At 73.1% G+C, this 56,810-nt stretch carries 47 protein-coding genes and 2 riboswitches (2 of these 49 cut by a window edge); of the genes, 28 read left to right on the top strand and 19 right to left on the bottom strand.

Annotated features, from left to right (window positions below; genetic code table 11):
- Both AB0D93_RS11795 and AB0D93_RS11790 read right to left on the bottom strand, forming a co-directional pair.
- On the bottom strand, positions 1-108 hold the 5' end (the start) of the coding sequence (locus tag AB0D93_RS11795) for a tellurite resistance/C4-dicarboxylate transporter family protein (protein WP_362116994.1). Its footprint begins 858 nt before the window's first position; only the first 108 of its 966 coding nucleotides appear in the window; its start codon is at positions 106-108; the stop codon falls past the left edge of the window.
- 89 nt (positions 109-197) lie between these two features.
- Entirely contained in the window at positions 198-1,376 is a 1,179-nt protein-coding gene (locus tag AB0D93_RS11790; protein WP_362116991.1) for an NlpC/P60 family protein, read from the bottom strand.
- 7 nt (positions 1,377-1,383) lie between these two features.
- A riboswitch (cyclic di-AMP (ydaO/yuaA leader) is annotated at positions 1,384-1,552 on the bottom strand.
- A gap of 327 nt (positions 1,553-1,879) precedes the next feature.
- Between AB0D93_RS11790 and pcrA the strand changes: the two genes are divergently transcribed.
- A complete protein-coding gene (gene pcrA / locus AB0D93_RS11785) occupies positions 1,880-4,360 on the top strand; it encodes a DNA helicase PcrA (protein WP_362116988.1) in 2,481 nt (826 codons plus the stop codon).
- Positions 4,361-4,402: 42 nt separating this feature from the next.
- Here the strand turns inward: pcrA and AB0D93_RS11780 are convergent, their stop codons facing one another.
- Together AB0D93_RS11780 and AB0D93_RS11775 are read right to left on the bottom strand one after the other, a co-directional pair.
- Positions 4,403-5,929, bottom strand: a complete 1,527-nt coding sequence (locus AB0D93_RS11780) for a peptidoglycan DD-metalloendopeptidase family protein (RefSeq protein WP_362116985.1) — start codon at positions 5,927-5,929, stop codon at positions 4,403-4,405.
- 201 nt (positions 5,930-6,130) lie between these two features.
- The gene (locus tag AB0D93_RS11775; RefSeq protein ID WP_362116982.1) at positions 6,131-6,982 is read right to left on the bottom strand and encodes an alpha/beta fold hydrolase; all 852 of its coding nucleotides are present in this window, start codon (positions 6,980-6,982) and stop codon (positions 6,131-6,133) included.
- Positions 6,983-7,206: 224 nt separating this feature from the next.
- Here AB0D93_RS11775 and AB0D93_RS11770 point away from each other — a divergent pair, with 224 nt between their 5' ends.
- Entirely contained in the window at positions 7,207-7,638 is a 432-nt protein-coding gene (locus tag AB0D93_RS11770) for a cobalamin B12-binding domain-containing protein (protein ID WP_362117263.1), read from the top strand.
- A gap of 68 nt (positions 7,639-7,706) precedes the next feature.
- Here AB0D93_RS11770 and AB0D93_RS11765 read toward each other — a convergent pair whose 3' ends face one another.
- Together AB0D93_RS11765 and AB0D93_RS11760 are read right to left on the bottom strand one after the other, a co-directional pair.
- Positions 7,707-9,356 carry a DUF5691 domain-containing protein gene (locus AB0D93_RS11765; RefSeq protein WP_362116979.1) on the bottom strand — a complete coding sequence of 550 codons (1,650 nt, stop codon included), beginning with the start codon at positions 9,354-9,356 and terminating at the stop codon, positions 7,707-7,709.
- Positions 9,357-9,436: 80 nt separating this feature from the next.
- Positions 9,437-10,792 (bottom strand): SWIM zinc finger family protein, encoded by a 1,356-nt coding sequence (locus AB0D93_RS11760; RefSeq protein ID WP_362116976.1) that lies wholly within the window; start codon positions 10,790-10,792, stop codon positions 9,437-9,439.
- Positions 10,793-10,933: 141 nt separating this feature from the next.
- Here AB0D93_RS11760 and AB0D93_RS11755 point away from each other — a divergent pair, with 141 nt between their 5' ends.
- The 7 genes from AB0D93_RS11755 to sucD all read left to right on the top strand — a co-directional run bounded on the left by AB0D93_RS11755 (position 10,934) and on the right by sucD (position 21,712).
- The gene (locus AB0D93_RS11755; RefSeq protein WP_362116973.1) at positions 10,934-12,079 is read left to right on the top strand and encodes an AAA family ATPase; all 1,146 of its coding nucleotides are present in this window, start codon (positions 10,934-10,936) and stop codon (positions 12,077-12,079) included.
- Complete coding sequence (locus AB0D93_RS11750; protein WP_362116970.1) at positions 12,076-14,748, top strand: DUF5682 family protein; 2,673 nt, start codon at positions 12,076-12,078, stop codon at positions 14,746-14,748. Before AB0D93_RS11755 ends, AB0D93_RS11750 begins: the two co-directional genes overlap by 4 nt.
- A gap of 11 nt (positions 14,749-14,759) precedes the next feature.
- Entirely contained in the window at positions 14,760-15,923 is a 1,164-nt protein-coding gene (locus AB0D93_RS11745; RefSeq protein ID WP_362117260.1) for a VWA domain-containing protein, read from the top strand.
- Positions 15,924-16,054: 131 nt separating this feature from the next.
- Positions 16,055-16,978: a hypothetical protein gene (locus AB0D93_RS11740; protein WP_362116967.1), complete on the top strand. Its 924-nt coding sequence runs from the start codon at positions 16,055-16,057 to the stop codon at positions 16,976-16,978.
- A 186-nt stretch (positions 16,979-17,164) separates the two neighbouring features.
- Positions 17,165-19,183 (top strand): hypothetical protein, encoded by a 2,019-nt coding sequence (locus tag AB0D93_RS11735; RefSeq protein WP_362116964.1) that lies wholly within the window; start codon positions 17,165-17,167, stop codon positions 19,181-19,183.
- Between the two features lie 437 nt (positions 19,184-19,620).
- A complete protein-coding gene (gene sucC, locus AB0D93_RS11730) occupies positions 19,621-20,799 on the top strand; it encodes an ADP-forming succinate--CoA ligase subunit beta (RefSeq protein ID WP_362116961.1) in 1,179 nt (392 codons plus the stop codon).
- Between the two features lie 28 nt (positions 20,800-20,827).
- Positions 20,828-21,712 carry a succinate--CoA ligase subunit alpha gene (gene sucD, locus AB0D93_RS11725; protein WP_208899208.1) on the top strand — a complete coding sequence of 295 codons (885 nt, stop codon included), beginning with the start codon at positions 20,828-20,830 and terminating at the stop codon, positions 21,710-21,712.
- 91 nt (positions 21,713-21,803) lie between these two features.
- Here the strand turns inward: sucD and AB0D93_RS11720 are convergent, their stop codons facing one another.
- Entirely contained in the window at positions 21,804-22,895 is a 1,092-nt protein-coding gene (locus AB0D93_RS11720) for a sigma factor-like helix-turn-helix DNA-binding protein (RefSeq protein ID WP_362116956.1), read from the bottom strand.
- A gap of 96 nt (positions 22,896-22,991) precedes the next feature.
- On the opposite strand from AB0D93_RS11720, the gene AB0D93_RS11715 reads away from it, so the two are divergent.
- Positions 22,992-24,701 carry a DUF6350 family protein gene (locus tag AB0D93_RS11715; RefSeq protein ID WP_362116953.1) on the top strand — a complete coding sequence of 570 codons (1,710 nt, stop codon included), beginning with the start codon at positions 22,992-22,994 and terminating at the stop codon, positions 24,699-24,701.
- Positions 24,702-24,763: 62 nt separating this feature from the next.
- On the opposite strand, the gene AB0D93_RS11710 is transcribed toward AB0D93_RS11715, so the two are convergent.
- Positions 24,764-25,669, bottom strand: coding sequence for a hypothetical protein (locus AB0D93_RS11710; protein WP_362116950.1), 906 nt, complete (start codon positions 25,667-25,669; stop codon positions 24,764-24,766).
- Between the two features lie 243 nt (positions 25,670-25,912).
- Here AB0D93_RS11710 and purN point away from each other — a divergent pair, with 243 nt between their 5' ends.
- Entirely contained in the window at positions 25,913-26,602 is a 690-nt protein-coding gene (purN, locus tag AB0D93_RS11705; protein WP_362116947.1) for a phosphoribosylglycinamide formyltransferase, read from the top strand.
- The gene (gene purH, locus AB0D93_RS11700) at positions 26,599-28,167 is read left to right on the top strand and encodes a bifunctional phosphoribosylaminoimidazolecarboxamide formyltransferase/IMP cyclohydrolase (RefSeq protein WP_362116944.1); all 1,569 of its coding nucleotides are present in this window, start codon (positions 26,599-26,601) and stop codon (positions 28,165-28,167) included. The genes purN and purH overlap by 4 nt, the downstream gene beginning before the upstream one ends.
- Before the next feature lie 70 nt (positions 28,168-28,237).
- Here the strand turns inward: purH and AB0D93_RS11695 are convergent, their stop codons facing one another.
- The 4 genes from AB0D93_RS11695 to AB0D93_RS11680 all read right to left on the bottom strand — a co-directional run bounded on the left by AB0D93_RS11695 (position 28,238) and on the right by AB0D93_RS11680 (position 31,858).
- On the bottom strand, positions 28,238-28,708 hold the full coding sequence (locus tag AB0D93_RS11695) for a hypothetical protein (RefSeq protein ID WP_362116941.1): 471 nt from the start codon (positions 28,706-28,708) through the stop codon (positions 28,238-28,240).
- A 101-nt stretch (positions 28,709-28,809) separates the two neighbouring features.
- On the bottom strand, positions 28,810-30,351 hold the full coding sequence (locus tag AB0D93_RS11690; RefSeq protein ID WP_362116937.1) for a protein kinase: 1,542 nt from the start codon (positions 30,349-30,351) through the stop codon (positions 28,810-28,812).
- Positions 30,348-31,097 carry an FHA domain-containing protein gene (locus AB0D93_RS11685; protein ID WP_362116934.1) on the bottom strand — a complete coding sequence of 250 codons (750 nt, stop codon included), beginning with the start codon at positions 31,095-31,097 and terminating at the stop codon, positions 30,348-30,350. The genes AB0D93_RS11690 and AB0D93_RS11685 overlap by 4 nt, the downstream gene beginning before the upstream one ends.
- A gap of 152 nt (positions 31,098-31,249) precedes the next feature.
- On the bottom strand, positions 31,250-31,858 hold the full coding sequence (locus AB0D93_RS11680) for a hypothetical protein (protein ID WP_362116930.1): 609 nt from the start codon (positions 31,856-31,858) through the stop codon (positions 31,250-31,252).
- A gap of 260 nt (positions 31,859-32,118) precedes the next feature.
- Between AB0D93_RS11680 and AB0D93_RS11675 the strand changes: the two genes are divergently transcribed.
- The 6 genes from AB0D93_RS11675 (at position 32,119) to AB0D93_RS11650 (ending at position 38,450) form a co-directional block, all read left to right on the top strand.
- On the top strand, positions 32,119-32,973 hold the full coding sequence (locus tag AB0D93_RS11675; RefSeq protein ID WP_362116927.1) for a bifunctional methylenetetrahydrofolate dehydrogenase/methenyltetrahydrofolate cyclohydrolase: 855 nt from the start codon (positions 32,119-32,121) through the stop codon (positions 32,971-32,973).
- Positions 32,963-33,424 carry a DUF3017 domain-containing protein gene (locus tag AB0D93_RS11670; RefSeq protein ID WP_362116924.1) on the top strand — a complete coding sequence of 154 codons (462 nt, stop codon included), beginning with the start codon at positions 32,963-32,965 and terminating at the stop codon, positions 33,422-33,424. The genes AB0D93_RS11675 and AB0D93_RS11670 overlap by 11 nt, the downstream gene beginning before the upstream one ends.
- Before the next feature lie 225 nt (positions 33,425-33,649).
- Positions 33,650-34,855 carry a sensor histidine kinase gene (locus AB0D93_RS11665; RefSeq protein ID WP_362116920.1) on the top strand — a complete coding sequence of 402 codons (1,206 nt, stop codon included), beginning with the start codon at positions 33,650-33,652 and terminating at the stop codon, positions 34,853-34,855.
- A 43-nt stretch (positions 34,856-34,898) separates the two neighbouring features.
- Positions 34,899-35,567, top strand: coding sequence for a response regulator transcription factor (locus AB0D93_RS11660; RefSeq protein ID WP_362116917.1), 669 nt, complete (start codon positions 34,899-34,901; stop codon positions 35,565-35,567).
- Positions 35,568-35,894: 327 nt separating this feature from the next.
- Complete coding sequence (locus AB0D93_RS11655; RefSeq protein ID WP_362116914.1) at positions 35,895-37,124, top strand: DUF2690 domain-containing protein; 1,230 nt, start codon at positions 35,895-35,897, stop codon at positions 37,122-37,124.
- Positions 37,125-37,460: 336 nt separating this feature from the next.
- Positions 37,461-38,450, top strand: a complete 990-nt coding sequence (locus AB0D93_RS11650) for a malate dehydrogenase (protein WP_362116911.1) — start codon at positions 37,461-37,463, stop codon at positions 38,448-38,450.
- A gap of 62 nt (positions 38,451-38,512) precedes the next feature.
- Here AB0D93_RS11650 and AB0D93_RS11645 read toward each other — a convergent pair whose 3' ends face one another.
- Positions 38,513-39,961, bottom strand: a complete 1,449-nt coding sequence (locus AB0D93_RS11645; RefSeq protein ID WP_362116908.1) for an MFS transporter — start codon at positions 39,959-39,961, stop codon at positions 38,513-38,515.
- A 102-nt stretch (positions 39,962-40,063) separates the two neighbouring features.
- Here AB0D93_RS11645 and AB0D93_RS11640 point away from each other — a divergent pair, with 102 nt between their 5' ends.
- Complete coding sequence (locus AB0D93_RS11640) at positions 40,064-40,990, top strand: LysR family transcriptional regulator (protein WP_362116905.1); 927 nt, start codon at positions 40,064-40,066, stop codon at positions 40,988-40,990.
- Here the strand turns inward: AB0D93_RS11640 and AB0D93_RS11635 are convergent.
- The gene (locus tag AB0D93_RS11635) at positions 40,967-41,890 is read right to left on the bottom strand and encodes a MarR family winged helix-turn-helix transcriptional regulator (RefSeq protein ID WP_362116902.1); all 924 of its coding nucleotides are present in this window, start codon (positions 41,888-41,890) and stop codon (positions 40,967-40,969) included. The genes AB0D93_RS11640 and AB0D93_RS11635 overlap by 24 nt on opposite strands.
- 209 nt (positions 41,891-42,099) lie before the next feature.
- Here AB0D93_RS11635 and AB0D93_RS11630 point away from each other — a divergent pair, with 209 nt between their 5' ends.
- Genes AB0D93_RS11630 through AB0D93_RS11610 form a run of 5 tightly spaced genes read left to right on the top strand, consistent with a single transcriptional unit; the run spans position 42,100 to position 49,209 of the window.
- Positions 42,100-43,620, top strand: coding sequence for an aldehyde dehydrogenase family protein (locus tag AB0D93_RS11630; RefSeq protein ID WP_362116899.1), 1,521 nt, complete (start codon positions 42,100-42,102; stop codon positions 43,618-43,620).
- A 55-nt stretch (positions 43,621-43,675) separates the two neighbouring features.
- Positions 43,676-45,208 (top strand): GMC oxidoreductase, encoded by a 1,533-nt coding sequence (locus AB0D93_RS11625; protein ID WP_362116896.1) that lies wholly within the window; start codon positions 43,676-43,678, stop codon positions 45,206-45,208.
- Positions 45,208-46,308, top strand: a complete 1,101-nt coding sequence (locus tag AB0D93_RS11620) for a glycine betaine/L-proline ABC transporter ATP-binding protein (protein WP_362116893.1) — start codon at positions 45,208-45,210, stop codon at positions 46,306-46,308. Before AB0D93_RS11625 ends, AB0D93_RS11620 begins: the two co-directional genes overlap by 1 nt.
- On the top strand, positions 46,308-48,242 hold the full coding sequence (locus tag AB0D93_RS11615) for an ABC transporter permease subunit (RefSeq protein WP_362116890.1): 1,935 nt from the start codon (positions 46,308-46,310) through the stop codon (positions 48,240-48,242). The genes AB0D93_RS11620 and AB0D93_RS11615 overlap by 1 nt, the downstream gene beginning before the upstream one ends.
- A gap of 1 nt (position 48,243) precedes the next feature.
- Entirely contained in the window at positions 48,244-49,209 is a 966-nt protein-coding gene (locus tag AB0D93_RS11610; RefSeq protein ID WP_362116887.1) for an ABC transporter substrate-binding protein, read from the top strand.
- Positions 49,210-49,218: 9 nt separating this feature from the next.
- Here the strand turns inward: AB0D93_RS11610 and AB0D93_RS11605 are convergent, their stop codons facing one another.
- Genes AB0D93_RS11605 through AB0D93_RS11595 form a run of 3 tightly spaced genes read right to left on the bottom strand, consistent with a single transcriptional unit; the run spans position 49,219 to position 50,875 of the window.
- Positions 49,219-49,938, bottom strand: a complete 720-nt coding sequence (locus AB0D93_RS11605; RefSeq protein WP_362116884.1) for an isocitrate lyase/phosphoenolpyruvate mutase family protein — start codon at positions 49,936-49,938, stop codon at positions 49,219-49,221.
- Positions 49,935-50,378 carry a carboxymuconolactone decarboxylase family protein gene (locus tag AB0D93_RS11600; RefSeq protein ID WP_362116881.1) on the bottom strand — a complete coding sequence of 148 codons (444 nt, stop codon included), beginning with the start codon at positions 50,376-50,378 and terminating at the stop codon, positions 49,935-49,937. The genes AB0D93_RS11605 and AB0D93_RS11600 overlap by 4 nt, the downstream gene beginning before the upstream one ends.
- The gene (locus AB0D93_RS11595) at positions 50,375-50,875 is read right to left on the bottom strand and encodes a carboxymuconolactone decarboxylase family protein (RefSeq protein ID WP_362116878.1); all 501 of its coding nucleotides are present in this window, start codon (positions 50,873-50,875) and stop codon (positions 50,375-50,377) included. The genes AB0D93_RS11600 and AB0D93_RS11595 overlap by 4 nt, the downstream gene beginning before the upstream one ends.
- 47 nt (positions 50,876-50,922) lie before the next feature.
- On the opposite strand from AB0D93_RS11595, the gene AB0D93_RS11590 reads away from it, so the two are divergent.
- A complete protein-coding gene (locus AB0D93_RS11590) occupies positions 50,923-52,317 on the top strand; it encodes a PLP-dependent aminotransferase family protein (protein WP_362116875.1) in 1,395 nt (464 codons plus the stop codon).
- Between the two features lie 22 nt (positions 52,318-52,339).
- On the opposite strand, the gene AB0D93_RS11585 is transcribed toward AB0D93_RS11590, so the two are convergent.
- Positions 52,340-53,170, bottom strand: a complete 831-nt coding sequence (locus tag AB0D93_RS11585) for a DMT family transporter (protein ID WP_362117257.1) — start codon at positions 53,168-53,170, stop codon at positions 52,340-52,342.
- A 126-nt stretch (positions 53,171-53,296) separates the two neighbouring features.
- Between AB0D93_RS11585 and AB0D93_RS11580 the strand changes: the two genes are divergently transcribed.
- Both AB0D93_RS11580 and AB0D93_RS11575 read left to right on the top strand, forming a co-directional pair.
- Entirely contained in the window at positions 53,297-53,644 is a 348-nt protein-coding gene (locus AB0D93_RS11580) for a hypothetical protein (RefSeq protein ID WP_362116872.1), read from the top strand.
- 12 nt (positions 53,645-53,656) lie between these two features.
- Entirely contained in the window at positions 53,657-54,841 is a 1,185-nt protein-coding gene (locus tag AB0D93_RS11575) for a glutathionylspermidine synthase family protein (RefSeq protein WP_362116869.1), read from the top strand.
- A gap of 81 nt (positions 54,842-54,922) precedes the next feature.
- Here AB0D93_RS11575 and rocD read toward each other — a convergent pair whose 3' ends face one another.
- A complete protein-coding gene (gene rocD / locus AB0D93_RS11570) occupies positions 54,923-56,128 on the bottom strand; it encodes an ornithine--oxo-acid transaminase (protein ID WP_362116866.1) in 1,206 nt (401 codons plus the stop codon).
- Positions 56,129-56,220: 92 nt separating this feature from the next.
- A riboswitch (ZMP/ZTP riboswitch) is annotated at positions 56,221-56,309 on the top strand.
- A 32-nt stretch (positions 56,310-56,341) separates the two neighbouring features.
- Between rocD and AB0D93_RS11565 the strand changes: the two genes are divergently transcribed.
- Positions 56,342-56,810, top strand: partial view of a glycine hydroxymethyltransferase gene (locus AB0D93_RS11565; protein WP_362116863.1) — the beginning only. The gene runs 983 nt beyond the window's last position; only the first 469 of its 1,452 coding nucleotides appear in the window; the start codon lies at positions 56,342-56,344; its stop codon lies beyond the right edge, outside the window.

The following is a 56,810-nucleotide window of genomic DNA, read 5'->3' as shown; positions in this document are numbered from 1 at the left end:
GCCGGTCAGATGCAGTCCCACCGACAGGATGCCGGTCGCCATCACGGCGGCCCCGGCCGCGGGGGGCCGCTCCGCCCACCACACACGCAGAGCTGAGATGCCGGGCATGCGCCCGATGCTAGGGAGCGGCACGGCCCCCGGCCGTGAAGGGCACGCAGGCGTCCGGCGTAAAGCGCCGGCACGCGTGCGTGGCCCGGTCAGCCCGGGCGGACCACGCTGTGAATGATCGACTCTCCGCCGTAGTAGATCGACTCCTCGCGGACGTACGCGCCCGGCTTCGGGGCGTGGATCATCATGCCGTTGCCTATGTAGATGCCGACGTGGCTGATGTCGTCGTAGAAGAAGACCAGGTCGCCGGGGCGGGCGTCGGCCAGGGAGACCGTGGTGCCCGCGTCGACCTGGTCGTACGTGGTGCGCGGCAGTGTGACGCCTGCGGCCCTCCAGGCGGCCTGGGTGAGGCCCGAGCAGTCGTAGGAGTCCGGGCCGGTGGCGCCCCACACATACGGCTTGCCGATCTGCGCGCGGGCGAAGGCGAGCGCCTTCTCGGCCTTCGTGTCGTAGGAACTGGACGTAGTGGACCCGGACGAGCCGGAGTCCGTCGAGCCGGAGCCGGAGCCCGACCCCGTGGACGAGGACGAGGACGAGGACGACGCGGCCTGCTGCCGCGCTGCCTGTTGCTTCGCCAGCTCGGCCGCCTTGCGGGCCGCCTCCTGCTGCTTCTCCCGCTCGATGGCGGCCAGCCGCGCCTTCTCCTGGGCCGTCAGCTGCGACAGCAGTTCGCGCGCGGTGGCCAGTTTCTTCTGGACGGTGGACTTCGCGGACTGCAGGTCGTGCTGTGAGTCGGTCAGCGTCTGCAGGCTCTGCGCGGCCTCCCGCCGCTTCTTCATGGTCGCGGCCTGCTCGCCGATGAAGTCGTCGACCGCGCTCTTCTCCCGCGAGGTCAGCCGGTTCATCAACTGGGTCTGGTCGAAGTAGTCCTGCGGGTCGTTCGCCAGCAGGAAGGTGGCCGTGTCGGGGGCGGCGGCGCCGGTGCGGTACTGAGCCGCGGCGAAGGAGCCCAGCTCCTCACGGGCCTTGTTGAGGCGTTGGGTGCGCCGGGCGACATCGTCGCGCAGGGCGTCGACGCGTCCCCGCTGTTTGCCGGTGCGCTCCTTGGCGGCGTCGTACTTCTCGGTCGCCGACTCCGCCTGGCGATAGAGGTCGTCGACCTTCTTCTCGACCTCTTCCAGGCTCGGCTTGGCGTGATCGGTGCTCGGGGCGGCCTCGGCGGTCTGTGAGAAGACGGCCATGGAGGTGAGGGCGGCGGTGGCGAGGGCGGGGGTGCGCATGCCCGATCCGAGGGTCCCGCCGGGGCGCGGCTTGCGATGCGACGCCAAGGGAGGCGACTCCTTCCAATGGGCCGCCTACCGGGTTAGCTGTCGGGTTCGGGCGGTGGTTCGGAAGGGTTGCCCTACGGCGTCGTCCCTGGCGGGAGTCGGCCGATTCACCCCAAAGTCGGTGGGTCCCCGGCTCCGGGCACCCGCAGGCGCGCCGGACTCGGCGGGGGCCGCGCGGTCCGGCGAGGTTCGCCGGTAGGGGTCGTACGGCCCGGACGCACGCTAGCCAACTCGTGTGACTCCTGTGAAGGTTGGTGCGTGATATGTCCGATACATTTTCGTGACCTGGGGCCGGTTTCGCGCCTGCGTCACTGCACGCTTCCCCTGCGTGAGTGGGCCTGTCATTGGGCGGTTCCGCTGCGTGAGCAGGGCTGTCACCGGGCGGTTCCGCTGTGTGAGCGGGTCCACGCCCGTTCGGCGGTGAAGATCAACTCTCTTGCGGACCGGCCATGTTCCGGGGACGGCGACCGGTTGTCGGTGGGGCACCCTAGACTCGTAGAGCGATGAGCAGCCTCTTTGACGACAGCTTCCTGGCGGACCTCCAGCCCCCTCGCGGGCACGGGGAGGAGCCCCCGCCGCCGCCCGAGGACGACCACGCTCCGGAGCCGCTTCCGGACGATCTGTTCGGCGGGAAGTTCGACGTGCCGCCGGACCGGGACGCCTACTACCGCGACGGCGCCCCCCGTCCCGCGATCGACACGGCGGCCCTCCTGCACGGGCTGAACGACAACCAGCGCGCCGCGGTCGTGCACGCCGGCTCCCCGCTGCTCATCGTCGCCGGCGCCGGCTCCGGCAAGACCCGCGTGCTCACCCACCGCATCGCCCACCTGCTCGCCGAGCGGAACGTGCACCCGGGCCAGATCCTCGCGATCACCTTCACCAACAAGGCCGCGGGCGAGATGAAGGAGCGCGTCGAGCAGCTCGTCGGCCCGCGCGCGAACGCGATGTGGGTGATGACCTTCCACAGCGCGTGCGTGCGCATCCTGCGCCGGGAGAGCAAGAAGCTCGGCTTCACGTCGTCGTTCTCCATCTACGACGCCGCCGACAGCAAGCGCCTGATGGCCCTGGTCTGCCGCGACCTGGACCTCGACCCCAAGCGCTTCCCGCCCAAGTCCTTCAGCGCCAAGATCAGCAACCTGAAGAACGAGCTGATCGACGAGGAGGACTTCGCCGCCCAGGCGGCCGACGGCTTCGAGAAGACCCTCGCCCAGGCCTACGCCCTCTACCAGTCGCGGCTGCGCGAGGCGAACGCCCTCGACTTCGACGACCTGATCATGACGACGGTCAACCTGCTGCGCGCCTTCCCGGACGTCGCCGAGCACTACCGCCGCCGCTTCCGGCACGTCCTCGTCGACGAGTACCAGGACACCAACCACGCCCAGTACGCGCTCGTCCGTGAACTCGTCGGCACCGGCGCGCACGACGAGGACACCCCGCCGGGCGAGTACGACCTCCCGCCCGCCGAGCTGTGCGTCGTCGGTGACGCGGACCAGTCGATCTACGCCTTCCGGGGCGCGACGATCCGCAACATCCTCCAGTTCGAGGAGGACTACCCGAACGCGACGACGATCCTGCTGGAGCAGAACTACCGCTCCACGCAGACCATCCTGAGCGCGGCCAACGCGGTCATCGAGCGCAACGAGTCGCGCCGCCCCAAGAACCTGTGGACCAACGCGGGTGCGGGCGCCCGGATCACCGGCTATGTCGCCGACACCGAGCACGACGAGGCGCAGTTCGTCGCCGACGAGATAGACCGCCTGGTCGACGCGGGCGAGGCCAAGGCCGGCGACGTCGCCGTCTTCTACCGCACCAACGCGCAGTCCCGTGTCTTCGAAGAGGTCTTCATCCGCGTCGGCCTGCCCTACAAGGTCGTCGGCGGCGTCCGCTTCTACGAGCGCAAGGAGGTCCGGGACGTCCTCGCCTACCTGCGCGTCCTCGCCAACCCGGAGGACTCGGTGCCGCTGCGCCGCATCCTCAACGTGCCCAAGCGGGGCATCGGCGAGCGCGCGGAGGCGATGATCGACGCCCTCGCCCAGCGCGAGAGGATCAGCTTCCCGCAGGCGCTCGGGCGCGTGGACGAGGCGTACGGCATGGCCGCGCGCTCCACCAACGCGGTCAAGCGGTTCAACACGCTGATGGAGGACCTGCGGACGATCGTGGAGTCCGGAGCCGGACCGGCGACCGTCCTGGAGGCCGTGCTCGAACGCACCGGTTACCTGGCCGAGTTGCAGGCGTCCACCGACCCGCAGGACGAGACCCGCATCGAGAACCTCCAGGAACTCGCCGCCGTGGCCCTGGAGTTCGAGCAGGAGCGCGGTGAGGGCGAGGCGGTGGGGCTGGCCGACTTCCTCGAGCAGGTCGCCCTGGTCGCCGACTCCGACCAGATCCCGGACGAGGAGGACGGCGACGGCGTCATCACTCTGATGACCCTGCACACCGCCAAGGGCCTGGAGTTCCCGGTCGTCTTCCTCACCGGTATGGAGGACGGCGTGTTCCCGCACATGCGCGCCCTCGGCCAGACCAAGGAACTGGAGGAGGAGCGGCGCCTGGCGTACGTCGGCATCACACGTGCGCGCGAGCGGCTGTACCTCACGCGGTCGGCGATGCGCAGCGCCTGGGGCCAGCCGTCGTACAACCCGCCCTCCCGATTCCTGGAGGAGATCCCGCCCGCCCATGTGGAGTGGAAGCGGACGGGAGCGGCGGCACCGGTGTCCTCCGGCCCGGCCTCCGGGATCGCGGCCTCGCTGTCCTCGTCCCGCTCACGTTCCTCGGCGGCGGGTGCCTCCGGGTTCGCCACACGGCGGGCCTCCGACAAGCCGGTGGTGTCCCTCGCGGTCGGCGACCGGGTCAACCACGACCAGTTCGGGCTCGGCACGGTCGTCGCGGTGTCGGGCGCGGACGACAAGGCCCAGGCGACGATCGACTTCGGCGACGGCAAGCCGAAGCGCCTGCTGCTGCGGTACGCGCCGGTGGAGAAGCTGTAAGTCAAAGGGCCCCTCACCGAACGGCGAGGGCCCACGGGATGCTCAGGTCGGGTCCAGCCCGTGGCTCCGCAGCCACGGCAGCGGATCTATGGCCGCCCCGCCCGCGGGCCGTACCTCGAAGTGCAGGTGCGGGCCGGTGGAGTTGCCCGAGTTTCCGGAGTAGGCGATCGGCTGGCCGGCCTTGACGCTCGTCCCGGAGGCGACGCGGTAGCTGGACAGATGGCAGTACCAGGTCTGCGTGCCGTCCTTCGCCGTCACGATCATCATGTTGCCGTACGCGCTGTTCCACTTGGTGGAGACGACGCCGTCGGTCGCGGCCATCACTGTGGTGCCGTAGGAGACCGGGAAGTCGATGCCGGTGTGCACGGACATCCAGTTCACGCCGGCCTGGCCGAAGTAGGCGCTGAGCCCCTTCTGCGTGACCGGAAGGACGAACTTGGGACGCAGTCGCTCCTTGAGCGCGGCCTCCGCGGCGGCCTTCTTCTTCTCCAGCTCCTGCTGGTTCTTGAGGTCGATCCGTTCCTGCGTGCGGCTCGCCCGGTCGGCGAAGTCGTCGGCGCCGGCGGAGAGGGTCTTGAGCTGGGTGTCCAGCTTGCTGTTGGCGACCGACGGCTTGACCGCGTGCGCGTCCGAGGCGGAGGCCGTGGTGTCCTTGCCGCCGTCGGACAGCGCGCCGACCGAGGCGGCGGCGATCCCGGCGACCCCCATCACACAGGCCGACGGGACGGCGACGGTCAGCAGCGCGGAGCGCTTGGCGGGCGTACGGCGGCGGGAACGCGCGGCGCTGCGTGAGCCGGCGCGGGGCGTCGGCACCGGAGCGACCTCTTCCTGGTCGTCCAGCAGACCGGTCGCCGCGGGCAGTTCGCCCGTGGCGACCGGCTCGTCGTCGCCGGGGTGCTGGTCGGCGAAAGCGGTGTCCCCGTACGGGACCTCGTCCGCGTACGCCGGCTGGTGCTCGTACGGCGCCTGCGGGAAGGCCGCGGTCGCCTGCGCGTCGCCGGCCTGGTCGAAGACGGCGGTGGCCGACTGGTCGAACGGTTCGGCAGCCTGCTCGGGCACCATCGGACCGGCCTGTCCGCCGGAGTTCCACTGCGTGGCGTCGTACGCGCCCGTGTCGAAGGCGTGGGTGCCCCACTCCCACTGCTGTGCCGGGTCGGCGCCGGACCCGCCGGGCTGCAGCCAGGCGCTCGCGTCCCACTGGCCGCTGATGTCGTTGCCCGTGGCCTGGGCGGGGACCGTCCAGGCGGTGGTGGGGTAGGCGCCGGTGTCGTACGCGGCGTGGTGCTGGGGCGGGTACGGGTCGTAGTGCGGACTCTGGCCGGTCTGCCAGTGCGTGCTGTCGTACGTTCCGGTGTTCTGCCCGCCGGGCATGCTGCCGAAGAGCGGGTCGGTGGAGAAGGAGCCGGTGCCGCCGCTGCTGTCCGGAAAACCGGTGGTGCCGTAGTCGCCGTACGTGGTGAGGTCGCCGTAGGAGGCTTCCTGGGTCCCGTACGGCGCATAGTGCGCGGTGGAGGCGTCGGAAGCCGGAGCCGGGGTGGTCATGGTCCCCGACGGGTGACGGTCGTTCACCAACTTCTCTTTCGCCTCGACAACAGGGGCTGCCAGAGCAGTGCGGCGACTGTACCCGCCGGTACCTGGGCGCGACAATCTTCGGCCTGTTTCGCGTGGGCGGTAAACGGGCATTCGGCGGTGTTTCGGGGGCGCCGGGCACGAGTTTGGCCGAGAGTTCGATTGTTGTTCGAGGTTTGACGACTGTTCGTCACCCGGATGTCACGCCACCGTCAGACCGCCGGCGATCCGGTCGCCGGGTTGCGCGGCGTCGAGGGCCTCGCGTATCCCGGTCGCGACGGCGGGGTGCACGGGAAGGGCGAGATGCCCGATACCGGTCACCCGGACGTTCTGCACGTCGAGGTCCGGGTGTTCCAGGCAGGCCGTCTCCAGCGGCACCATCACGGAGTCCAGATCGCTCCAGAAGCTGACGAACCGCGTGCGGCAGCCGGGTGCCGGGCGGGCCAGCTCCTCGATGACCACCGAACCGGGCCGCATCTGGCGCACGATCGGGTGGGCGTTGGCCAACGGTGCCGCGCTGGTGCCCGCGTGCGGTGTACCGAGCGTGACGAGCGTGCGTACCCGCAGGTCACCACCCAGGCACTGGGCGTAGTAACGGGCGATCAGGCCGCCGAGGCTGTGCCCCACGATGTCGACCTGGTCGCTGCCGGTGCGCTCGCAGATCTCCTCCACGTGCCGGCCCAGCAGTTCGGCGGCCGCCCGGATGTCGCAGGTCAGCGGCGAGTAGTTGAGGGACACGACGCGCTGCCCGCCGTGCTGCGCGAGGTTGCGGCGCAGCAGGAGGAACACCGAGCGGTTGTCGATGAAGCCGTGCAGCAGCACCACCGGCGGACCGGACCGGACCGGCAACTGGGCCGTGCCGTCCTGGGCGGGCACGGCGGTGCAGCGGCGTTCCTGGATGAGGCCGGTCGGATAGAGCAGGAGATGGCCGGCCAGGATGGCGGCCTCGAGGGCGGTCGCCTTCAGCAGGGCCACGGAGATTCCGGCGAGTCCGCCGGGCCACAGCCGGCGGCAGAGCGGGAGGAAGAGTGGCAATACCCCGGTGACCTTCATTGGCCGACCTCCTGTCGGCACACCGGAGGACGGCTCGATCCCCCGTGTGCCCTGATGTCCCACCATGTGATTTCCCCCTCGCCGCGCACCGTAAAACTGCCGGTTGCGGGATGCTGGAGATAACGTTCGTTCACTTCGCGACAGTGGCGGAACGCGCCAAAAGTGCGGTACTTGTCGTTACGAACGGAAGCGATCGCTTCCGTGGTCGTTTGATGGAGGCAGTGATGGGTGTGGCAGCCGGTCCGATCCGCGTGGTGGTCGCCAAGCCGGGGCTCGACGGCCACGATCGGGGGGCCAAGGTCATCGCGCGTGCCCTGCGCGACGCCGGTATGGAGGTCATCTACACCGGGCTCCACCAGACGCCGGAACAAATCGTCGACACCGCCATCCAGGAGGACGCCGACGCGATCGGCCTGTCCATCCTCTCCGGCGCGCACAACACGCTGTTCGCCGCGGTGATCGACCTGCTCGAGGAGCGCGACGCCGCGGACATCCTCGTCTTCGGCGGCGGCATCATCCCGGAGGAGGACATCCCGCCGCTGAAGGAGAAGGGTGTCGCGGAGATCTTCACTCCGGGCGCGACGACCACGTCGATCGTGGAATGGGTGCGGGAGAACGCACGGGTGCCTCCGGCGGTCGAGCCGACAGTCCGGTGAGGCGGGGGCCGGTGCCCCCGGGGGGCTGCCGCCTCCGGACCCGGGCTCCGGCCTGAACGGCCCCGTCCTCACGTGCCGGACGGGCCGTTCGTGCCGAGCGAGGCCAGTTCGCGGGCCATCTCCGCCCTGAGCCGCAGTGTGGTGACCAGGCGCTGGAAGGCCTCCGCCCAGTAGCCGCCGGCCCCCGGTGCCGCGTCCTCCCGTTCGTCGGGTATCGCCAGCAGCGCCTCCAGCCGGGCGGTCTCCGCGGGGTCCAGACAGCGTTCGGCCAGGCCCATCACCCCGCTGAAACTCCACGGGTAACTGCCCGCGTCCCGGGCGATGTTGAGCGCGTCCACGACCGCACGGCCCAGGGGTACGGCCCAGGGCACCGCACACACGCCGAGCAACTGGAACGCCTCCGACAAGCCGTGGGTCGCGATGAAACCGGCCACCCACGCGGCCCGTTCCGCCGGCTCCAGCGTGGCCAGCAGCTTCGCCCGCTCCGCCAGCGACACGGCGCCCGGCCCGCCGGCCTCCGGCGCCGACGGTGAGCCGAGCAGCGCCCTCGACCACTCGGCGTCCCGCTGCCGCACCGCGGCCCGGCACCAGGCCGCGTGCAGTTCGCCCTGCCAGCCGTCCGTCACCGGCAGCGCCACGATCTCCCGCGGTGTCCGCCCGCCGAGCCGCCCGGGCCAGGTGCCGAGCGGGGCAGCCTCCACCAACTGCCCCAGCCACCACGACCGTTCTCCTCTGCCTGCGGGCGGCGTGGCCACCACACCGTCCCGTTCCATACCGGAGTCGCACGTGTGCGGCGCCTCCACCGTGATCGCCGGCGAGTTCCCCGTACGGTCCAGGGCCACACATGCCGCGGCCCGTACGGCCATGCGTGCGGCCAGCGCCGACGCGGGCAGCGCCGACAGCAGTTCCGCCGCCGTCGCCCGCACGTTGCGGCTGCGGTCGCCCAGGGCCTGCTCCAGGAACGGCTCGTCCGCGGCGGACAGACCCGCGCGCAGCGAGTCGAGGAACATCAGCCGGTCCTCCGCCCGCTCCGTCGCCCAGGTCGACGCGAGCAACTCGCGCGCCAGTGCGGGCGTACCCGAGCGCAGCGCGCCCAGCAGGGCCACCCGCTCGGCGAACAGCCCCTCCTGCCACAGCCGGCGCACCGCCTCGGTGTCCCCGGGGTCGGGCAGTGTGGCACCGCCGCCGGGGGTCGCGCGCAGGGCGAAGCGCCAGTCCGCGTTCAGCCGGGCCAGCCACAGTGCCCTCGGGCCCGCGAAGGCCAGCGCCGCCGGGCGCAGGTCCGTACGGCCCCGGGCCGCGTCCAGCAGGGCGGGAAGCGCTTGCGGGGGCGCCGCGTACCCGTGCGCGTTGGCCGCGGCGAGCCACTGCGGGAGCAGCTCCATGAGGTCCGGTGAGCTGCCCCGGCGGCCACCGGTGCCGGCGCCGGAGCGGTCGGCCAGCAGCGTGGTGAGCCTGCGGGCCGCCGCGACGGGCAGGGCCGGGCGCGGGTCCCCGGGCGCCGGGTCCGGCCGGCGCGCCGCCCGCGCGGGCCGCAGCCCCGCCCGTCGCCGAACGGTCGCCACGGCGGCCTCGTCGAGCAGTGCCAGCGGCGCCTGCCGGCCCGGTCCGCCGTACGCCCCGGGGCGCCGGTCGGTGCCGAGGAGAGCGCTGGTGACCAGGTCCTCCCAGGAGCTTGTGGCGGGTGCGGTGTCCCGGTCGCCCGACGTCCCGTTCATCGCGTTGCCTTCCGTCCCCGTGCCTGATGGGTGCTCACGTGTGGTGCCCCTGCGCTGCGGGCGTTTCTCCGGCGCTCCGGTCAGCACAGGGGTACCGCCTCGCCCGTGCCCTCCGGCCAGGCCGTGAGCGGGGTGAAGCCGTGGTGGCCGCACTCGCCGAAGACCTTGACCGGGGCGCCGCCGGAGAGTGCGACCAGTCGCCACAGGCCGGGTCGGGAGCGGGCCGCCCGGGTCAGCGGCAGGGCGCAGTCCGCGTCGGCGTCGGCCAGCTGCCACAGATCGCCGTCCGGGACCGGTATCACCCGGTCCAGGGTCACCGGGACCGACTCCAGCCAGGGGTCCTCGCACAGCGCTTCGCCGTACCGCGCCGCCGCCTCGGCCGTGCTCGTGCCCGGTGGGCGGAACGCGGCCGGTGCCGGCGGGGCGAACCGCTCGCCCAGGGACGACCGGGACTGGCCGGCCCCTGGATGGGCGGACAGCTCCGCGTCCAGGACGAGCCCGACCGGCAGGGAGAGCTCCGGTGCCCGGCCAGCCGCGCCGTAGGACAGCAGCAGCCGGGTGCGGCCCGACGCCGCGCCGTGCAGCCAGGTCCGGCGGGTCGTCACTTTCGGGTCCGCCGTGTCGTACTGGGCGAGGACCAGCCAGTGGTCGCGGACCGGCGTGCCGTCCGCCGGGGCGGGCAGTCCCAGCCGTGCACGGACCGTGGCCGCGAGGGTGTCCGGCAGCCGGTCGCGGCGCAGCCAGCCCTCGTTGAGCAGGTGCAGCAGCGCGCACTCCTCCAGCAGCCGCGCCGGCCAGCCCGCGCCGGACGCCGGGATCGCCCCCAACTCCCGCACCCGCGCGGCGAGTCCGGGCGCCTGCGCGTCGACCATGCGGGCCGCCGTCTCGTCCCACAGGCCGTACCCCGCCTGCTCGGCCGCGGCCAGGCCGCCGCGCAGCAGGTCCGCGAGACGCTGCTCCAGCTCCGTCGCGCCCGCGGTGACCCGCTCGGCCCGCCGCTCGGCCCGCCGCCGCGCCGCCACCGGATCGGCGGGCCCCGCCCCCGAACCGCCCGCCCCGCGCGGCGGCTTGCCCTCGGTCCGCTCCCGTCTGTTCGCGAGCCACTGCCCTGCCCAGTCCGGCGGCTCGGCGCGAGCCGGCACCGAGCCGTCGCCGCCCGCCCACAGCAGGAGCAGCCCGAGCGCGTGCTTGCACGGGAACTTACGGCTCGGACAACTGCACCTGTACGCCGGACCGGCCGCGTCGGCGAGATCCACCACCGTCTGATACGGCCGGCTGCCGCTGCCCTTGCACAGCCCCCACACCGTCCCCTCTCCGCTCCCCGCCTCGGACCACGGACCGGCCGTGCCGAGCTTGCCTCCCGCTGTGCGTGACGCGGCGTCAGGCGCCAGTGACAGCACCTGTTCCGCGGTCCAGTGCGCCCCCTGCTCAGTCATGTCCCCGACGGTAGGTCCCGCCACTGACAATCGGTCCGTAGCGGGCATTTGTGCAGGTCAGAGCGATTGTCAGTGGCGTGGTGCACGGTGGATGCCAGATCCGAACCGGCCGAGCTGGAGGGGGCCTCAGCCATGTCCGCCATGTCTGCCACGTCTGCATCCGCGTCCGTGCGACCGAGCGTCGCCGAACCGAGCCACAGCGACAGCGCACCCGCGCTCCGACCGCACGCCGAGCATGCCTTCGCCGCCGAACTCACCGCTCTCGCCGCGCAGGACGACCGCCCGCGCCCGGAGCGCTGGAAGCTGTCGCCGTGGGCGGTGGCGACGTACCTGCTCGGCGGCGCCCTGCCGGACGGCACGGTGATCACGCCCAAGTACGTGGGCCCGCGCAGGATCGTCGAGGTAGCCGTCACCACGCTCGCCACCGACCGCGCCCTGCTTCTGCTCGGTGTCCCGGGCACCGCCAAGACCTGGGTGTCGGAGCACCTGGCCGCGGCGATCAGCGGTGACTCCACCCTGCTGGTGCAGGGCACCGCCGGCACGCCGGAGGAGGCGATCCGGTACGGCTGGAACTACGCGCAGCTGCTCGCGCACGGACCGAGCCGCGACGCGCTCGTGCCCAGCCCCGTCATGCGCGCCATGGCCGAGGGCATGACGGCCCGGGTGGAGGAGCTGACCCGGATCCCCGCCGATGTGCAGGACACGTTGATCACGATCCTCTCCGAGAAGACCCTGCCCGTCCCGGAGCTGGGCCAGGAGGTCCAGGCGGTCCGCGGGTTCAACCTCATCGCCACCGCCAACGACCGGGACAGAGGGGTCAACGACCTCTCCAGCGCGCTGCGCCGCCGCTTCAACACCGTGGTGCTGCCGCTGCCGGAGAGCGCCGACGCCGAGGTCGGCATCGTCACCCGCCGGGTCGAGCAGATCGGCCGCTCCCTCGACCTGCCGGCCGCGCCCGACGGCATCGACGAGATCCGCCGGGTCGTGACCGTCTTCCGTGAACTGCGCGACGGCATCACGGCGGACGGCCGCACCAAGCTGAAGTCGCCCAGCGGCACGCTGTCCACGGCCGAGGCGATCTCCGTCGTCACCAACGGCCTCGCTCTGTCCGCGCACTTCGGTGACGGCGTGCTGCGCCCGGGCGACATCGCCGCCGGCCTCCTCGGCGCCGTCGTGCGGGATCCGGCGGCCGACCGGGTCGTCTGGCAGGAGTACCTGGAGACGGTCGTCCGCGAGCGCGAGGGCTGGACGGACTTCTACCGCGCGTGCCGGGAGGTGAGCGCATGACCGACGACACCCGCTGGCCCAAGGCCGCCGACCTCGGACCGCTCCTGCTGGGTGTGCGGCACCACGGCCCCGGGTCCGCCCGCGCCGTGCGCGCCGCCCTGGACGCCGCCCGGCCCGCCGCCGTCCTGATCGAGGGTCCCCCCGAGGCCGACCCGCTGATCCCGCTGGCCGCCGACCCGGACCTGCGGCCTCCCGTCGCCCTGCTCGCCCATGCCGTGGACGAGCCAGGCCGCTCGGCGTTCTGGCCGTTCGCCGAGTTCAGTCCCGAATGGGTGGCGATCCGCTGGGCCCTGGAGCAGGACGTCCCGGCCCACTTCATCGACCTGCCGGCCGCGCACTCACTCGCATGGGAGAAGGAGGTGGAGAGCGACGGGGAGAACGAGGGGGAGACGGAACCCGCCGAGTCGCGGGCGCCTGCCGGACCCGGCGCCGAGGGGACCGCCGCGCCTCCGCCGGACGCCGAGGAGACAGGGGAGACCGACGCCCCGGGGGACACCGGGGAGCAGGTCCGTGTCGACCCGCTCGCCGTGCTCGCCGAGGCCGCCGGGTACGACGATCCCGAACGCTGGTGGGAGGACGTCGTCGAGCACCGGGGCCCGGGGGAGCGGGACCCCTTCGCCCCGTTCGCCGCGCTGGAGGAGGCCATGGGCGCACTCCGTGAGCGGTACGGCGCCGGTGGGCACTCCCGCGACCTCGTCCGCGAGGCGCACATGCGGCTCCGGGTGCGCGCGGCACGCAAGGAGTTCGGCGACTCGGTGGCCGTGGTCTGCGGGGCCTGGCACGTGCCCGCGCTGCGCGAGAGGGCCACCGTCGCTGCCGACCGAGCCCGGCTGAAGGGGCTGCCCAAGGTCAAGGCCGACCTGACGTGGGTGCCCTGGACACACCGCCGGCTGGCCCGGTCCAGCGGGTACGGCGCGGGCATCGACTCGCCCGGCTGGTACGGCCATCTGTTCCACGCCCGCGACCGGCCGGTCGAGCGGTGGCTGACCAAGGTGGCGCGGCTGCTGCGGGAGGAGGACCGGATCGTGTCCTCCGCCCATGTCATCGAGGCGGTCCGGCTCGCGGAGACCCTGGCCGCCCTGCGCGGCCGCCCGCTGCCCGGGCTGAGCGAGACCACCGACGCCGTGCGCGCGGTGATGGGCGACGGCTCGGACGTGCCGCTGGCGCTGGTGCACGACCGGCTGGTCGTCGGGGACGTCCTCGGCGAGGTCCCGGAGTCAGCGCCGGCGGTGCCGCTCCAGCGCGACCTGGCACGGCAGCAGCGCTCGCTGCGGCTCAAGCCGGAGGCGCTGGAGCGCGAACTGGAGCTGGACCTGCGGGGCGACACCGACGCCGGCCGCAGCAGGCTGCTGCACCGGCTGCGGCTGCTCGGCGTCGGCTGGGGCGAGCCCGCGCGGTCACGGGGGAGCACGGGCACGTTCCGGGAGACCTGGCGGCTGCGCTGGGAGCCGGAGTTGTCGGTGCGGGTCGCCGAGGCGGGCGTGTGGGGGACGACCGTACTGGCCGCGGCACAGGCCAAGGCCGAGGCGGACGCGACGGCCGCGCGCTCCCTCGCCGACGTCACCGCGCTCGCCGAGCAGTGTCTGCTCGCCGGTCTGCCGGACGCCCTGCCCGTGGTCATGCGGGTGCTCGCCGACCGGGCCGCGCTCGACGCGGACGTCGGCCATCTCGCCCAGGCCCTGCCCGCCCTGGTCCGCTCCCTGCGCTACGGCGACGTGCGCGGCACCGACACCGGCGCGCTCGCCGGAGTCGCCGCGGGCCTGGCCGAACGCGTCTTCGTCGGCCTGCCCCCGGCGTGCGCGGCGCTCGGCACGGACGCCGCGGAGGAGATGCGGGGCCATCTGGACGCCGTGCACACGGCGGTGGGGCTGCTGACGGAGACGCCGGCCGGTGCTGGTGCCGGCGGCATGGGGGCAGGTGTCGGCGGCCAAGGGGCGGCAGGCGTCGGCGCGGGTGCGAGCGAGCACGGTGGCACGGGCCGCCGGGCCACCCCCGGTGCCGGGCCCGGCGATCTGCGGGACCGCTGGCGGACCGTGCTGCGGACCCTGTCGTCGCGTGACACCGTGCCCGGGGTGCTCCAGGGGCGGGCGGTGCGGCTGCTGCTGGACGACGGGGAGTTGGGGGCCGAGGAGGCGGCGCGACTGATGGGCCTCGCGCTGTCACCGGGGACACCGCCCGCCGACGCGGCCGCCTGGATCGAGGGCTTCGTCGGGGGCGGGGGCGGGCTGCTGCTGGTGCACGACGAGCGGCTGCTCGGCCTGGTGGACGGCTGGCTGACCGGGGTGTCCGCGGAGGCGTTCACCGACGTACTGCCACTGCTGCGCCGCACGTTCGCCGGTTATGAGCCCGGGGTGCGCAGGACGCTCGGTGAACTGGTCCGGCGCGGCCCCGGAGCCATGGCCGGCCGCGCGGCCCACGAAGCCGTGACACCCGGTTTCGCCCCCGAGCCGGACACCGAACGCGCCGACGCCGTACTGCCGGTACTGCGCCTGCTGCTCGGCCTGGAGAACCCGGCCGGCCGCGGCCCGACCCGACGAGAACCCCCCGACCGCGCCCCGGCCACCCGTGCCCCGGAGTGGAGCGGCCTGGTCGAGGTGGGGACGGGGAAGGCGGGCGCGGTCGGGGGCGGCACCGATGACGACGACAGTTGTGCGGGGGTGGGGGTATGACGACCGAGTCGATGCGGGGGGACATCGCGGATCCGGCGCGGGAGCGGCTGCGGCGCTGGCGGCTGGTGCTCGGTGGGGAGCAGGCCGACGGCACCGGATGCACCCTGTCCGGGCGGGACGCGGCGATGGACGGCACGCTGGCCGCGCTCTACGGCAAGGGGGACAAACCGCAGGCGGGACGGGAGCGTTCGGCGGGACTCGGGGCCTCGGCACCGTCGGTGGCGCGCTGGCTGGGGGACATCCGCACGTATTTCCCGTCCTCCGTCGTCCAGGTCATGCAGCGCGACGCCATCGACCGGCTCGGCCTCGCAAATCTGCTGCTGGAGCCGGAGATGCTGGAAGCGGTGGAGGCGGACGTCCACCTGGTCGGCACGCTGCTCTCGCTGAACAAGGCGATGCCGGAGACCACGAAGGAGACGGCACGCGCGGTCGTGCGCAAAGTCGTCGAGGACCTGGAGAAGCGGCTGGCGAACCGCACCCGGGCCACCCTCACCGGCGCCCTCGACCGCAGCGCGCGGATCAGCCGCCCGCGCCACCACGACATCGACTGGAACCGCACCATCGCGGCCAACCTCAAGCACTACCTGCCCGAGTACCGCACGGTGGTACCGGAACGGCTCGTCGGATACGGGCGTGCCGCACGGTCGGTGAAGAAGGAGGTCGTGCTCTGCATCGACCAGTCCGGGTCGATGGCGGCGTCCGTGGTCTACGCGTCCGTGTTCGGCGCGGTCCTCGCCTCCATGCGGTCGATCAGCACCCGGCTGGTCGTCTTCGACACGGCGGTGGTCGACCTCACCGACCAGCTGGACGACCCCGTCGACGTCCTCTTCGGCACCCAGCTCGGCGGGGGCACGGACATCAACCGGGCGCTCGCCCACTGCCAGTCGCAGATCACCCGGCCCGCGGAGACCGTGGTCGTGCTGATCAGCGACCTCTACGAGGGCGGTATCCGCGACGAGATGCTCAAGCGGGTGGCGGCGATGAAGGCGTCCGGGGTGCAGTTCGTGGCGCTGCTCGCGCTGTCGGACGAGGGCGCGCCCGCGTACGACCGGGAGCACGCGGCGGCCCTCGCCGCGCTCGGCGCACCGGCCTTCGCCTGCACGCCCGATCTGTTCCCCGAGGTCATGGCGGCGGCGCTGGAGAAGCGGCCGTTGCCGATACCGGACACCGTGTGATGCCGGACACGAAAGAGGTGGGAAAAGGGACATGACTACCCATCGGTAACAGGGGGCTTGCGCGGCCGCGGGCGAGGCGTGCAAGGATCGGCGGAGCCCGTGTCGTTGCCGAGCCGAGGATGTCCAGCTCCTTGACCTTCCCAGCAGCCCCCCTTGGTACCACCGTGCGCGTGCTGCGTACGGCGGCCGGGCGGCGTGCGCTCCAACTGGTGCTGCTGGTGGGCGGACTGTTCGTGCTGGGCTTCCTCTGCGGCGAGCAGGCACACGCGGCCGACGGAACCACGGTGCCGGCGAAGGCGACTTCGGTGCGGTCCGCGGTGACCGGGCACGAGGATCCGGCGCGGCCCGTACAGGCGGTCGGCACGGCCACCGAGCGGGTTGCCGCCGACCTCCACACCGCCGACCTCCACGCCGCCGACCTCCACACCGTCGGCGCCCGCACCCTCGGCGAACAGGCCGTCACCCCCGTACGCGACGTGCTCACCACCGTCACCCGGACCGTCACGGCCACCGTCACCCGGACCGTCACGGCCACCGCCGCGCAGGCCGTCGGTGAAGAGCCCCGAGCCGCGCCCCCCTCCCTGCCGCTGCCCGGCCTCACCCCCGTGAAGGACGCGCCCGTCCCTCCGATGCCGGAACCGGCGTCCACGGCGCCCGGGTCACAGCGGCACGGCGGTGCTGCGGCGACGTCCGCTGCGGTGGCGCAGAAGCAACGGCACGCCCGGGCCCACCCCCGTGCCGCGACCGTCCACGCGCCGGCGCCGACGGCCGCGTACGGCCCCGTGGCGATCCCCGCTCCGCAGTCCGTGGCGCGTGCCTTCGCCACCCACGGCGGCGCCGCCGTGGGTGCCCCCGGCCGCCCGGCGCCGACTCCGGACCCGGACGGTGTGCTCGGCAAGCAGGCGGCCGACGCCGGCGCGTCCCGGCACGGCGACGCACACGCCGTCACCCTCGACGGCCGGGCGCCCCTGCGGCTCACGCTCGGCGCCGCCGCGCGCGTCGACGCGCCCCGCACCCGGGAACGGCACCGGGACATCCCCGTCTTCCCCGGCTAGCCAGCAGGGCGACCTCCCCGCCACGGACCTGTCGCGCGGGGGCGGAACAGGTCTGCCCGCCCGTCCGGACCAGCCCGGCGGTCAGCGCTGCCGACAGTCGAAGCGCTCACCGCGACCGGTGCTCAGCGGTCTCCGGACGGCACCCCTAGCCGATTCCAGCCGTTACCGAAGGACTTGACGCACGCAATGAACAAGAACATCCGTCGTTCGATCGTGATAGCCGCCGGTGTCACCGGCGCCTGGGCGCTCGGCTCGGCCGTCGCCAGCGCCGACGAGCTCTCCTCGGCCTCCGTCTCCGCACCGGACGCGGGCGGCGAGGCCGGCGGCGCCACCGAGAGCGTCGCCGGGACCGTCGACGGCGTCCTCACCGGCGTCCACGACACCGTCTCCGGCGTGCAGAACGCCGTCGGACACACCGTCTCCGGCCTGACCGGCACGGCCGTCTCGACCACCTCGACCGTCTCGGGCACCGCCACCGCGGCCACCGGGTCCACGCAGGTGACGCGGACCGCCACCACCGCCCTCACCGGCACCGCCGACCAGACCCGCCGCTACGTCGACGCCCAGGTCCCGGCCGCCGCGAAGATCCGGGGTGCCGAGGCCGTCAGGGGCGCTCAGGCGGCCCGTCGGACGCAGACCCACGTCCAGGCCCACGTCCGGGCCGACGGCACGCACGCCGCCGCCCACGCCACCCACGCGGCCGCGCACGCCGCCCCGACCGCTGCTCGTGCCGTCCCCCACGACACTCCGCAGAACGAGATCGACTACCTCTTCGGACCGCTCTCCTCCTTCGCCCCCGAGGTCGAGGAGGCCCTGGCCGCCGCCCAGACCAAGCTCCAGGCCACCCAGGCGGCCGCCCGTGCGAAGGCGCAGGGTGTCGAGGGCGTCGTGCGGACGACGGCTCTGCAGACCGTCGCCGGAGCGCAGGGGCGGACGGCGGGTGCCGCGGCCGGCGCGCGCGGCACGGCCACCGCGGCGACCGGCGCCGCCCAGGCCTCCGTCGCGGGTGTGCCCGCGCATGTCACCGGTACGGCCACGGGTGCCGGGCAGCGGGTCGTCGGCACGGTCCGGGCCGTGCCCGGCGCGGTCACCCCGGTGGTGGACGAGACGGCCGCCGGCGTCGTCCCGCCGGTGGCTTCCGCGGCGGTGCACGGGGCGGTGCCGTTCGCCGGTCGGGCGGTGACGGGCGCGCAGGGCACGGCCGGGCACGTGGTGGCGGGCGGGTACGGGACCGCCCAGGGCACCGTCTCCGCCGCGCACGCGGTCGCCGGGGGCACGGTCTCCGGCGCGCTGGGCGTCGCCGAGGGCACCGCGTCGGGTGTGTACGGGACGGCGCGGGCGGCGGTGTCGGGGGCGTACGGAACCGTCGCGGACACCGTCCCCGGTGCGTACGGGACGGCCGGATCCGCAGCGTCGGGCGTGTACGGGACCGCGGGCGGTGCCGTACCCGCGGTGCACGGGGTCGCGACGGGTGCCGTCGACGACGTGCGGCCGGTGGCCGCGGGCGCGACGGCCTACGCCGGGGCGCCGGCCGGTCAGGTCGCGCAGGACGCCACGGACGCGGTGCTGCCGCCGGTGGCCTCCGGTGCCGTGCGCGGGATCGTGCCGGTGGCCGGGCAGGCCGTCGCCGACGCGGGCGCCCTCGGTCACGGCGTGGCCGGTGACGTCCAGCCCTTCGCGGGCGGTGCCGTGGACGCCGTACCGCCGCTCGCGCACGGTGTGACCGCGCAGACCGGGGCCTTCGCCCAGGGCGTGGCCGCGCAGGTGCCGCCGTTCGCGTCGGGGGTCACCGGCGCGACCGCACCGCTCACCCACACCGTCACCGGCGCGGTCGCGCAGACCACGTACACCGCAGCGGGAGCCGTGCAGCAGGCCGCCGGCACCGTCGCGCCCGTGGCCGGGCAGGCCACCGGGACCGTGCTGCCGGTGGCGGACGGGGCGGGCGGGAGCACGGCCGGTCTGGTCCACGGCGTCGCGGGCGGGACCGGGCCGTTCGCGGGCGGGGTCACCGGCGCCGCCGCGCCGCTCGCCCAGCAGGCGGCGGCCTTCGGGTACGACCTCGGGGGCACGGCCCGGGACGGCGGCGCCCCGCTCGCCGGTCACGCCGTCGGCGGGGCGGAGGGGGTCACCCGTACGGCCGTACCGGCGTACCTCCAGGGCTACGGCGTGCACGGGGGTCCGCAGGGCATGCGATACCAGGGCTGAGCGCCCCGAACCGCTCCGCGGGGTGCCGGTACCCGGGCGGCCGAATGCCGTCGGCCCGTCCGGACGGCGCTCCGCGGCCCGGGCGGGTGGTCCCCATTGGGGTGGGGATCAACCGCCCCGGCCCCGGCACCACCGGGGCCGTCCCAGAGGCCTCACCGGGTCAACCCCAGCCCGGTGAGGCCTCGCACCATGCCCGTACGACACCCATATCGCGGCACGCGGTGCCACCGGACCCGGCATCATGTGACAGGTATCACCGCTCGTGTGTGACCCTCGATTTAGGGAGCCCCCGCAAGCGGCGATAACCTGCGAGACGGACATGCCGCGCGCTCGGACACCGTGTGCGCCTCCCTTGTGACAAGCGGACGTCACGTTGCCCTTCGCGGCACGCCCACGCATCCAACGAACCGCGAGATCACTGATAGGGACGGAAGCGCGTGGACCTGTTCGAGTACCAGGCGAGGGACCTCTTCGCCAAGCACGATGTACCGGTGCTGGCCGGTGAAGTCATCGACACGCCTGAGGCGGCGCGCGAGATCACCGAGCGGCTGGGCGGCAAGTCCGTCGTCAAGGCGCAGGTGAAGGTCGGTGGTCGCGGCAAGGCCGGTGGCGTCAAGCTGGCCGCCTCCGCGGACGAGGCCGTCGCCCGTGCGACGGACATCCTCGGCATGGACATCAAGGGCCACACGGTCCACAAGGTGATGATCGCCGAGACCGCCCCGGAGATCCTCGAGGAGTACTACGTCTCCTTCCTCCTCGACCGTGCCAACCGCACCTTCCTCTCCATCGCCTCCGTCGAGGGCGGCATGGAGATCGAGGAGGTGGCGGCCACCCGCCCCGAGGCCGTCGCCCAGACGCCGATCAACGCGATCGACGGTGTGGACCTGGCCAAGGCCAAGGAGATCGTCGCCGCGGCGAAGTTCCCGGCCGAGGTCGCCGACAAGGTCGCGGACGTCCTGGTCAAGCTGTGGGACACCTTCATCAAGGAGGACGCCCTCCTGGTCGAGGTCAACCCGCTGGCCAAGGTGGCCTCCGGCGACGTCATCGCCCTCGACGGCAAGGTGTCGCTCGACGACAACGCCGAGTTCCGTCACCCCGACTTCGAGGAGCTCCACGACAAGGCCGCGGCCAACCCGCTCGAGGCCGCCGCCAAGGAGAAGAACCTCAACTACGTCAAGCTCGACGGCGAGGTCGGCATCATCGGCAACGGCGCGGGTCTCGTCATGAGCACCCTGGACGTCGTCGCGTACGCCGGTGAGAAGCACGGTGGCGTCAAGCCCGCCAACTTCCTGGACATCGGCGGCGGCGCCTCCGCCCAGGTCATGGCGAACGGCCTGGAGATCATCCTGGGCGACCCGGACGTCAAGTCCGTCTTCGTGAACGTCTTCGGTGGCATCACCGCCTGCGACGAGGTCGCCAACGGCATCGTGCAGGCCCTGAAGCTCCTTGAGGACCGCGGCGAGAAGGTCGAGAAGCCGCTCGTCGTCCGCCTCGACGGCAACAACGCCGAGCTGGGCCGGAAGATCCTCACCGACGCCGACCACCCGCTGGTGCAGCGCGTCGACACCATGGACGGCGCGGCCGACAAGGCCGCCGAGCTGGCCGCCGCCAAGTAAGCACTCAGGACGAGGACACCAACACACCATGGCTATCTGGCTCAACAAGGACAGCAAGGTCATCGTCCAGGGCATGACCGGCGCCACCGGCATGAAGCACACCAAGCTCATGCTCGGTGACGGCACGAACGTCGTGGGCGGCGTGAACCCGCGCAAGGCGGGCACCACCGTGGACTTCGACGGCACCGAGGTACCCGTCTTCGGCACCGTCAAGGAGGCCATCGAGAAGACCGGCGCCAACGTCTCCGTCATCTTCGTGCCGGAGAAGTTCACCAAGGACGCGGTCGTCGAGGCCATCGACGCCGAGATCCCGCTGGCCGTCGTGATCACCGAGGGCATCGCCGTGCACGACTCGGCGTCCTTCTGGGCGTACGCCGGCAAGAAGGGCAACAAGACCCGCATCATCGGCCCGAACTGCCCCGGCATCATCACCCCGGGCCAGTCGAACGTCGGCATCATCCCGGGCGACATCACCAAGCCGGGCCGCATCGGCCTGGTCTCGAAGTCCGGCACGCTGACCTACCAGATGATGTACGAGCTGCGTGACATCGGCTTCTCGACGGCCGTCGGCATCGGTGGCGACCCGATCATCGGCTCCACCCACATCGACGCCCTGGCCGCGTTCCAGGACGACCCGGAGACCGAGCTCATCGTGATGATCGGTGAGATCGGCGGTGACGCCGAGGAGCGTGCCGCGGCGTTCATCAAGGAGAACGTGACCAAGCCGGTCGTCGGTTACGTCGCGGGCTTCACCGCGCCCGAGGGCAAGACCATGGGCCACGCCGGCGCCATCGTCTCCGGCTCCTCCGGCACCGCCCAGGCGAAGAAGGAGGCCCTGGAGGCCGCAGGCGTCAAGGTCGGCAAGACCCCGACCGAGACGGCGAAGCTGGCTCGGGAGATCCTGAGCGCCTGAGCCCCTCGGCTCCACGTGGCAGGCCCGTCCCGTTCGTCGGGGCGGGCCTCCCGGCGTTCAGGCCGGGCTCCGCGGCGCGTTCCCGCACCGCTCACCGGAGTTCCGGTACCAGCCTTCCCGGCCCGCCCGTGGCCGACTTCCGCAAGCTGTCCCGCAGGGCCCGCGCCTCCCGCGACAGCGGGCCCGCCACGCCGAGCGGGCCCAGCACGCCGGGCGCCGGAACCCCCTCCACGGCCTGCGCCGGAGCGAGGGGTGCCTCGTAGTGCGTCGGCGCCGTCCGGAGCATCAGCGTCGTCGCGCCGACGACCGTTGCCGTGAACGCGATCGCCGCCCGGGTCCAGAACACGTTCCGCCGTTCACTGCGGGTCCGCACCACCGTCTGCCGGGCCGTGTGCAACCGCTCGGCCGAGGCCAGCTCCCGCAGCCGGCGATGCAACTCGGCGGGGCCGGCCAGGTCCGGCAGCCGCGCGGCCAGCGCCTGGCGGGCGTGCGTCAGCCGGTTGGCGGCGGCCGGCGTGCTGGCCTCCGTCTCCGCCGCCGTCTCCGGCAGGTCGAGGCCCACACCGTCGTAGAGGACGAGCGTGCGCCGGTACACCGGCGGAAGCCGCAGCAGCGCGTGCAGCAGCGCCCGGTCCGCCGGGTCGGCCGGCGGCGGCTCGGGGGACCGGTGCCGGGGCCGGAGACGGTGCCAGGGCGAGAGCGCGCAGTCGTGCGTCGCCGCCCGCACCCAGCTGCCCGGATCCCGGTCCCGGGCCACCTCGGGCCAGTGCTGCCAGGCCAGCTGGAAGGCCCGCTCGACGGACTCGCGGGCGAGCTCCCGGCGCCCGGTGAGCAGATAGGCCTGCCGTGCGAGGGCGGGGGCGCAGAACGCGTACAGCGCGTCGAAGGCCTGAGCCGGCGTCAGCGGTTCGGGGCCGGCGGCGGGCGCCGGTTCCTTCCGGCGTGCACCGGCCGTCCTGCCGCCCTCGGCCGTCTCCTGGAGGATGAGCGTCGTCAGCAGCCGGGCGTACGCCTCCCCCTCGCTTCCGTGCGGCACGAGGCGGCCGGACTCCCAGGCGCGCAAGGTCGCGCAGCTGACGCCGACCTGCTCGGCGACCTGAGCGGCCGTCAGCGCACGGGCCACGCGCAGGCGTCGGCGTTCCCCCGGCGGTGGCAGCGCATGGCCGGGCGTCGGCGGTGTCACCGTGCACCCTTTCGCACCAAAAAGAACATAAACATATATTGGGCGACACATCGGAGGTTGGCCTGTTACGGCGGGAACGCGCGTGTCGTTGGGAGCATGGCGGGCGTGATTCTGATGACCGCTCGCCGACCGTCGCTGTCACCCCTGTTGGCCCGGATGCGGGACCGCGAACCCGGACTGGCCGCGAGCCTCCTGGCCGGCGCCGTCGCCGCCGGACTCGGATGCGGCTCGTTCGCCGTGCCGGTGATGGCGCTGTGGGTCAGCTCGCCCTACCCCGACAGCGGTCCGGGCGGCGCGCTGCACGTCGCGGCCGCGCTGTGGCTGCTGGCGCACGGCGTCGAACTGGTCCGCACCGAGACGCTCTCCGGTGCGCACCTGCCGGTCGGCGTGACCCCGCTGCTGCTGCTCGCGCTACCGGTGTGGCTGGTGTACCGGGCGGCCAGGGACGCGGTGGACGCGCCCGCCGACGCCGACGGCCCGCCGCCCGTGCCGGCGTGGACGGTGGGTACGGGCGTCGTCCTCGGCTATCTCGGCGTCGGCGTGGCGGTCGCGCTGTACTGCTCGGGCGGTGAACTGCGGCCCTCCTGGTCCTGGGTGACGGTGTGTCTGCCGCTGGTCGCGACGGGCTCGGCGGCGGCCGGGGTGTGGGCGGCGTACGGCCGTCCCCGCGAACCGGTGCTGAGCGCGCTGGTGGTGCTGCCGGGACCGGTGCGGCGGCTGGTGTTCGGTGCGGACGCGCGCGCCCGGCTGGGTACGGCCGTACGCGCCACCGGCGCCGCCACGACGGTGCTCTTCGGCGGCGGGGCGCTGCTGGTCGGGGTGTCGCTGGTGTGGCACGGCGGCCTGGCACGGGCGTCCTTCCTCCAGCTGACGGAGGGGTGGTCGGGGCGGTTCGCGGTGCTGCTGCTCGGTGTCGCGCTGATCCCCAACGCGGCGGTGTGGGCCGCGTCCTACGCCCTCGGCCCCGGGTTCCTGCTCGGGGCCGGGCATCCGGTGCACCCGTTCGCCTCGGATCCGGCTCCGCTGCTGCCGCCCTTCCCGTTGCTGGCGGCGGTGCCGGACGCGGGCGCCGGGACGGCGCCGAACTGGGCGGCGGGGCTGGTGCCGGTGGCGGCCGGGGTGACGGCGGGGTGGTTCGTGGCGCGGGGGGCCGTGCGCCGGCCGGAGCCGGACGGACCGGTGTCGGCCCGCTGGTCGGCCGCCCGTACCTGCGGAGTGGTGCTGCTGACGGCGACGCTCTGCGCGGCGGCCTTCGCCCTGCTCGCCGACCTGTCCGGCGGTCGTCTCGGGCTGTCCGCGCTGGCCCGGTTCGGCCCGGCGTGGTGGCAGGCCGGGGGAGCGGCGTGGGCGTGGACCGTGCTGTTCGGGACGCCGGTGGCGCTGATCGCGCGGGCGTGGCGGCTGCGGGTCCGGCGGCACACCGGGGGAGGCGGGATCCCGGCGCAGGGAACCGAGGCGGTGAGGGAGGGCAAGGAGCCCGGGAGGGCCGGGGCGAAGGACCGGGCCGAGCCCGGGGACGCGGCCAAGGGCGAGGAGGCCGGGAGGACCCCGGCCGAGGACGAGAAGGCCGACAAGGACAGGGGCGGCGTCCCGGCCCGGCCGGAGACGGTGCCCGGTACGACCGGCGCCGCCGAGGAGGAGCCGTACGAGGTCCTTCCGGCCGACGACCCCTTGGACTGGCACGACGACCTGGCGCGCGCCTCCCGCTGGGCGGCCCTGAGGGACGCCGCCGCGCCCGGCGAGCTCCGGCCCGACGTCGCGGACCCGGTGCCGGACCCGCCGGACCCCTCCGAGCCGCCCCACTGACCCTCCGCCGGGCACGCGTCGCGCCTCACCGGGTCGACGGCGTCAGCGCCGACCCGGACGGTTCAGCTGTTCCCCACTCCGAGAACTCCCCGCAGCTCCGGCGGAAGCAGCTTGTCGCAGGACTGTTTGGCCTCGTGGGTGAGGGCGTCGTTGACGCACGTGTAGTAGTCGCGGTAGACGAACTGGACCGTGAAGGTCGAGGCCACCAGGACCAGGGCCAGGGACGCGGTGACCAGGCCGCCGATGGCCGCCGTCGCCTGGGGACGGGCCGCTCCCTGCGGGGCCGGAGTGTCCGGGTCCGCCCTGCGCGGCTTGGCCCGCAGGGCGCTGACTCCCCAGTACAGGGCCAGCACACCCAGCAGCAGGGACACGTAGGGCCAGCTGAACAGGGCGAAGAAGACGGCCCACATGCCGGACAGCAGGGCGTAGCGCGCGCGGCGCTGGGCGGGGTCGGTCGGGTCCCAGCGCATTCCACCGGGGCCGGCCGGTCCGCCGGGGCCCTGGGGGCCGCCGCCGGGCCGCTCGCCGAAGCCGCCGGGGGAGCGGCCGGGCTGGCGGTCGCTCCACTGGTCGCCCCACGGGGAGCCACCCCCGTGACCCGGGCCGTGGCCGTGACCGGAGCCCTGCGAACCCTGGGGGTGGCGTGGCTGCCAGGGGCGGTCCGGGGTGCCCTCGGGCGGCGGTGCGAAGGGATTGTCGTCCTGACCCGCATGGCCACCCTGACCCGCGTGGCCACCCTGACCGGCATGGCCGTCCTGACCCGCGTGGCCACCTTGACCCGCGTGGCCACCCTGACCGGCATGGCCGTCCTGACCCGCGTGGCCACCTTGACCCGCGCCGCCGGCCTGCCCGTCCCGAGGCGCCTCCGGCGGCGAGGCGGGCCGCTCTCGCAGCAGCACGACGCCGCGCTCGCCTCCCTGCTCCGGGCTCGGAGGGAACGTGAGGAGTCGCAGGCTGCGATCGGGCATCAAAAGAGCGTCTTCCCCTAGGCGAATACGGCTGTGCGCACGGCTGTCCGATTTGGGCTTCCTCCCCGACAACGCACCGTACGACGACCGCGTTCCCGAGGCTGCCCTTCGTGATTCCCTGCGAACGCTACCTTCCGGCCCCGCCCCCGTCCCGTGGGGGCCTTCCCGAGTGCCGGTATCGTTGCTGACGGTCGCCCGGTTCGTAGACTTCCCTGTATCGCGAGGGGCAAAGCATTCGTACGAATGTACAAACCGGCGGCCGTGACAGTCGCCACCCCGAGAAAGGGCCCCACAGTGGCCGCCACCCCCGCCGGCCCGCCGGTCAAGCGCCTCGTCGTGCTGGTCTCCGGATCCGGCACCAATCTGCAGGCGCTCCTGGACGAGATCGAGCGCACCGGAGCCGAGCGGTACGGCGCACGGATCGTCGCCGTAGGGGCCGACCGCGCCGGCATCGAGGGGCTCGCCCGCGCCGAGCGGGCCGGGCTGCCGACCTTCGTGCGCAGGGTCAAGGACTTCGCGAACCGCGAGGAGTGGGACGCCGCCCTCGCCGACGCCGTGGCCGCGTACGAACCGGACCTCGTGGTCTCCGCCGGGTTCATGAAGATCGTCGGCAAGGAGTTCCTCGCGCGGTTCGGCGGGCGGTTCGTGAACACCCATCCCGCCCTCCTCCCCAGTTTTCCGGGAGCCCACGGCGTGCGTGACGCGCTCGCGTACGGCGCCAAGGTCACCGGCTGCACCGTCCACTTCGTCGACGACGGCGTCGACACCGGTCCGATCATCGCCCAGGGCGTGGTCGAGGTCCGGGACGAGGACGACGAGAGCGCGCTGCACGAGCGCATCAAGGAAGTCGAGCGAAGGCTGCTCGTCGAGGTCGTGGGGCGGATCGCCCGCAACGGCCATCGCATTGAGGGACGAAAGGTAGTTATCCAGTGACCGCCACCGCCGAGAGCACCAAGCGGCCCATTCGCCGGGCGCTCGTCAGCGTCTACGACAAGACCGGCCTTGAAGACCTCGCGCGCGGGCTGCACACCGCCGGTGTCGAGCTGGTCTCCACCGGGTCGACGGCGGGCCGCATCGCCGCCGCCGGCGTCCCCGTCACCAAGGTCGAGGAGCTGACCGGCTTCCCCGAGTGCCTGGACGGCCGGGTCAAGACCCTGCACCCGAAGGTGCACGCGGGCATCCTCGCCGACCTGCGGCTGGACAGCCACCGGCAGCAGCTCGCCGAGCTGGGCGTCGAGCCGTTCGACCTCGTCGTCGTCAACCTCTACCCGTTCCGCGAGACCGTCGCCTCCGGCGCGAGCGACGACGAGTGCGTCGAGCAGATCGACATCGGCGGCCCGTCGATGGTCCGCGCCGCCGCCAAGAACCACCCGTCGGTCGCCGTGGTCACCAGCCCGGAGCGGTACGCCGACGTCCTCGCGGCCGTGCAGGACGGCGGCTTCGACCTCGCCGCCCGCAGGCGCCTGGCCGCCGAGGCGTTCCAGCACACCGCCTCCTACGACGTGGCCGTCGCCTCCTGGTTCGCCTCCTCCTACGCCCCCGTGGACGAGTCCGGTTTCCCGGACTTCCTGGGCGCCACCTACGAGCGCAAGAACACCCTGCGCTACGGCGAGAACCCGCACCAGGGCGCCGCCCTGTACGTCGACGGGACCGGTGGCCTCGCCGAGGCCGAGCAGCTGCACGGCAAGGAGATGTCGTACAACAACTACACGGACACGGACGCCGCCCGCCGTGCCGCGTACGACCACGACGAGCCCTGCGTCGCGATCATCAAGCACGCCAACCCCTGCGGCATCGCGGTCGGTTCGGACGTCGCCGAGGCGCACCGCAAGGCGCACGCCTGCGACCCGGTCTCCGCGTACGGCGGTGTCATCGCCGTCAACCGGCCGGTCAGCAAGGAGATGGCCGAGCAGGTCGCGGAGATCTTCACCGAGGTCATCGTCGCCCCGGACTACGAGGAGGGGGCGCTGGAGGCCCTCACCAAGAAGAAGAACATCCGGGTCCTGAAGGCGCCGGGCGCGCCCTGCAACCGGGTCGAGGCCAAGCAGGTCGACGGCGGTGTCCTGCTGCAGGTCACCGACCGCCTCCAGGCCGACGGCGACGACCCCGCGGGCTGGACGCTGGCCAGCGGCGAGGCCCTGGGCGAGGACGAGCTGAAGGAGCTGGCCTTCGCGTGGAAGGCCTGCCGCGCCGTGAAGTCCAACGCGATCCTGCTCGCCAAGGACGGCGCCTCGGTCGGCGTCGGCATGGGCCAGGTCAACCGCGTCGACTCCTGCAAGCTCGCCGTCGAGCGGGCCGGCGAGGAGCGCGCCCGGGGTTCCTACGCGGCCTCCGACGCGTTCTTCCCCTTCCCGGACGGCCCGCAGATCCTGATCGACGCCGGTGTCCGGGCGATCGTCCAGCCGGGCGGCTCGATCCGTGACGAGCAGGTCGTGGAGGCCGCGAAGAAGGCGGGCGTGACGATGTACTTCACGGGCACGCGCCACTTCTTCCACTGATCTCCGGTCATCCCGTACCGACGGCCTCCGGCCCTCCCCCGAGGGAGCCGGAGGCCGTCGGCGTCCGTGGTCAGCAGGGGCGCAGCGACCAGATCGGGTCCCAGGTCGCGGTGCCCGCCTGGTAGGCCGTCGAGGTCCAGCGGACGCTGCCGTCCCGGTTGAAGAACCTGGCGACCGTGCCCGGCGTCTGGTTGTTGGTGAACGGCCCGTCCCCGGTCCAGTTCGTGACGTTCCAGGTCTGGCACTTGTAGAAGTCGAACTTGGTGCCCTTGACGATCATGCACAGGTGACCGTAGGCGCAGGCGAGGTCCTTCGCGGCGACCTTGCCCTGCGGGGCCTTGGTGAGGGTCAGGCCGTCGTAGCGGACCCGGTCGGCGGAGGCCGAGAGGGGCTTCGGGTGGCCCGCGAGGACCTGGTCGGCCACCTGCTGGACACCGGTGACCCGGGTGCCGTCCGGTGCGGCCGCGGTGGCCGCCACCGTGGAGCCGGCGAGCAGGGCGGTGGCCGCGACGAGCAGTGCGGCGGGCTTGGCGATGTTCACGGTTCCCCCATGTGAACGGATGGTGTCGGTCGCTCCGCCGTGGCGGAGTGCTACCACCGTGCCGCCCCGGTCCGTCCGCCGGTACCTCGGAAGTCTCAGGGTCACTTCTTCCCCGCGGGGGCGTACTCCTTGAGGTAGTGGGCGACACGGGCGCAGTAGTCGCGGTACTTCGGGGGAACTCCGCCCGTGTCGTTCACCTTCTTGTACGACGTCCGGTAGGCGGCGGCGAGCAGCACCCGTTCGTCGCCGGGCAGGCCGGCCTTCAGGTTGGGCGCCATGAAGCAGAGGTAGCGGCCCATGGCCGGGATGGAGACGGAGGGGGTGAGGGGCGGGGTGGGCGTGGCCGACGCGGGGACGCCGTCGTCGCGCATGTACCAGCGCAGCACGGCGGGGGTCCAGCGGGCGATGCCGAACTCGTGCTTGGCCGGGTCGGACAGGTTCGGGTCGAAGTCGCTCTCGGCCTTCAGCATGGCCGCGATGAGCGCGGGGGTGACGTCGGGCTCGGGGCAGGCGTGGGCGGAGTCCACGATGAGCCGGCGGTAGACGACCGGGACGCCCCGGTCGGTGCGCAGTTCCGAGGCGCCGTAGCGGGCCGAGGAGGCGTCGCGGGCGTCGCCCGGCCGGTCGTCCGTGGCCCTGGTGCTGATGCCGTAGCCGAGGGCCGCGACGGCGGCGGTGGCGGCCGCGGCACCGGCGATCAGGATCCGCCGGCGTCCGCGCCGCGGCAGCAGCCGGGGCAGGCGCGGCGAGCGGCCGGTGCCGGCGGCCGTCTCGACGCGGCGCAGCAGCGCCTCGGTGCTGATCCGGGCCTCGTGCGTACGGGCCAGACAGTCGCGGACGATCTCCCGCCAGGCGTCCGGGAGTTCGGGCGACAGACGCAGTTCGTCGGTGCCGCGGGCGTAGGCGGCGGCCGCGTCGCGGCGGGCCGTGGGGGTGGCGCCGGACAGCGGGAAGGAGTCGGTGAGCACGAGATGGGCGAGCACACCGAAGGCCCAGACGTCGGCGGACGGGCGGATCCGCCGGCCGCGTTCGCCGATCTCCGCCCACAGCAGTTCGGGCGGGGTGTAGTCGGGGGTGGAGAAGGCCGGGGTATAGGCGTGGGTGCCCTCCAGTTCGGCGGCCATGTTGAAGTCGGCGAGCCGCGCCGAACCGTCCGCCATCAGCAGCACATTGGCCGGTTTCAGATCCCCGTGCACCCAGCCCGCCCGGTGCAGCTGGGCCAGCCCCTCGCAGACCTGCGCGAGCAGGGCGGGCCCGGCGTCCGGGCGGGGCGAGACGGCGAGCAGGGCCGACAGGGACCCCTCGGCCCGCTCCAGGACGAGCACGGTGGCGCCGTCGAGTTCCGGGCGGCCGGGGTCGTCGACGACGAGGGTCTCGTACATCCGGATCAGCCGCGGCCGGCGCAGCCTGCGGTGCAGGTCCACCTCGCGTTCGATGAGTTCGCGCAGGTGGGTCAGCTGACGCGGGGTGCCGGTGCCGGTGGGCAGGAACTTCAGCGCGGCGGTCGCGGGCAGTTCCGCGGAGCCCGCCGTGCGCCGGCCCGCGTACACGCTGCCGAAGGCCCCGGTCGCGATCGGCTCCCGCACCTCCCAGCCGCCGACCCGGTAGCCCCGGGGCACGGGCACCGCGTACGGCTCGGTCACCGGGCCGCCCGGCTGGTGGAGACGGCCCCGGACAGGACCACCAGGTCGTCCTCCCGTACGAGGTCGAAGCGGAGCGCCAGGGAGACCAGGGACTCCTTCTTGCCGTTGAGGCGGGGGCCGGTGTCCGCGGTCTCCGGGCCCGGCTTGAGCCGCAGCTTCACCGCCAGGTAGTCGATGTTCCACTGCACCGAGGTGCGCGAGGCGGCCGGCCAGGCGGGGCGCAGCCGGTCGACGACCTGGTCGACGGTGGGCAGCGGGGCGTGCGGGTCGCCGCGCAGCCGCGGCTCGCACAGGGCGGCCAGGACGGCGAAGTAGCGCTTGGTGCGGTCGACGGAGAAGGCGGGGGCGGTGGTGTCGCCGTCGGGCCCGCCGCCGTCGCGCAGGTAGTCGTGGCGCGGCGCCCACACCTCGATCGTCAGCAGGTCCCCGGCGGCGGGCAGTACGATCCGCGAGAACTCGAACGGGACGGGCGCGTCGAGCCGGCCCGGACCGACCTTGATGTGCTCGCCGGCGCCCTCCGGGTTCTCCACGACGTACGTCTGCCGCGCGGACAGGTTGCTCACTATCCAGAACGCGCCCTGCGCGCAGAGCTCGCCGGCCCGGCGGGAGACCCCGTCGTGAGGGATCGTCAGGTCGTTCTCGGGTGCCCGTCCGAAGGTGAGGCGCTCACCGGGCGCGAGCCGGATCCGGGTGCGGTGCTGCCGGTCCTCCGGGGTCGGCGGAGGTACGACGATGATGCTGTACAAGGTGCGTCTCCCCAGTGCCTGACGGCTGCCCCGGCCGGAACGGCCACCTCGGCCAGATTAGGGGGACACACCAGGGCCGTGCCTCCCCCTGGACGGGTGAGACACGGCCCTTGGCGTCGAATGGCGCGAACTGTTCCGTCGCGCGGGCGGGTTCAGTAGCGCGGACGGTTGAACCAGGCCGAGGCCTGGCCGTTGACCATCGCGGCCAGGATGATGCCGGCGATGGCGAGCGAGATGAGCCCGCCGAAGGTGGCGGAGCCGCCCCCGCCGCGCACCATGTTGCTGACGCCGCCGAGGATCATCAGCGACGCGTAGACGATCGTGGTGACGCGGATACCGCCGCCGCCGCTCTTGAACTTGACGCCCAGGAAGATCGACAGCGCGCCGAAGGCCAGCAGGATCACCGCGACGAGGATGCCGATACCGGTCGCGGCGCTGGTGTCGTCACCGCTGCCGGTGCTGTTGGAGACGTCCTGCAGGGCACCGATGGCGATGCCCGCGATGAGGCCGAACAGGATCTGCAGACCGGCCAGGATGAACAGCAGCACACGCGCGGTCTTCATCAGGCCCGGCATCTCCATCGGCATGCCGTAGCCGGGCTGCCCGAGCGGCGGGGCGGCCGGGTAGCCGTATCCGGGCTGGCCCTGGGGCGCGGCCGGGTAGCCGTATCCCGGCTGCTGGCCCTGCTGCGGCGGGGGCGGGTAGCCGGGCTGCTGGCCCTGCGGAGGGCCGTAGGGGTTGTTCGGGTCGCCAAAGCTCATGGCGGTCTTCCTCCGTTGTTCCAAGTGCGGGGACGACGCGCGGCACGGTTCGGAGGAGAGTTCTACAGATGCGGTCCGTCCCCCCGGCACTGCCCGCGGCACTGTCCGCTCATCGTTCTTTAGCCCGGTCTTACTTGTCCAGCCGGAATCGTGAGGTGTTGTGCAAGTGCAACATCGCTGATCATGCTGTGACAGATCGACAGCGTGCCGTGGGGCACCCGGATTGGAACCGGGGCCGGGTCATCCGCGAGGATGGGGGCATGACCGCCCAGATTCTCGATGGCAAGGCCACCGCAGCCGCGATCAAGTCCGATCTGACCGCCCGCGTGGCGGCGCTGAAGGAGAAGGGCGTCACGCCCGGCCTCGGCACGATCCTGGTCGGGGACGACCCCGGCAGTCAGAAGTACGTCGCCGGCAAGCACCGCGACTGTGCGCAGGTCGGCCTCGCCTCCATCCAGCGCGAGCTGCCGGGCACCGCCACCCAGGAGGAGATCGAGGCGGTCGTCCGGGAGCTGAACGAGGACCCGGCCTGCACCGGCTACATCGTCCAGCTGCCGTTGCCCAAGGGCATCGACGAGAACCGCATCCTGGAGCTGATGGACCCGGCCAAGGACGCCGACGGCCTGCACCCGATGAACCTGGGCCGGCTGGTGCTGAACGAGCCCGCGCCGCTGCCCTGCACCCCGAACGGCATCCTGTCGCTGCTGCGCGCCCACGGCGTGGAGATCAAGGGCGCCGAGGTCGTGGTCGTCGGCCGCGGTGTCACCATCGGGCGGCCGATGCCGCTGCTGCTCACCCGGCGCAGCGAGAACGCCACCGTCACCCAGTGCCACACCGGCACCCGCGATCTGTCCGCCCACCTGAAGCGGGCCGACATCATCATCGCGGCGGCCGGCTCCCCGCACCTGATCCGCGCCGAGGACGTCAAGCCGGGCGCCGCCGTCCTGGACGTCGGTGTCTCCCGCAACGCCGAGGGCAAGATCCTCGGCGACGTGCACCCGGACGTGACCGAGGTGGCCGGCTGGATCTCTCCGAACCCCGGCGGTGTCGGCCCGATGACGCGGGCGCAGCTGCTGGTCAACGTGGTCGAGGCGGCGGAGCGCAGTGCCGGCTGAGGACGCCCGCGCGGGGGCGGTCACCCGCGCCACGCACAGCGCCGGGGAAGCCCCCCGGCGGACCACCCGCCGTTTCCCGCGGATCACCAGGGACACCGCGCGACCGGAGGGCGGGGGCCGCGCCGCGCCCGGTGACGCCCCGGCCCCCGCGCGGCAGTGGCCCCTGCTCGTGGTGCTCGGCGGGGTCGCGCTCGGCCTGCTGCTGACCGCGCTCGACGTGTTCCGCTTCGGCACCCTGCTGATCGGAGCGGCCCTGCTGGCCGGGGCGGTCATGCGCTGGATACTGCCGGGCGTCGGCATGCTCGCCGTACGCTCCCGCTTCACGGACATCGCCACCTACGGCGTCCTCGGCCTGGCCATCGTCCTGCTGGCGATGATGGCCCAGCCGGATCCGTGGCTGCAGATACCGTTCCTGAAGGACCTGCTGCACGTCACGCTCAGCAACAAGTAGCGCCGGGGCGCCCGGTGCGCCGCCGGTGGCCCGCGCCTCCCCCGGGGACGCGGGCCACCGGCGCATCCCCCTCCCCCCGACGTTACGGCCGCCCCGCCGGCCCCGCCTCCGCCCAGGGGCCGAACTCCCGTACCACCCCGGGCGGTAGCCGGCCGGGGTCTGCAACTTCCGCGGTACCGCGCGGGGTTGACTTCCGGGTCCGGCCGCGGGCGTTACCCTGCGGCGATGCGACCGACGCCCCTCCGCCCGATCATCGTGGACACGCTGATCGCGGTCGCCATGGCCGTGGTCGCCGTCCTGCTCGGGCGGGAGTCGCGGTCACAGGGCTGGCCGGACCTCGACGGCCGCGCCTATGTCCTGGTCGCCCTCGCCCACCTGCCGGTCGCCCTGCGCGGCCGGTGGCCCCTCGCGGTCTTCGCCGTCGTCCAGGCCGCCGCGCTCGTGTACGTCACCCTCGGCTACTGGCCGGTGGTGTGCACCTTCGGCTCCATGCTCGCGCTGTACACCGTGGCCTCCGTCCGCCGGGTGCGCACCGCCCTGGTCTGCGCGGCCTGCATGACCGGGATGTGGGCGTACGCCGGGGTGGTCAGCCACACCCCGTCCATGGCCTCCGTGCTCGGCCAGGCGCTGTTGTACTGCTCGGTGCTGGTGTGGTTCGGGCATCTGGCCCAGCGCTCGGCCGAACTGACCCGGCGGCTGCGCGCCGAGCAGACCGAGCGGGCCCGGCGCGCGGTCGCGGAGGAACGCGGCCGGATCGCCCGGGAGTTGCACGACGTGGTCGCCCACCACATGTCGGTGATCTCGGTGCAGGCCGGTCTCGCCCGGTTCGTCTTCGACTCCCGCCCGGACCGGGCGCGCGGCGCGCTCGGCACCATCGCGGACACCAGCGGCGAGGCCCTGGAGGAGCTGCGCCGCATGCTGCGGGTGCTGCGCGAGGAGGACCCCGAGGCGCCCGGGCGGGCTCCCATGCCCACGCTCGCCCGGCTCGGCGACCTCCTGGACCGGGTCCGGGCCGGCGGGCTGCCCGCGGACCTCGCCGTGGCGGGTACCGAGCGCCCGCTCCCGCCCGGCGTCGAACTGTGCGCCTACCGCGTCGTCCAGGAGGCCCTCACAAACGCCCTCAAGCACGCGGGCCCGGCCCACGCGCGCGTGGAACTGCACTACGGCACCCACGAACTGACGGTCCGGGTCACCGACGACGGACGGGGGGTGAATCAGGCCAGAGTGCCCGCGGGAGGTGGACACGGCTTGATCGGCATGCGCGAGAGGGCCAAGCTCTACGGCGGGACGATCACGGTCGGCCCACGCTCCGAGGGCGGCTACGAGGTCCTGCTGACCCTGCCCACGTCGGCCGCCGGACGCGGCCGCAACGACCCGCCGGAGGACCTGCCGGGGGGTTCGCCGGAGGACCGTCCGGAGGCGGAGCGGTAGGCAGGAGCGGTAGGCGGCATACGACGGGGGGCGACCGTTCGACATGATCAGAGTGCTCGTCGTCGACGACCAGTTCCTCATCCGTGCCGGGCTCGTCGGCCTGCTGGAGGCCGCGCCCGGCTTCGAGGTGGCCGGCGAGGCGGCGGACGGCGAGGAGGCCGTACGGCTCGCCGCCGAGACCCGCGCCGACGTGATCCTCATGGACATCCGGATGCCCGGGGTCAACGGCATCGAGGCCACCGAACGGATCCTCGCCGAGGCCGACGGGCGCCCGCCCCGGGTCCTGGTGCTGACCACCTTCGACCTCGACGAGTACGTGTACGGGGCGCTGCGTGCCGGGGCCTGCGGGTTCCTGCTGAAGGACTCGGGGCCCGAGCGGCTGCTCGCCGCCGTCACCGCGGTGGAGGGCGGCGACGCGCTGTTCGCGCCCAGCGTCACCCGCCGTCTGGTGGAGGCCTTCGCCCGGCGGCAGGCCCCCGCCTCCGCCGACGCGGCCCCGCCCGACCTCGGGGTGCTCACCTCCCGTGAGACGGAGGTCCTCAGGCTCACCGCCCGCGGGCTGTCCAACCTGGAGATCGCCGACCGCCTGTACATCAGCGAGGCGACCGTCAAGACCCATCTCAACCGCACGATGAGCAAGCTCGACCTCGGCAGCCGCGCCCAGGCGGTCGTGCTGGCCTACGAGACGGGGCTGGTGACCCCGGGCGGCTGACCGCGCGCACGGCGCGACGGCGGCCCGCCCCCTCCCCCGATGAGGGGCGGGCCGCCGTCGCAACTCAGCCTGTCCCGCCGGGAACTGCCTGTTCAACGCCTGTCCGTGCGCTGTGGCACGGAAGTGACGGTTCCGCTACCGTGTCCACGCAGTGCCACATGTGTCCCCACCGTGTCGATGTCTCGACAGTTCGGGATAAGTTGGCGCATGACCGACGGGAGCGGTGCTCCCGTGCGCCCCCACTCCGGGAACTGGGATCCGGCGGCAGCGCATCCTTGTGGGTAGCCAGGACGGGGACATGTCGGGGCGAAGGCAAGGGGGGAAGCGATGCCTCGTTGGAAGGATCTGCCGGAGGAGCTGGATCCGCAGATCAAGGAGTTCACCAGCCAGGTGCGGCGGCTGGTGGACCGCAGCGGCCTGAGTGTCGCGGCGCTCGCCGACCGCACGGGCTACAGCAAGACGTCCTGGGAGCGTTACCTGGGCGGCCGGCTCCTCGCGCCCAAGGGCGCGGTCGTCGCGCTCGCCGAGGTCACCGGCACCAACCCGGTGCACCTCACCACGATGTGGGAGCTGGCCGAACGCGCCTGGAGCCGGGCGGAGATGCGGCACGACCGCACCATGGAGGCCATCCGCATCTCCCAGGCGCGCGCCGCTCTCGGGGAGTTCGGGGCGGCGGAGGCGACCGGGGGACCGTCCGGCGCCTCGTCCGGCAGCAGGGTCAACGGCGTCGGCGCGGCCACGGGGATCGCCGGTCCGGCCGGCGTCTCCCCGACGATTCCGCCCCAGCCGACGGCTCCCGACGCCGACGCCCGCGAGGGAGCGGGCAGCGGCCCGGCCGACCCTGACGGTGCCGGACGCGAGGGGACCCCGGACGTCAACTCCTGGGGCGTGGCCGGGTACCAGGGGCCGTCCCGGGCGAGCGCCCGCCCCGGCACGGCGGCAGGCGCGGGTGCCGGCGCCGCGGACGGCGCGGGGCCCGAGGCCGCTGCCGGCGGCCCGGCGCGGACGCCGGGCACCCCGAACCCGTACGACGGGCAGCCATCGGTGACCCGCCCGGCGCGGGGAAGTGCCGGACGGCAGCGGGTGATCATGTTCCTGTCGGGGCTGGTCGGCGTGCTCGTCGTCATCGCGGTCGTCTTCTTCCTCACCGACCGGGGCCGCGCGAAGCACGAGGGCAGCGCCCGGCCGTCCCCCTCCGCGACGAGGCACGCGAGCCCGCCGCCCGGGGTCAAGTGCACCGGTTCCGCCTGCGACGGCAAGGACGCCGAGGCCATGGGGTGCAGCGGTGACCTGGTGACCACGGCCAGGAGCGCCACCGTCGGCACCACCACCCTGGAGGTCCGTTACAGCAAGGCCTGCGGCACCGCCTGGGGCCGGATCACCGGCGCCGCCCAGGGCGACCGGGTCGAGGTCTCCGCCGGGACGGCACGGCAGAGCGGCGAGACCAGCGGCGCCGGCGACACCATCGCCTACACCCCGATGGTCTCCGTGAAGGACGTGGCACAGGCCAAGGCCTGCGCGACGCTGGCGTCCGGCCGCACGGGGTGCACAAAGTAGCCCGCGGTACCGGGCCCGGAAAAACGGCAGAAGGAAATTCCGGGGCGGCGCGCATGCCCCCGCGGATCCTGGGCACGCGTCGAATACCCCCACGGGAGTCCGGCAAACCGGTACCCCCACATGGCGGCCGCCTCCGTCCTCTCCCCCTCTCCCGGACGGGCGGCCGCCCCTTCTTTCGACATGTGTCCGACTTGTGGGGTGAGCCACACGGCCCCGAGCGTCTCGCATGCCGGATGCGCGATAGCCTGACCGCTGGATCGATCTCTTGACGCCAAGAGATCGATCATCCGCCCGGGGCAGGGACGCCCCACCGCCAGCTGTCATACGGAGAACGCCATGACCCGCACTCCCGTGAACGTCACCGTCACCGGCGCGGCCGGCCAGATCGGTTACGCCCTGCTCTTCCGCATCGCCTCCGGCCAGCTGCTCGGCGCGGACGTGCCGGTCAAGCTGCGCCTCCTGGAGATCACCCCCGCGCTCAAGGCCGCCGAGGGCACGGCGATGGAGCTGGACGACTGCGCCTTCCCGCTGCTGCAGGGCATCGACATCACGGACGACCCGAACGTCGCCTTCGACGGCGCCAACGTAGCCCTGCTGGTGGGCGCCCGCCCGCGCACCAAGGGCATGGAGCGCGGCGACCTGCTGGAGGCCAACGGCGGCATCTTCAAGCCGCAGGGCAAGGCCATCAACGACCATGCCGCGGACGACATCAAGGTCCTGGTCGTGGGCAACCCGGCCAACACCAACGCGCTCATCGCGCAGGCCGCCGCGCCGGACGTCCCGGCCGAGCGCTTCACCGCGATGACCCGCCTGGACCACAACCGCGCGCTGACCCAGCTCGCCAAGAAGACGGGTTCGACGGTCGCCGACATCAAGCGCCTGACGATCTGGGGCAACCACTCCGCCACCCAGTACCCGGACATCTTCCACGCCACGGTCGCCGGCAAGAACGCCGCCGAGGTCGTGAACGACGAGAAGTGGCTGGCCGAGGACTTCATCCCGACCGTCGCCAAGCGCGGTGCCGCGATCATCGAGGCCCGTGGCGCCTCGTCGGCCGCCTCCGCCGCCAACGCCGCCATCGACCACGTGTACACCTGGGTCAACGGCACGGCCGAGGGCGACTGGACGTCCATGGGCATCCCGTCGGACGGCTCCTACGGCGTCCCGGAGGGCCTGATCTCCTCCTTCCCGGTCACCACCAGGGACGGCAAGTACGAGATCGTCCAGGGCCTGGACATCAACGAGTTCTCGCGCGCTCGCATCGACGCGTCGGTGAAGGAGCTGGCGGAGGAGCGCGAGGCGGTTCGCGGCCTCGGCCTGATCTGAACCGCTCGGGCCCCGCTCCGGTCTCTTTCGGAGCGGGGCCCACGTGTGTCTTCGGCCAGGCCCTAACCGCCGTGGCGCTGCGGCGCCGTTGCCGGGTGCCGGTCCGTCGGGGTCGCTCGCGCCCGCGCGGCGGTAACCGCACATCCAGCGGAGTCCCGCGCCCCCTTGGGGCGCCTTCCGTTCCCGGCGGTCACCAGCGCCGTGGCCACCAGCACCACCACCCCTACCGTCCGCAGCGCCGGGCCCATGCCGTGGAGCAGGTCGGTGTGGGAGGACAGGACGGTACCGGTGACGGCGACGCCCAGGGCCGCCCCCGTCTCCCGCGCGGTCGTGCCGAGGCCGGAGCCCAGGCCCGCCTGGTGGGCCGGGAGTGAGGTGACCACGCCGAGGGTCAGGGCCGGCATGGACAGCCCGGCGCCGGCCGAGATGACCAGCAGCCAGCAGGCGAACACCGCGTAGGGAGTGCCCGCGTCGGCCGTGGACGCGCCGAGCAGGCCGAGGCCGATGAGGGCCAGACCGGACCCGATGACCGCGCGCGGATGACCGGCCCAGCGGGTGGCCAGCTTCTGGGCCAGGGCCATACCGAAGACCAGGGGCATGATCGCCACCCCTGTGATGGCGGGGCCGAACCCCTTTACGCCCTGCAGGTACTGCGAGTTGACGAAGAACAGGGAGAACAGGCCGAAGAACGCGGTGGCCGTGCCGAGCGAGGCCGACCGCAACCGGGACGAGGCGAAGACCCGCGGGTCGAAGAGGGGCGCCGCCGAGCGAAGGGCGTGCAGGGAGAAGGCCGCGATCAGCAGCGCGCCCGCCGCGAAGGCACCGAGGATCCGGGCGGAGGTCCAGCCGTACGCCGGGCCCTCGATGATGCCGAACAGGACGGCGACCAGGCCCGCGGTGAGCAGCAGGGTGCCGAGCGGGTCGGGGTTGCTCCGGGCGGAGCGGGCGGTGCGCGGGACCGTGACCCGGACCGCCGCGGCGAGGACCGCGGCGAGCGGGACCATGACCGCGAACAGGGCGCGCCAGCTGAGGAACTGGCCCGCCAGACCGCCGCCCAGGTTGCCCGCGGCGCCGCCCAGGCCGATCGACAGCGTCCAGGCGCCCATCGACCGGGCCCGGCGCTCGGGTGCGGACAGCTGCATCAGGATCGAGAGGGTGGCCGGGGTGATCAGCGCGGCTCCGGCGCCGGACAGGCCCCGCCCCGCTATCAGCGCGGCCGGGCCGGAGGCGAGCGCGCTGGTACCGGCGCCCGCCGCGAACAGGGCGAGCCCGGCGAGCAGGGCGCCCTTGCGGCCGTACCGGTCGCCGAGCGCGCCGGCCGGGACGAGCAGGCCCGCGAAGACGATGACGTAGGCGTCGACCGTCCACAGGATCTCGGTGTGCGAGGGGTGCAGCGCGGACGAACTCAGCTGCGGGATGAGGAGGTTGATGGCGGCGACCATGCTCTGCGCGAGAAGGACACAGGCGCACAGCGTGAGCAGGGCGGGGCGTTTCAGGGCGTGCGCGGGCACGGCTCCTCCCGGGAGCTTCGGTGACTGGTGTGGGATGCGCACTCACCGTAGGCTCGCCGGTGACCTGCTTTCCAGTGCAACCTTTGCAAGGAATACCTGCACATGACGCAATCCATCGGGCTGGACCTGAACCTGCTGGTCGCGCTGGACGTGCTGCTGGAGGAGGAGAGCGTGCGGGGCGCTGCCCACCGCCTGCACCTGTCCGAGCCCGCCATGAGCCGCACCCTCGGCCGGATCCGCAAGGCGCTCGGCGATCCGGTCCTGGTGCGCGCCGGCCGCCGGATGGTGCCCACTCCGCACGCGCTGGCCGTGCGGGCCGAGGTGAGCGCGGTGGTGGAACGGGCCCGGGCCCTGTTCGCGCCGGGCCGGGACGCCGACCTGCGGACCGTCACCCGCACGTTCACGATCCTCGGCCACGACGCCCTCGCCGCCACCCACGGCGCCGCCCTCTTCGCCCGCGCCGCCCGTGAGGCCCCCGGCATCCGCCTGCGCTTCCTGTCCGAGAGTCACGTGGACGCGCCGCTGCTGCGCCAGGGCACCGCCGACCTGGAGGTCGGGGTGATCGACACGACCGCGCCCGAGGTGCATGTGGAGACGGTGTACGAGGAGCGCATGCTGGGTGTCGTACGGGCCGGACACCCGCTGCTCGACGGGGAGGTGACGCCCGAGCGGTTCGCCGGGGCCGCGGGGCACCTCATCGTCTCCCGGCGCGGCAGGCAGCGCGGGCCGGTCGACGACGCGCTGGCCGAACTCGGCCTGACCCGCCGGGTGGTGGGCAGCGTCGGTACCTACCCGGCTTCGCTGTTCGTGCTGCGCGAGACCGACCTGATCGGGCTGATCACCTCGTACGGCCGCGCGATGGCCGCCTCCCTCGGCCTGGCCACCTTCGAGGTCCCGCTGCGGCTCCCCGCGGTCGAGGTGGGCTTCGCCTGGCACCCCCGGCACGACGCCGACCCCGCGCACGCCTGGCTGCGCGACTGCGTACGGGAGTTGATGTCCGGGGCGTCAGGCGCCGTCCTCGGGGAGTAGCCGCTTCTCGAACCAGTGGGCGGCGTAGACGTTGTCGTCGTAGCGCGGGATCCCGGTGTACCCGCACGCTCGGTACATCGCCTGCGCCTCGGTGAGGACGGCGTGCGTGTCCAGTCGTACGACCGTCAGCCCGCGCGCGAGGGCCTCCCGCTCCAGTCCCGCCAGCAGCCGCCGCGCGAGCCCCAGCCGCCGGGCCCCGGGACACACCCACACGTGCCGGATCTCGCCCACGCCGGGCTCCAGCCGCCTCAGGGCGCCGCAGCCCACCGGCCGCCGCTCCTCGTAGGCCACCAGGAAGGCGCCGGCGTCCCCGGTGACCTCCTCCGGCCGGACCAGCGTCGCCGGGTCGAAGCCCTCGGGGAAGCGCGTGTCGAGGTCCGCGGCGTAGGCGTCCAGGCAGGCCCGGGCGTCCGGCGAGGCGCCGTCGACCGTCTCGACGGTGATCCCGGCCAGCCGCAGCAGCCGCTGCGCGGTCGCCATGGCCCCGGTGAGCTCGGCCCGCTGGGCGGGGTCGAGGCCGTCGAGGAGGCCGGCGACGAGGGCGTCGGACCGGCGGTGCTGCTCGGCGACCTCCTCCCGGCCGTCGGGGGTCAGCTCGACCGTCCGCAGCCGGTTGTCGTGCGCGGGCACCGTGAGCCGGACCATGCCCTGGGCCTCCAGGGCCCTGGTCATCCGGCTGAGGTATCCGGCGTCCAGACCGAGCCGCCCGCGCAGCTCCCGCAGCGGGGCGCCGTCGCCGATCTCGAACAGCAGCCGGGCCTCGCCGAGCGGCCGGTCCTGACCGAGGTAGTGGTCGTCCAGGGCGCCGATCCGGCGGGTGAAGTAGCGGTTGAAACGGCGGAAGGCGGCCACGTCCGCCGCCGGCACGGGTTCTCTTTGACTCCGGTCAAAGGCTTCCATTCTTTGACTGTAGTCAGAGACCTTCGGCGCGTCCACGACAGCAACGGCCGTCTTTTGTCCGTTTTCGGGCGCATTTTCAGTGACGCGGCGCACTTTCGCCCCTGGATTGCGCATGCGGGGCGGAGGGCCTGGGCAGGCGGCGACGGTCCCCGAGGGTGCCACGCGTGTGACACAGGGACAGGGAACAGGAACGGAAGGCAGCACCGATCATGGCGGACAGAACGGAACGACAGGTCCGGGCGACCATCCACGCGGGCGGCGAGTGGCTCGGGGCGGTCTCCGGCGCGACGCGCGAGATCCTCGACCCCGCGGACGCCCGGCCGTTCGCCGTGGTCGCCGAGGGCGACGAGAAGGACGCCGAGCGCGCGGTGGCCGCGGCCCGGCAGGCCTTCGACCACGGCACCTGGCCGCACACCCCGGTCGCCGAGCGTGCCGCACTGCTGCGCCGCGTCGCCGACCTCCTCGTGCGGGACCGCGAGGAACTGGGCCTGCTGGAGAGCCGGGACGCGGGCAAGACCGTCGAGGAGGGCCGGATCGACATCGACTGTGTCGCCGACGCCTTCCGCTACTTCGCCGACCTGGTCGCCGCCGAGGCGCCCGGCCGGGTCGTGGACGCGGGCACGCCCGACGTCCACAGCGTCGTCGTCCACGAGCCGGTCGGTGTCTGCGCGCTGATCACCCCCTGGAACTACCCGCTCCTCCAGGCCAGTTGGAAGATCGCCCCGGCGCTCGCCGCCGGCAACACCTTCGTGATCAAGCCCAGCGAGATCACCCCGATGACCACCGTCGCGCTCATCGCCCTCCTCGCCGAGGCCGGGCTCCCCGCCGGTGTGGCGAACCTCGTCACCGGCCCCGGCCACACCGTCGGCGCCCGGCTCGCCGAGCACCCCGACGTCGACCTGGTCTCCTTCACCGGCGGCCTGGTCAGCGGCACCAAGGTCGCCCAGGCCGCCGCCCCGACCGTGAAGAAGGTCGCCCTCGAACTCGGCGGCAAGAACCCCAACGTCGTCTTCGCGGACGCCTGCGCCACCGGGGAGGGCTTCGACACCGCCGTCGACCAGGCCCTCAACGCAGCCTTCATCCACAGCGGCCAGGTCTGCTCGGCCGGCGCGCGGCTCATCGTCGAGGAGTCGGTCCGGGACCGCTTCGTCACCGAACTCGCCGACCGGGCCCGGAAGATCAGGCTCGGGCGCGGTACGGCGGACGGCGCCGAGTGCGGCCCGCTCGTCTCCGAGCAGCAGCGCGCCAAGGTCGAGGCCCATGTCGCCGGCGCCCTGGAGGAGGGCGCGGTGCTGCGCTGCGGCGGCAAGCGCCCGGAGCCCTCCGCGGACCGCCCGGCGACCGGCTACTTCTACGAGCCGACCGTCCTCGACGCCTGCCACCGCGAGATGACCGTCGTACGCGAGGAGGTCTTCGGTCCGGTCCTCACCGTCGAGACCTTCCGCACGGAGGACGAGGCCGTGTTCCTCGCCAACGACACCGAGTACGGCCTCGCCGGCGCCGTCTGGACCGCGGACGCGGGCCGGGCCCGGCGCGTCGCCGGCCGGCTGCGCCACGGCACCGTCTGGATCAACGACTTCCACCCCTACCTGCCGCAGGCGGAATGGGGCGGCTTCGGCAGGAGCGGCACCGGCCGCGAGCTGGGGCCCGCCGGACTCGCCGAGTACCGGGAGACCAAGCACGTCTACCAGAACCTCGCGCCGAAGCCGGTGCGCTGGTTCGCCGGCTGAACCGACGGAACCGGACGAGTCCGACCTCTTTCGACATCCCTGGAGTAGTACCCCCATGCCCGAGTCCACCCCCCACGTCTACGACTACGTCGTCATCGGCGGCGGCACCGCAGGCTCCGTCATCGCCTCCCGCCTCACCGAGAACCCCGACGTCACCGTCGCCCTCATCGAGGGCGGCCCGAGCGACGTCGGCCGCGACGACGTCCTCACCCTGCGCCGCTGGATGGGCCTGCTCGGCGGCGAACTCGACTACGACTACCCCACGGTGGAGCAGCCCCGCGGCAACTCCCACATCCGGCACAGCCGCGCCCGCGTCCTCGGCGGCTGCTCCTCCCACAACACCCTCATCTCCTTCAAGCCGCTGCCCTCCGACTGGGACGAGTGGGAGGAGGCCGGCGCCAAGGGCTGGGGCGCCGTCCCCATGGAGGCCTACTTCGCCCGCCTGAAGAACAACATCGTCTCCGTCGACGAGAAGGACCGGAACGCCATCGCCCGGGACTTCGTCGACGCCGCCCAGGCCGCACTCGGGGTACCCCGCGTCGAGGGCTTCAACCGCAAGCCGTTCACCGAGGGCGTCGGCTTCTTCGACCTCGCCTACCACCCCGAGAACAACAAGCGGTCCTCCGCCTCCGTGGCGTACCTGCACCCGGTGATGGACGAGCGGCCCAACCTGACCGTCCTGCTGGAGACCTGGGCCCACCGGCTGGAGCTGGACGGCACCCGCGCCGAGGGCGTGCACGTGCGCACCAAGGACGGCGAGGAACTGCTGATCCGCGCTCGGGGCGAGGTCGTCCTCTGCGCCGGCGCCGTCGACTCCCCGCGCCTGCTGCTGCACTCGGGCATCGGCCCGCGCGAGGACCTCGAAGCGCTCGGCATCCCCGTCGTCCGCGACCTGCCCGGCGTCGGCGAGAACCTGCTGGACCACCCCGAGTCGGTCATCGTCTGGGAGACCCACGGGCCCATCCCGGAGAACTCCGCGATGGACTCCGACGCGGGCCTGTTCGTGCGTCGCGACCCCGGACACGCGGGCCCGGACCTGATGTTCCACTTCTACCAGATCCCGTTCACGGACAACCCCGAGCGCCTCGGCTACGAACGCCCGCGGTACGGCGTCTCGATGACCCCGAACATCCCCAAGCCGAGGTCCCGCGGCCGCCTCTACCTCACCAGCGCCGACCCGTCCGTGAAGCCCGCCCTGGACTTCCGGTACTTCACCGACGAGGACGACTACGACGGCCGCACGCTCGTCGACGGCATCCGCATCGCCCGCGAGATCGCCAAGGCCGAGCCGCTCGCCGGCTGGCTCAAGCGCGAGGTCTGCCCCGGCCCGGAGATCCTCGGCGACGCCGAGCTGAGCGAGTACGCCCGCAAGGTCGCGCACACCGTCTACCACCCCGCCGGCACCTGCAAGATGGGTGCCGCCGACGACGAACTCGCGGTGGTGGACCCGGAGTTGAAGATTCGCGGGCTGGACGGCATCCGCATCGCCGATGCGTCCGTCTTCCCGACCATGCCCGCCGTGAACCCGATGATCGGGGTGCTCATGGTCGGGGAGAAGGCAGTCGACCTGATCGGAGGTGACGCCTGATGGCGCTCACAGTCCCCACACGCAAGCCGCCCACCACCGACACGCCGGTCTTCTCGGTGTCCGGCCTGTGGAAGGTCTTCGGCTCCAAGCCGGAGCGGATTCCCGCCGACGCCGAACTCGCCGCGCTCGAACCCGCCGAGCTGCGCGCCCGCACGGGCTGTACGGCGGCCGTCCGTGACGTCTCCTTCGACGTCCGCAAGGGCGAGGTCTTCGTCGTCATGGGCCTGTCCGGCTCCGGCAAGTCCACCCTCGTACGCTGCCTGACCCGCCTGATCGAGCCCACGGCCGGCACGATCGCCATCGACGGCGAGGACGTCCGCGCCATGGACAAGGGCCGCCTGCGCGAACTGCGCCGGCACCGCGCCGCCATGGTCTTCCAGCACTTCGGCCTGCTGCCGCACCGCACGGTCCTCGACAACGTGGCCTACGGCCTGGAGATCCAGGGCGTCGGCAAGGCCGAGCGGCGCGAGCGGGCCGCCGAGGTCGTCGCCAAGGTCGGACTCGAAGGCATGGAGCACCGCCGCCCCGGCCAGCTCTCCGGCGGCCAGCGCCAGCGCGTGGGGCTGGCCCGCGCCCTGGCCGTGGACCCCGAGGTCCTGCTCTTCGACGAGCCGTTCAGCGCCCTCGACCCGCTCATCCGGCGCGACATGCAGGACGAGGTGGTCCGCCTGCACCGCGAGGAGGGCCGCACGATGGTGTTCATCACCCATGACCTCAGCGAGGCCCTGAAGCTCGGCGACCGCATCGCCCTGATGCGCGACGGCCGGGTCGTCCAGCTGGGCACCCCGGAGGAGATCGTCGGTTCCCCGGCCGACGACTACGTCCGCGAGTTCGTCCGGGACGTTCCGCGCGAGCAGGTGATGACCGTGCGCACGGCCATGAAGCCGGGCGACTGCGGCGGCCGGGAGCACCCGGGGGCGCTGACGCCGGACGCGGTCGTCGCGGACGCGATCAGGACGGTGGCCGAGACCGGCACACCGGCCTGCGTGGTGGAGGACGGCAGCTGCATCGGAACCGTGGACCACGAGCTGCTGCTGGACGTCGTGGCGGGCATCGACGTGTGCGTACCCGGCCCCCGCACCAGCCCGGAGGCCGTCTGATGGCAACGCTCACCGTCCCGGCCGCCTCCCGTGCGAACCTCCGCCTGCTGAGGAGCCGAACCGCGGCGAAACTGCTCCTGCTCGCGCTCGTCACCGCCGTACTGCTGCCCCTGCTGCACGGCGGATCGTGGCCCCACCACCTGACCGTCAGCCTGGACAAGCCCCTCACCGGCGCCAGCAACTGGGTGATCGACAACCGGGACAGCCACCCGCTGTTCCTGTACTTCTTCGGCTACATCAGCAACGCGGTCGTCCTCTCCGTACGCGCCGTCTACCTCACGCTGCTCGCCGCGGGCTGGACCGGCGTCACGGTCTTCGGTGCCCTGGTGGCCTGGCGCGTCGCCGGTGTCCGTCTGGCCGCCGGCACGGCCATGGCCTTCCTGGCCTGCGGAGCGCTCGGCATGTGGGTCCCCACCATGCAGACCCTCGCGCTCATGGTGGTCGCGGTCCTCGCCTCCGTGATCGTCGGCGCGCTGCTCGGCCTCGCCGCCGGCCTCTCCGACCGCCTGGACCGCGCCCTGCGCCCGGTCCTGGACACCATGCAGGTGCTTCCCGCGTTCGCCTACCTCCTCCCCGTCGTCCTGGTCTTCGGCATCGGCGTCCCCGCGGCCGTCCTCGCCACCGTCGTGTACGCCGCCCCGCCGATGGCCCGCCTCACCGCGCTCGGCCTGCGCGGGGCCGACCCCGAGGTCCTGGAGGCCGTGGAGTCGCTCGGCGCGACCCGCCGCCAGCGGCTGCTGACCGCCCGTATCCCGCTGGCCCGGGGGGAGCTCCTCCTCGGTCTCAACCAGACGATCATGATGGCGCTGTCCATGGCCGTCATCGCGTCCGTCATCGGCGCCGGCGGCCTCGGTGACCGCGTCTACCAGGCGCTCGCCTCGGTCGACGTCGGCCAGGCCCTCGCCGCCGGCATCCCGATCGTGCTGCTCGCCATCGTGCTGGACCGCGTCACCGGAGCCGCCGGCGCCGGGGAGACGGGCGAGGGCCGGTCCCGGACCATCGGCTGGCCGTACGCCCTGGCCGTCACCGTGGCCGTCGCCCTGGCCGGCCGTCTGCTCGGCCGCCTCGACTGGCCGTCCGGCGCCACGCTGAACATCGCCGAACCGGTCAACCGCGCCGTCGACTGGATGACCAACCACCTCTACTCCGGCGTCCCCGTCGTCGGCGGTACGGCCGACTGGGCCGGCCACTTCACCACCTGGGTCCTGGACCCCGTCCGCGGCGGCCTGCAGTGGCTGCCCTGGTGGTCGGTGCTGCTGATCGTCGCCGCCCTGGCCTGGTCGATCGGCACCTGGCGCACCGCCCTGACCGCCGTCCTCGCCATGGCCGCGATCGGCGTGCTCGGCGTCTGGGAGCCGGCCCTCGACACCCTCTCCCAGGTGCTGGCCGCCGTCGCCGTCACCCTGGTCCTCGGGTTCGCGACCGGCATCGCCGCAGCCCGCAGCGACCGCGTCGAACGCGCCCTGCGCCCGGTCCTGGACGTGTTCCAGACCATGCCGCAGTTCGTGTACCTGATCCCGGTCGTCGCCCTGTTCGGCGTGGGCCGCGCCCCCGCCGTCGCCGCGGCCGTCGTCTACGCCCTCCCGGCCGTCGTCCGGATCACCGCGCAGGGCCTGCGCCAGGTCGACCCGGCCGCGCTGGAGTCGGCGCGCTCGCTCGGCGCGACCGGCCGACAGCAGCTGTGGCAGGTCCAACTCCCGCTCGCCAAGAGGTCGTTGCTGCTCGCCGTCAACCAGGGCGTGGTCCTGGTCCTCGCCGTCGTCATCATCGGCGGCCTGGTCGGCGGCGGCGCCCTCGGCTACAACGTCGCCTTCGGGCTCGCCCAGGGCGACCTGGCGACCGGTCTGGTCGCCGGTGCCGCGATCGTCTGCCTGGGCCTGATGCTCGACCGGGTGACCCAGCCCACCGAGCGACGCGCGAAGAAGGGAGCGTGACATGACGAAGCTCAAGCGCAGGACGGCGCTGATCGCCGCCGGAGCGGCCACCGTGTCGCTGCTCACCGGCTGCGGCGCCGCCGACATGACCAAGCAGGCCAGCCCGTTCGCGAACGCCCGGGGCGCCAAGTCCGTGACCCTGTCCGTGCAGTCGTGGGTGGGCGCCCAGTCCAACGTCGCCGTGGCCCAGTACCTCCTGGAACACGAGCTGGGCTACCGCGTCGACACCGTCCAGGTCGACGAGGTGCCCGCGTGGGACGCGCTCAGCCAGGGCCGGGTCGACGCGATCCTGGAGGACTGGGGCCACCCGGACCAGGAGAAGCGGTACGTCGAGGACAAGAAGACGATCGCGCACGCCGGCGACCTCGGGGTGACCGGCCACATCGGCTGGTTCGTGCCCACCTACCTGGCCCAGCAGCACCCGGACATCACGAACTGGAAGAACCTCGACAAGTACGCCCCCCTCTTCCGCACCGCGGAGAGCGGCGGCAAGGGCCAGCTGATGGACGGCTCCCCGTCGTACGTCACCAACGACAAGGCGCTGGTGAAGAACCTGAAGCTGAACTACCAGGTCGTCTTCGCCGGCTCCGAGGCCGCCCAGATCACCCAGATGAAACAGTTCGCCAAGGAGAAGAAGCCCTTCCTGACCTACTGGTACGCACCCCAGTGGCTGTTCAAGAAGGTCCCCATGACGGAGGTGAAGCTGCCGCCGTACAAGGAGGGCTGCGACGCGGACGCGGCGAAGGTGGCCTGCTCCTACCCGCACACCCCGCTGCAGAAGTACCTCAACGCCGGCTTCGCGAAGTCCGGGGGCAGGGCCGCGGCCTTCCTGAAGAAGTTCAGGTGGACCACCGAGGACCAGAACGAGGTCTCCCTGATGATCGCCGACCAGAAGATGTCACCCCAGGACGCGGCGAAGAAGTGGGTGGACAGCCACCCAGACGTGTGGAAGCGGTGGCTGTCCTGAACCGTCCCGTCACACGAGCGAGTCGGCGATCCCCCGCAGGGCGGCCGTCGCCCTGCGCTGGAGTCCCGGCCCGAAGGTGATGCGCGTGGCCCCGAGTTCGCCGAGTTCGGTGAGCGAGGGGCCCTCGCCGTCCGCGCGGGCCAGCACGTTGACCGGGCCCTGGATCCCGGCCCGCAGCAGGGGCAGCACACCGACGGGGGCGAGGATCGGATAGACGCAGTCCGCGCCCGCCGCCACGTACAACGCGGCCCGCTCGATGGCCCGTTCGGGATCCTTGTCGCCGTGCACGAAGACATCCACGCGGGCGTTGACGAACAGCCGGTCGGCGGCGGCCGAGCGCACCTCGGCGAGGAACTCGGCCTGCTCCCGCGGGTCCCTGAGGACGCCCCCGTCCGAGTCCTCCAGGTTGCAGCCGACCGCACCGGCCTCCAGCAGCCGCTCCACGATCTCCTTCGGCGCGAGCCCGTACCCGCTCTCGATGTCCGCCGACACCGGCACGTCCACCGCCCGGGCGATCCGGGCGACGGCCGCGAACATCTCGTCGGCCGGGGTCGCCCCGTCCGCGTACCCGAGCGACGCGGCCACCCCCGCGCTCGGCGTGGCCAGCGCCGGGAACCCGGCCTCGGCGAACGCCCGCGCGGAGGCCGCGTCCCAGGGGCCCGGCAGCACCAGCGGCTCCTCCGGGGCACGCCCCCGGTGCAGCGCGCGTAACACCTCGGCCTTGCTCATGGCAGGTAACCTCCCGGCGGGACTCGGCGGCTGACCATCAGGCGGTTCCAGCCGTTGATGACGGTGATCAGGGCGATGAGATGGGCGAGTTCGGCCTCGGTGAAGTGGTCCGCGGCCCTGTCGTACACCGCGTCGGGCACAAAGCCCTCGGTCAGCACGGTGACCGCCTCGGTCAGCGCGAGCGCGGCCCGCTCCCGTTCGCTGTAGAGGTCCTCGGCCTCCTCCCAGGCGGCCAGGAGCTGGAGGCGGTCCTCCGACTCCCCGTCCTTCCGGGCCGCCCGGAGGTGCATGTCGAGGCAGAAGGCGCAGTGGTTGATCTGCGAGGCGCGGATCATCACCAGTTCGGCGAGGACCGGATCGCCGAGCCCCTGCTTGGCGGCCGCGCTGAGCGCGGACATCGCCCGGCCGACCCTCGGGTCCAGCAGTTGCGTACGGCTCACTTGTGCTGCCCCGGCTGGTAGTGGCCCGGGGTCATCCGGGTGGTCACCCCGAACCGGTTCCAGGCGTTGATCACCGTGATCGCGGCGATCAGCTGAGCCAGCTCGGCCTCCTCGAAGTGCTTGGCGGCCCGCTCGTACACCTCGTCCGGCACGAACCCGTCCGTCAGGACCGTGATCGCCTCGGTCAGCTCGATCGCCGCCAGTTCCTTCGGGGTGTAGAAGTGCCGGGACTCCTCCCAGGCGCTGAGCTGCACGACCCGCTCCACGCTCTCCCCCGCCGCGAGCGCGTCCTTGGTGTGCATGTCGAGGCAGAAGGCGCAGTGGTTGATCTGCGAGGCGCGGATCTTCACCAGCTCGTACAGCTTGGGGTCCAGCCCCTGCTTGGCGGCGGTGTCGAGCCGGATCATCGCCTTGTAGACCTCGGGGGCGTGCTGGGCCCACTGCATGCGCGGGGCCTGCTCGGTGGCGTACTCGACCTTGTCCTGTGCGGTTCTCATGCCCTCGACCCTAGGAGCGAGGCAGCCCAGGAGTATGGTCCATTTCCATGGAGGAATCGTGGGCCACTCTGGGTGTAGACCTGCACCTCGAACCGACCGGTGCCGGCGGGCTGCGCCGGGGCCTGACCGATGCCCTGCGGGACGCCGTCCGCACCGGCCGGCTCGCGCCCGGCACCCGGCTGCCCTCCTCCCGCTCCCTCGCCACCGACCTGGGCATCGCCCGCAACACCGTCGCCGAGGCCTACGCCGACCTGGTGGCGGAGGGCTGGCTCACCGCGCGGCAGGGCTCGGGGACACGGGTGGCGGCGGGGGCGCCGGCGCCGTTCCCCGGCACGGGTGCGTCACCCCGGCGCCGGGAACCCGAGCGGCCCGCCCACAGCCTCCTGCCCGGCATCCCGGACCTGGCCGCCTTCCCGCGCACCGAGTGGCTCAAGGCAGCCCGCCGCGCCCTCGCCGCCGCCCCGTACGACGCCCTCGGCTACGGCGACCCGCGCGGCCGCCCCGAACTGCGCGCCGCCCTCGCCGGCTACCTCGCGCGCGTGCGCGGCGTCCGGACGGACCCGGAGACCGTCCTGATCACCTCCGGCTTCACGCACGCCCTGCGCATCACCGCGGCGATGCTCGGGGCGCGCGGCGTGCGCACGGTGGCGGTCGAGTCCTACGGCCTCGACACCTACTGGGGCCTGCTCCGGCAGGCGGGCCTCGCCACCCCCGCGCTGCCCTTCGACGAACACGGCACGGACACCGGGGGGTTGCACGGTGCCGGTGCGGTACTCCTGACCCCCGCCCACCAGTTCCCCATGGGTACACCCCTGCATCCCGACCGGCGGGCAGCCGTCGTGGACTGGGCGCGGCGCACCGGCGGGCTGGTCCTGGAGGACGACTACGACGGCGAGTTCCGCTACGACCGGCAGCCCGTCGGCGCCCTCCAGGGCCTCGCCCCCGACCGCGTGGTCTACTTCGGCACCGCCAGCAAGTCCCTGGCGCCGGGACTGCGCCTGGGGTGGATGGTGCTGCCCCCGTCGCTGGCGGAGGCGGCGGCCGCGGCGAAGGGCGGCACCGACACCGTAGGGGTGCTGGAGCAGCTCACGCTCGCCGAGTTCATCACCTCCGGTGCGTACGACCGGCACGTCCGCTCCTGCCGGCTGCGCTACCGGCGCCGCCGCGACGCCCTCGCCGCCTCCGTGTCCGCCCGCGCGCCCGAGGTGACGGTCACCGGGATCGCCGCCGGACTGCACGCGGTGCTGCTGCTGCCGCCGGGCATGGAGCGGTCGGTGGTCCAGGCGGCGGCGTGGCAGGGCCTGGCCCTGCACGGCCTGTCCTTCCACCGGCATCCGCAGGCCGTCGCCGAGCCGCTGGACGCGCTGGTCGTGGGCTACGCGACCCCGCCGGACAGCGCGTGGGCGGGCGCGCTGGAGGCGTTGTGCCGGGTGTTGCCGTAGGGGGCACAGGAGCCCGCACCCGTCAGGCGTCGCCCGCCTGCTCCACCGGGGCCTCCCCGAAGCGTGCGAGCGCCAGCGCCCCCGCCACCGCCACCGCGAACCCGAGGACCGCCAGCCAGGTCAGCCCCTCGCGCGTGCGGTCGCCCAGCCAGACCACACCGATCGCCGCCGGCCCGATCGTCTCGCCGATCACCATCCCGGCGGTCGCGGTGGTGACCGAGCCCCGCTGGAGGGCCGACGTCAGCAACATGAACGCGGCGCCTCCTCCGATCAGCAGCGCATAGGTCGCCGGGTTGGCCAGGAGAGCCAGTGGCGCCAGGCTGTCGACCAGCCGTACCGACACCTCCACCACCCCGAACCCGAACCCCGCCCCGAGGCCGAGCGCCAGCGCCCGCCCCGGCCCGGACAGCCGGCCGCCCGCCAGGGCGAGCAGCAGCATCCCGACCGCCACGGCGAGCATCACGTACCGCAACGTGTCCGACCCGCCCTGGTCGCCCTCCGGCCCGGACGCCAGGCCCAGCATCGCGAGCCCGGCGCACACCACGGCCACCGCGCCCCACTCCGTGCCGCTCAGCCGCACCCGCAGCAGCCGCGCCGCGACCACGGCGGTCACCGCCAGACTCGCCGCCAGGGCCGCGCTGACGGCGTAGATCGGAAGGGACCGCAGCGCCGCGATCTGGAACAGGAAGCCCAGCCCGTCCAGCGCGAGCCCGACCAGGTACCGCCACTGCCGCAGCGCCCGCAGCAGCAGCGCCGCCTCACCCCCGCCGCCCGTACCGGCCTCCCGCGCCGCCACCGCCTGCAACACCGTCGCGGTGCCGAAGCAGACCGCCGCGCCGAGGGCGCACACCATTCCAAAGAACACAAAGTGACTCTAGGAGACGGCTGACCCGGCCACCCCCTGTGGTCTGCGCTCTTACCGTTCTCTAGGCTGGCCGCCGACATCAGCCACTCGAACACGGACACGGGGGACACGAACATGGCTGACACCCGTCGGCGGCTGCGCTCCGGCACGGTCGTCCTCGGCGGCATGGGTGTGCTGGCCGCCGCCCTGACCGCCTGCTCGTCCGACCCGGACAAGCGCTGCGTCGACCGCGACAGCTACACCCTCGCCAAGGGCTACAGAATCGTCTCCGACAAGAACTGCAGGACCACGTCCCTCAAGACGTCGGTGAACGGCTCCTGGTACTACGGCGGCAAGAAGAAGGGCTCGTGGGTGGACGACGGTTCCTTCACCCGGCCCCACCGCAGCTCCTCGGGCTCTTCCGGCGGTCACGGGGTCCACCGCGGCGGCTTCGGCGGCGGGTACCACGGCTCCGGCGGGTGATGGAAGACCCGCATGGAACGCCGTACCACCACCCCGCGCCCCGGCTGGCAGCAGACCGTCGAGGAACAGGGGCTCGTCTATCCCCTCACCCGGTACCCGGACGGCTCGCTGCGCCCCTACTGGGACGAGAGCGCCTACTACGTCTTCGGCCTGGAGGAGATCGAGGCGCTGGAGGAGACCGTCGAGGAGCTGCACCGGATGTGCCTCGCGGCCGCCGGGCACATCGTGGCCGAGGACCGCCTCGCCGACCTCGGCATCACCGACCCGCGGGTGGCCGCCGCGGTCACCGAGGCCTGGCGCCGCCGCGCCGAACTCCCCTCCGTCTACGGCCGGTTCGACCTCCGCTACGACGGCATCGGCCCGGCCAAGCTGCTGGAATACAACGCCGACACCCCGACCTCGCTGGTGGAGGCCGCCTCACCGCAGTGGTTCTGGATGGAGGAGCGCTTCCCCGGCGCCGACCAGTGGAACTCCCTGCACGAACGCCTCGTCGAGGCCTGGCGGTCCCAGGCCGCGCTCCTCCCGCCTGGCAGCCCCCTGCACTTCGCGCACTCCTCGGCCGACGAACTCGGCGAGGACCTGATGACGGTCGCCTATCTGAAGGAGACCGCCGAACAGGCCGGCCTCGACACCGACTGGCTGTCCATGGAGGAGATCGGCTGGGACACCCTCTCCGGCCGCTTCGTCGACAACCGGCTCCGCTTCATCCGCGGCATCTTCAAGCTCTACCCGTGGGAGTGGCTCACCACCGACGCCTTCGGCGGGCACGTCCTGGACACCCTCGACAACGGCGGCGGCAGCGGCAGCACCCTGTGGATCGAACCCGCCTGGAAGATGCTGCTGAGCAACAAGGCCCTGCTGGCGATCCTGTGGGAGCTGTACCCCGGCCACCCCAACCTCCTGCCCGCCTACCTCGACGGCCCCCGCGAGCTGGCCTCCACGGCCGGCTACGTCGCCAAGCCCCTGCTCGGCCGGGAGGGCGAGGGCGTCACCGTGCACGAGCCCGGCGCGCCCGCCGTACTCCGTGACGAGCCCTGCTGCTACCAGCAGTTGGCGCCCCTGCCCGCCTTCGCCGGCAACCACGTCGTCCTCGGCGCCTGGGTCGTCCGGGACGAGCCGGCGGGCCTGGGCATCCGCGAGTCCACGGGCCTGATCACCGACGAGTACGCCCGCTTCCTGCCGCACGTGATCCTCTAGGGCCTGCCGTTCGGATCAGGTCGCAGGACGGCGCCGGGGCCGATCGGCGCCGCGTCTGCTGCGTGATCCAAACGACAGGTCTTAGGCGCCCAGGACGGCCGTCAGCTGTTCCAGACCCCAGTCCAGGTCCGCCTCGTCGATGATCAGCGGCGGGGCGATCCGTACCGTGTGGCCGTGGGTGTCCTTCACCAGGACCCCGCGGTCCATCAGCCGCTCCGACACCTGCCTGCCGGTACCGATCCCCGGCGCGACGTCCAGGCCGGCCCACAGTCCGCGGCCGCGCACCGCCGTCACCGTGCCCGTGGCCGGCAGGGCCGCCAGCGCCCGGTGCATCCGCTCGCCCAGTGCCGCCGCCCGGGCCTGGAACTCGCCCGTGCGCAGCATCGCGACCACCTCCAGGGCCACCGCGCAGGCCAGCGGATTCCCCCCGAACGTCGACCCGTGCTCGCCCGGCCGGAACACCCCGAGCACCTCCGCGCTCGACACCACCGCCGACACCGGCACGATGCCGCCGCCCAGCGCCTTGCCCAGCACGTACATGTCCGGGACGACGCCCTCGTGCTCGCACGCGAAGGTCCGCCCGGTCCGGCCGAGACCCGACTGGATCTCGTCGGCGACGAACAGCACGTTCCGCTCCCGGGTCAGCTCCCGGACGGCCGGGAGATAGCCGGCCGGCGGCACGACCACCCCGTTCTCGCCCTGGATCGGCTCCAGCAGCACCGCGACGGTGTTCTCCGTCAGCGCCTCCCGCATCGCCGTCAGGTCGCCGTACGGCACGATCTGGAAGCCGGGCGTGTACGGCCCGAAGTCCGCCCGGGCCTCCGGGTCGGTGGAGAAGCTGATGACCGTCGTCGTACGGCCGTGGAAGTTGCCGCCCGCGACCACGATCTTCGCCATCTCCGCGGGCACCCCCTTGACCCGGTACCCCCACTTCCGGGCCGTCTTCACCGCGCTCTCCACCGCCTCCACGCCGGTGTTCATGGGCAGCACCATCTCCATCCCGCACAGCTCGGCGAGCTGCGTGCAGAACGCGGCGAACCGGTCGTGCAGAAAGGCGCGGGAGGTCAGCGTCACCCGGTCCAGCTGTGCCTTGGCCGCCTCGATGAGCCGCCGGTTGCCGTGCCCGAAGTTGAGCGCCGAGTAACCGGCCAGCAGATCCAGATAGCGCCGCCCCTCCACATCCGTCATCCAGGCCCCCTCCGCCGAGGCCACGACGACCGGCAGCGGGTGGTAGGTGGGCGCACAGTGCGCTTCGGCGGCGGTGATGAGGTCTTCTGCAGCGGTCATGGCCTCTCCCGGAGACGGCGGTGGCCCCCTTCCTATCCTCGCTCGCATGGTGGACGCGGGACCTGCGCGCTCCGGCGCGCCCGGTAGGCTGATCAGCGGGCCGTGACTGGCGCGCTGGGATGGGACGGACCATCGGGGAGCGGCCCGAGTGTGATGTGTGCCGTGCGCCTGGGCCGAACGTGAACGCTGTACGCACACCGTCCGGAGGTCCTCATGCCAGAGCAGCAGCCCCTCTCCACCGAGTCCACCGCCTTCCGCGCCGCTCTCGACGTCATCCGTGCCGTGGAGCCGCGCGTCGCCGACGCCATCGGCCAGGAGGTCCACGACCAGCGCGAGATGCTGAAGCTGATCGCCTCCGAGAACTACGCCTCGCCGGCCACCCTCCTCGCGATGGGCAACTGGTTCAGCGACAAGTACGCCGAGGGCACCGTCGGCCGCCGCTTCTACGCCGGCTGCCGCAACGTCGACACGGTCGAGGCACTGGCCGCCGAGCACGCCAGGGAGCTCTTCGGTGCCCGGCACGCCTACGTCCAGCCGCACTCCGGCATCGACGCCAACCTGGTCGCCTTCTGGGCCGTCCTCGCCGACCGCGTCGAGGTCCCCTTCCTTCAGAAGACCGGCGCCCGCCAGGTCAACGACCTCTCCGAGGCCGACTGGGCCGAGCTGCGCCAGGCCTTCGGCA

Origin of the sequence: Streptomyces sp. NPDC048191 (assembly GCF_040652655.1) — a bacterium.
In the GTDB taxonomy this organism is placed as follows: Bacteria; Actinomycetota; Actinomycetes; order Streptomycetales; family Streptomycetaceae; genus Streptomyces.
The sequence above is the reverse complement of the archived record's forward strand: the minus strand, read 5'-3'. Positions and strand labels throughout refer to the sequence as shown.

Excerpts from the sequence above, each read along its gene's own strand:
- pcrA (WP_362116988.1), top strand. The coding sequence starts at position 1,880 with ATGAGCAGCCTCTTTGACGACAGCTTCCTGGCGGACCTCCAGCCCCCT.
- AB0D93_RS11775 (WP_362116982.1), bottom strand. The coding sequence starts at position 6,982 with ATGAAGGTCACCGGGGTATTGCCACTCTTCCTCCCGCTCTGCCGCCGG.
- AB0D93_RS11770 (WP_362117263.1), top strand. The coding sequence starts at position 7,207 with ATGGGTGTGGCAGCCGGTCCGATCCGCGTGGTGGTCGCCAAGCCGGGG.
- AB0D93_RS11765 (WP_362116979.1), bottom strand. The coding sequence starts at position 9,356 with ATGAACGGGACGTCGGGCGACCGGGACACCGCACCCGCCACAAGCTCC.
- AB0D93_RS11760 (WP_362116976.1), bottom strand. The coding sequence starts at position 10,792 with ATGACTGAGCAGGGGGCGCACTGGACCGCGGAACAGGTGCTGTCACTG.
- AB0D93_RS11755 (WP_362116973.1), top strand. The coding sequence starts at position 10,934 with ATGTCTGCCACGTCTGCATCCGCGTCCGTGCGACCGAGCGTCGCCGAA.
- AB0D93_RS11750 (WP_362116970.1), top strand. The coding sequence starts at position 12,076 with ATGACCGACGACACCCGCTGGCCCAAGGCCGCCGACCTCGGACCGCTC.
- AB0D93_RS11745 (WP_362117260.1), top strand. The coding sequence starts at position 14,760 with ATGCGGGGGGACATCGCGGATCCGGCGCGGGAGCGGCTGCGGCGCTGG.
- AB0D93_RS11735 (WP_362116964.1), top strand. The coding sequence starts at position 17,165 with ATGAACAAGAACATCCGTCGTTCGATCGTGATAGCCGCCGGTGTCACC.
- sucD (WP_208899208.1), top strand. The coding sequence starts at position 20,828 with ATGGCTATCTGGCTCAACAAGGACAGCAAGGTCATCGTCCAGGGCATG.
- AB0D93_RS11715 (WP_362116953.1), top strand. The coding sequence starts at position 22,992 with ATGGCGGGCGTGATTCTGATGACCGCTCGCCGACCGTCGCTGTCACCC.
- AB0D93_RS11710 (WP_362116950.1), bottom strand. The coding sequence starts at position 25,669 with ATGCCCGATCGCAGCCTGCGACTCCTCACGTTCCCTCCGAGCCCGGAG.
- purN (WP_362116947.1), top strand. The coding sequence starts at position 25,913 with ATGTACAAACCGGCGGCCGTGACAGTCGCCACCCCGAGAAAGGGCCCC.
- AB0D93_RS11680 (WP_362116930.1), bottom strand. The coding sequence starts at position 31,858 with ATGAGCTTTGGCGACCCGAACAACCCCTACGGCCCTCCGCAGGGCCAG.
- AB0D93_RS11675 (WP_362116927.1), top strand. The coding sequence starts at position 32,119 with ATGACCGCCCAGATTCTCGATGGCAAGGCCACCGCAGCCGCGATCAAG.
- AB0D93_RS11665 (WP_362116920.1), top strand. The coding sequence starts at position 33,650 with ATGCGACCGACGCCCCTCCGCCCGATCATCGTGGACACGCTGATCGCG.
- AB0D93_RS11660 (WP_362116917.1), top strand. The coding sequence starts at position 34,899 with ATGATCAGAGTGCTCGTCGTCGACGACCAGTTCCTCATCCGTGCCGGG.
- AB0D93_RS11655 (WP_362116914.1), top strand. The coding sequence starts at position 35,895 with ATGCCTCGTTGGAAGGATCTGCCGGAGGAGCTGGATCCGCAGATCAAG.
- AB0D93_RS11650 (WP_362116911.1), top strand. The coding sequence starts at position 37,461 with ATGACCCGCACTCCCGTGAACGTCACCGTCACCGGCGCGGCCGGCCAG.
- AB0D93_RS11640 (WP_362116905.1), top strand. The coding sequence starts at position 40,064 with ATGACGCAATCCATCGGGCTGGACCTGAACCTGCTGGTCGCGCTGGAC.
- AB0D93_RS11635 (WP_362116902.1), bottom strand. The coding sequence starts at position 41,890 with ATGGAAGCCTTTGACCGGAGTCAAAGAGAACCCGTGCCGGCGGCGGAC.
- AB0D93_RS11630 (WP_362116899.1), top strand. The coding sequence starts at position 42,100 with ATGGCGGACAGAACGGAACGACAGGTCCGGGCGACCATCCACGCGGGC.
- AB0D93_RS11625 (WP_362116896.1), top strand. The coding sequence starts at position 43,676 with ATGCCCGAGTCCACCCCCCACGTCTACGACTACGTCGTCATCGGCGGC.
- AB0D93_RS11620 (WP_362116893.1), top strand. The coding sequence starts at position 45,208 with ATGGCGCTCACAGTCCCCACACGCAAGCCGCCCACCACCGACACGCCG.
- AB0D93_RS11615 (WP_362116890.1), top strand. The coding sequence starts at position 46,308 with ATGGCAACGCTCACCGTCCCGGCCGCCTCCCGTGCGAACCTCCGCCTG.
- AB0D93_RS11610 (WP_362116887.1), top strand. The coding sequence starts at position 48,244 with ATGACGAAGCTCAAGCGCAGGACGGCGCTGATCGCCGCCGGAGCGGCC.
- AB0D93_RS11605 (WP_362116884.1), bottom strand. The coding sequence starts at position 49,938 with ATGAGCAAGGCCGAGGTGTTACGCGCGCTGCACCGGGGGCGTGCCCCG.
- AB0D93_RS11595 (WP_362116878.1), bottom strand. The coding sequence starts at position 50,875 with ATGAGAACCGCACAGGACAAGGTCGAGTACGCCACCGAGCAGGCCCCG.
- AB0D93_RS11590 (WP_362116875.1), top strand. The coding sequence starts at position 50,923 with ATGGAGGAATCGTGGGCCACTCTGGGTGTAGACCTGCACCTCGAACCG.
- AB0D93_RS11585 (WP_362117257.1), bottom strand. The coding sequence starts at position 53,170 with ATGGTGTGCGCCCTCGGCGCGGCGGTCTGCTTCGGCACCGCGACGGTG.
- AB0D93_RS11580 (WP_362116872.1), top strand. The coding sequence starts at position 53,297 with ATGGCTGACACCCGTCGGCGGCTGCGCTCCGGCACGGTCGTCCTCGGC.
- AB0D93_RS11575 (WP_362116869.1), top strand. The coding sequence starts at position 53,657 with ATGGAACGCCGTACCACCACCCCGCGCCCCGGCTGGCAGCAGACCGTC.
- rocD (WP_362116866.1), bottom strand. The coding sequence starts at position 56,128 with ATGACCGCTGCAGAAGACCTCATCACCGCCGCCGAAGCGCACTGTGCG.